Annotated in this window: 48 protein-coding genes and 3 pseudogenes (1 of these 51 cut by a window edge); 32 read left to right on the forward strand and 19 right to left on the reverse strand. The window is 70.7% G+C overall.

Features of this window, described 5'->3' with window-relative positions:
* Positions 1-192: 192 nt before the first annotated feature.
* Complete coding sequence (glpX, locus tag ACFW6B_RS12090) at positions 193-1224, reverse strand: class II fructose-bisphosphatase (RefSeq protein ID WP_037620652.1); 1032 nt, start codon at positions 1222-1224, stop codon at positions 193-195.
* Between the two features lie 125 nt (positions 1225-1349).
* On the opposite strand from glpX, the gene ACFW6B_RS12095 reads away from it, so the two are divergent.
* Positions 1350-1868, forward strand: a complete 519-nt coding sequence (locus ACFW6B_RS12095) for a DUF4245 domain-containing protein (protein WP_386594769.1) — start codon at positions 1350-1352, stop codon at positions 1866-1868.
* A gap of 84 nt (positions 1869-1952) precedes the next feature.
* On the opposite strand, the gene ACFW6B_RS12100 is transcribed toward ACFW6B_RS12095, so the two are convergent.
* The 3 genes from ACFW6B_RS12100 to xseA form a co-directional block, all read right to left on the reverse strand.
* Entirely contained in the window at positions 1953-2543 is a 591-nt protein-coding gene (locus ACFW6B_RS12100) for a malonic semialdehyde reductase (RefSeq protein WP_386594772.1), read from the reverse strand.
* Positions 2544-2798: 255 nt separating this feature from the next.
* Positions 2799-3041, reverse strand: coding sequence for an exodeoxyribonuclease VII small subunit (locus tag ACFW6B_RS12105; RefSeq protein ID WP_386594774.1), 243 nt, complete (start codon positions 3039-3041; stop codon positions 2799-2801).
* Between the two features lie 9 nt (positions 3042-3050).
* Positions 3051-4259, reverse strand: coding sequence for an exodeoxyribonuclease VII large subunit (gene xseA, locus ACFW6B_RS12110; protein ID WP_386594776.1), 1209 nt, complete (start codon positions 4257-4259; stop codon positions 3051-3053).
* Between the two features lie 109 nt (positions 4260-4368).
* Between xseA and ACFW6B_RS12115 the strand changes: the two genes are divergently transcribed.
* Together ACFW6B_RS12115 and ppgK are read left to right on the forward strand one after the other, a co-directional pair.
* Entirely contained in the window at positions 4369-5382 is a 1014-nt protein-coding gene (locus ACFW6B_RS12115; RefSeq protein WP_386595018.1) for a 4-hydroxy-3-methylbut-2-enyl diphosphate reductase, read from the forward strand.
* A 29-nt stretch (positions 5383-5411) separates the two neighbouring features.
* Positions 5412-6161: a polyphosphate--glucose phosphotransferase gene (gene ppgK, locus ACFW6B_RS12120; protein ID WP_386594778.1), complete on the forward strand. Its 750-nt coding sequence runs from the start codon at positions 5412-5414 to the stop codon at positions 6159-6161.
* Positions 6162-6224: 63 nt separating this feature from the next.
* Here ppgK and ACFW6B_RS12125 read toward each other — a convergent pair whose 3' ends face one another.
* On the reverse strand, positions 6225-6833 hold the full coding sequence (locus ACFW6B_RS12125; protein WP_386594780.1) for a DUF6542 domain-containing protein: 609 nt from the start codon (positions 6831-6833) through the stop codon (positions 6225-6227).
* A 197-nt stretch (positions 6834-7030) separates the two neighbouring features.
* Here ACFW6B_RS12125 and ychF point away from each other — a divergent pair, with 197 nt between their 5' ends.
* From ychF to ACFW6B_RS12140, 3 genes and pseudogenes are all read left to right on the forward strand, one after another.
* Positions 7031-8119: a redox-regulated ATPase YchF gene (ychF, locus tag ACFW6B_RS12130; protein ID WP_386594782.1), complete on the forward strand. Its 1089-nt coding sequence runs from the start codon at positions 7031-7033 to the stop codon at positions 8117-8119.
* Positions 8120-8217: 98 nt separating this feature from the next.
* Positions 8218-8400: a hypothetical protein gene (locus tag ACFW6B_RS12135; RefSeq protein WP_386594784.1), complete on the forward strand. Its 183-nt coding sequence runs from the start codon at positions 8218-8220 to the stop codon at positions 8398-8400.
* Positions 8382-8805 (forward strand): annotated as a pseudogene (locus tag ACFW6B_RS12140) (DNA-binding protein). Before ACFW6B_RS12135 ends, ACFW6B_RS12140 begins: the two are co-directional and overlap by 19 nt.
* A 115-nt stretch (positions 8806-8920) precedes the next feature.
* Here the strand turns inward: ACFW6B_RS12140 and ACFW6B_RS12145 are convergent.
* On the reverse strand, positions 8921-11584 hold the full coding sequence (locus ACFW6B_RS12145; RefSeq protein WP_386594786.1) for a helicase-associated domain-containing protein: 2664 nt from the start codon (positions 11582-11584) through the stop codon (positions 8921-8923).
* Between the two features lie 186 nt (positions 11585-11770).
* Positions 11771-13426, reverse strand: coding sequence for a helix-turn-helix domain-containing protein (locus tag ACFW6B_RS12150; protein ID WP_386594788.1), 1656 nt, complete (start codon positions 13424-13426; stop codon positions 11771-11773).
* A gap of 142 nt (positions 13427-13568) precedes the next feature.
* Between ACFW6B_RS12150 and ACFW6B_RS12155 the strand changes: the two genes are divergently transcribed.
* The 8 genes from ACFW6B_RS12155 (at position 13569) to ACFW6B_RS12190 (ending at position 23865) form a co-directional block, all read left to right on the forward strand.
* Positions 13569-15434 (forward strand): SIP domain-containing protein, encoded by a 1866-nt coding sequence (locus ACFW6B_RS12155; protein WP_386594790.1) that lies wholly within the window; start codon positions 13569-13571, stop codon positions 15432-15434.
* Between the two features lie 95 nt (positions 15435-15529).
* Positions 15530-16537: an ABC transporter substrate-binding protein gene (locus ACFW6B_RS12160; RefSeq protein WP_386594792.1), complete on the forward strand. Its 1008-nt coding sequence runs from the start codon at positions 15530-15532 to the stop codon at positions 16535-16537.
* Positions 16534-17577 carry a FecCD family ABC transporter permease gene (locus ACFW6B_RS12165; RefSeq protein ID WP_386594794.1) on the forward strand — a complete coding sequence of 348 codons (1044 nt, stop codon included), beginning with the start codon at positions 16534-16536 and terminating at the stop codon, positions 17575-17577. Before ACFW6B_RS12160 ends, ACFW6B_RS12165 begins: the two co-directional genes overlap by 4 nt.
* A gap of 71 nt (positions 17578-17648) precedes the next feature.
* The gene (locus ACFW6B_RS12170) at positions 17649-18686 is read left to right on the forward strand and encodes a FecCD family ABC transporter permease (RefSeq protein WP_386595020.1); all 1038 of its coding nucleotides are present in this window, start codon (positions 17649-17651) and stop codon (positions 18684-18686) included.
* A complete protein-coding gene (locus ACFW6B_RS12175) occupies positions 18683-19120 on the forward strand; it encodes an ATP-binding cassette domain-containing protein (RefSeq protein ID WP_386594797.1) in 438 nt (145 codons plus the stop codon). Before ACFW6B_RS12170 ends, ACFW6B_RS12175 begins: the two co-directional genes overlap by 4 nt.
* Positions 19113-20315 (forward strand): alpha/beta hydrolase, encoded by a 1203-nt coding sequence (locus tag ACFW6B_RS12180; protein ID WP_386594799.1) that lies wholly within the window; start codon positions 19113-19115, stop codon positions 20313-20315. Before ACFW6B_RS12175 ends, ACFW6B_RS12180 begins: the two co-directional genes overlap by 8 nt.
* On the forward strand, positions 20312-22105 hold the full coding sequence (locus ACFW6B_RS12185) for an ABC transporter transmembrane domain-containing protein (protein ID WP_386594801.1): 1794 nt from the start codon (positions 20312-20314) through the stop codon (positions 22103-22105). Before ACFW6B_RS12180 ends, ACFW6B_RS12185 begins: the two co-directional genes overlap by 4 nt.
* Positions 22102-23865: an ABC transporter ATP-binding protein gene (locus ACFW6B_RS12190; protein ID WP_386594803.1), complete on the forward strand. Its 1764-nt coding sequence runs from the start codon at positions 22102-22104 to the stop codon at positions 23863-23865. The genes ACFW6B_RS12185 and ACFW6B_RS12190 overlap by 4 nt, the downstream gene beginning before the upstream one ends.
* 134 nt (positions 23866-23999) lie before the next feature.
* Here ACFW6B_RS12190 and ACFW6B_RS12195 read toward each other — a convergent pair.
* The 7 genes and pseudogenes from ACFW6B_RS12195 to ACFW6B_RS12225 all read right to left on the reverse strand — a co-directional run.
* Positions 24000-24263 (reverse strand): annotated as a pseudogene (locus ACFW6B_RS12195) (integrase core domain-containing protein); the annotation flags it as partial.
* Positions 24250-24453 (reverse strand): annotated as a pseudogene (locus ACFW6B_RS12200) (transposase); the annotation flags it as partial. The pseudogenes ACFW6B_RS12200 and ACFW6B_RS12195, both read right to left, overlap by 14 nt.
* 154 nt (positions 24454-24607) lie before the next feature.
* Complete coding sequence (locus ACFW6B_RS12205; RefSeq protein WP_386594805.1) at positions 24608-25750, reverse strand: Fic family protein; 1143 nt, start codon at positions 25748-25750, stop codon at positions 24608-24610.
* 250 nt (positions 25751-26000) lie between these two features.
* Positions 26001-26630, reverse strand: a complete 630-nt coding sequence (locus ACFW6B_RS12210; RefSeq protein WP_386594807.1) for a DUF6000 family protein — start codon at positions 26628-26630, stop codon at positions 26001-26003.
* A gap of 3 nt (positions 26631-26633) precedes the next feature.
* Positions 26634-27365, reverse strand: a complete 732-nt coding sequence (locus ACFW6B_RS12215; protein ID WP_386594809.1) for a HEAT repeat domain-containing protein — start codon at positions 27363-27365, stop codon at positions 26634-26636.
* Complete coding sequence (locus ACFW6B_RS12220) at positions 27362-27751, reverse strand: CPCC family cysteine-rich protein (protein ID WP_386594811.1); 390 nt, start codon at positions 27749-27751, stop codon at positions 27362-27364. The genes ACFW6B_RS12215 and ACFW6B_RS12220 overlap by 4 nt, the downstream gene beginning before the upstream one ends.
* Before the next feature lie 316 nt (positions 27752-28067).
* Positions 28068-29174 carry a threonine synthase gene (locus ACFW6B_RS12225; protein ID WP_386594813.1) on the reverse strand — a complete coding sequence of 369 codons (1107 nt, stop codon included), beginning with the start codon at positions 29172-29174 and terminating at the stop codon, positions 28068-28070.
* A 310-nt stretch (positions 29175-29484) separates the two neighbouring features.
* Between ACFW6B_RS12225 and ACFW6B_RS12230 the strand changes: the two genes are divergently transcribed.
* The 5 genes from ACFW6B_RS12230 to ACFW6B_RS12250 all read left to right on the forward strand — a co-directional run bounded on the left by ACFW6B_RS12230 (position 29485) and on the right by ACFW6B_RS12250 (position 34758).
* Positions 29485-30237: a GntR family transcriptional regulator gene (locus ACFW6B_RS12230; RefSeq protein ID WP_386594815.1), complete on the forward strand. Its 753-nt coding sequence runs from the start codon at positions 29485-29487 to the stop codon at positions 30235-30237.
* A 289-nt stretch (positions 30238-30526) separates the two neighbouring features.
* Positions 30527-30709, forward strand: a complete 183-nt coding sequence (locus tag ACFW6B_RS12235) for an SPOR domain-containing protein (RefSeq protein ID WP_386594817.1) — start codon at positions 30527-30529, stop codon at positions 30707-30709.
* Between the two features lie 45 nt (positions 30710-30754).
* The gene (locus ACFW6B_RS12240; protein WP_386594820.1) at positions 30755-31162 is read left to right on the forward strand and encodes a (deoxy)nucleoside triphosphate pyrophosphohydrolase; all 408 of its coding nucleotides are present in this window, start codon (positions 30755-30757) and stop codon (positions 31160-31162) included.
* A gap of 78 nt (positions 31163-31240) precedes the next feature.
* The gene (locus tag ACFW6B_RS12245; protein ID WP_386594822.1) at positions 31241-31699 is read left to right on the forward strand and encodes an ATP-binding protein; all 459 of its coding nucleotides are present in this window, start codon (positions 31241-31243) and stop codon (positions 31697-31699) included.
* Between the two features lie 248 nt (positions 31700-31947).
* The gene (locus tag ACFW6B_RS12250) at positions 31948-34758 is read left to right on the forward strand and encodes a SpoIIE family protein phosphatase (RefSeq protein WP_386594824.1); all 2811 of its coding nucleotides are present in this window, start codon (positions 31948-31950) and stop codon (positions 34756-34758) included.
* Between the two features lie 76 nt (positions 34759-34834).
* On the opposite strand, the gene ACFW6B_RS12255 is transcribed toward ACFW6B_RS12250, so the two are convergent.
* Entirely contained in the window at positions 34835-36415 is a 1581-nt protein-coding gene (locus tag ACFW6B_RS12255) for a hypothetical protein (protein ID WP_386594825.1), read from the reverse strand.
* A 247-nt stretch (positions 36416-36662) separates the two neighbouring features.
* Here ACFW6B_RS12255 and ACFW6B_RS12260 point away from each other — a divergent pair, with 247 nt between their 5' ends.
* Positions 36663-36986 carry a hypothetical protein gene (locus ACFW6B_RS12260; protein WP_386594827.1) on the forward strand — a complete coding sequence of 108 codons (324 nt, stop codon included), beginning with the start codon at positions 36663-36665 and terminating at the stop codon, positions 36984-36986.
* Positions 36987-37060: 74 nt separating this feature from the next.
* Here ACFW6B_RS12260 and ACFW6B_RS12265 read toward each other — a convergent pair whose 3' ends face one another.
* The 4 genes from ACFW6B_RS12265 to ACFW6B_RS12280 are packed head-to-tail and all read right to left on the reverse strand — an operon-like array spanning position 37061 to position 41017.
* Positions 37061-37831, reverse strand: coding sequence for a succinate dehydrogenase/fumarate reductase iron-sulfur subunit (locus ACFW6B_RS12265; RefSeq protein ID WP_386594830.1), 771 nt, complete (start codon positions 37829-37831; stop codon positions 37061-37063).
* Entirely contained in the window at positions 37828-39804 is a 1977-nt protein-coding gene (locus tag ACFW6B_RS12270; protein ID WP_386594832.1) for a fumarate reductase/succinate dehydrogenase flavoprotein subunit, read from the reverse strand. The genes ACFW6B_RS12265 and ACFW6B_RS12270 overlap by 4 nt, the downstream gene beginning before the upstream one ends.
* Before the next feature lie 18 nt (positions 39805-39822).
* Positions 39823-40644, reverse strand: coding sequence for a hypothetical protein (locus tag ACFW6B_RS12275; RefSeq protein WP_386594834.1), 822 nt, complete (start codon positions 40642-40644; stop codon positions 39823-39825).
* 46 nt (positions 40645-40690) lie between these two features.
* Positions 40691-41017: a hypothetical protein gene (locus ACFW6B_RS12280; RefSeq protein WP_386594836.1), complete on the reverse strand. Its 327-nt coding sequence runs from the start codon at positions 41015-41017 to the stop codon at positions 40691-40693.
* Between the two features lie 472 nt (positions 41018-41489).
* Here ACFW6B_RS12280 and ACFW6B_RS12285 point away from each other — a divergent pair, with 472 nt between their 5' ends.
* The 12 genes from ACFW6B_RS12285 to ACFW6B_RS12340 all read left to right on the forward strand — a co-directional run.
* Positions 41490-44108, forward strand: coding sequence for an ABC transporter substrate-binding protein (locus ACFW6B_RS12285; protein ID WP_386594838.1), 2619 nt, complete (start codon positions 41490-41492; stop codon positions 44106-44108).
* 182 nt (positions 44109-44290) lie between these two features.
* A complete protein-coding gene (typA, locus tag ACFW6B_RS12290; protein WP_386594840.1) occupies positions 44291-46198 on the forward strand; it encodes a translational GTPase TypA in 1908 nt (635 codons plus the stop codon).
* A gap of 448 nt (positions 46199-46646) precedes the next feature.
* Positions 46647-47690, forward strand: coding sequence for an ABC transporter permease (locus ACFW6B_RS12295; RefSeq protein WP_386594841.1), 1044 nt, complete (start codon positions 46647-46649; stop codon positions 47688-47690).
* A 101-nt stretch (positions 47691-47791) separates the two neighbouring features.
* Entirely contained in the window at positions 47792-49585 is a 1794-nt protein-coding gene (locus ACFW6B_RS12300) for an ABC transporter substrate-binding protein (RefSeq protein ID WP_386594843.1), read from the forward strand.
* Positions 49586-49682: 97 nt separating this feature from the next.
* Entirely contained in the window at positions 49683-50660 is a 978-nt protein-coding gene (locus ACFW6B_RS12305; protein ID WP_386594845.1) for an ABC transporter permease, read from the forward strand.
* Positions 50661-50675: 15 nt separating this feature from the next.
* On the forward strand, positions 50676-51734 hold the full coding sequence (locus ACFW6B_RS12310) for an ABC transporter ATP-binding protein (protein WP_386594847.1): 1059 nt from the start codon (positions 50676-50678) through the stop codon (positions 51732-51734).
* Positions 51735-51747: 13 nt separating this feature from the next.
* On the forward strand, positions 51748-52884 hold the full coding sequence (locus tag ACFW6B_RS12315) for an ABC transporter ATP-binding protein (RefSeq protein ID WP_386594850.1): 1137 nt from the start codon (positions 51748-51750) through the stop codon (positions 52882-52884).
* 347 nt (positions 52885-53231) lie between these two features.
* On the forward strand, positions 53232-53648 hold the full coding sequence (locus tag ACFW6B_RS12320; protein ID WP_386594852.1) for a VOC family protein: 417 nt from the start codon (positions 53232-53234) through the stop codon (positions 53646-53648).
* A gap of 278 nt (positions 53649-53926) precedes the next feature.
* On the forward strand, positions 53927-55552 hold the full coding sequence (locus tag ACFW6B_RS12325; RefSeq protein WP_386594855.1) for an ABC transporter substrate-binding protein: 1626 nt from the start codon (positions 53927-53929) through the stop codon (positions 55550-55552).
* A gap of 54 nt (positions 55553-55606) precedes the next feature.
* Positions 55607-56530 (forward strand): ABC transporter permease, encoded by a 924-nt coding sequence (locus ACFW6B_RS12330; RefSeq protein WP_386594857.1) that lies wholly within the window; start codon positions 55607-55609, stop codon positions 56528-56530.
* Complete coding sequence (locus tag ACFW6B_RS12335) at positions 56523-57545, forward strand: ABC transporter permease (RefSeq protein WP_386594859.1); 1023 nt, start codon at positions 56523-56525, stop codon at positions 57543-57545. The genes ACFW6B_RS12330 and ACFW6B_RS12335 overlap by 8 nt, the downstream gene beginning before the upstream one ends.
* A 5-nt stretch (positions 57546-57550) precedes the next feature.
* On the forward strand, positions 57551-57671 hold the beginning of the coding sequence (locus ACFW6B_RS12340; protein WP_386594861.1) for an ABC transporter ATP-binding protein. 866 nt of this gene lie beyond the right edge of the window; the window shows 121 of its 987 coding nt (coding positions 1-121); its start codon is at positions 57551-57553; the stop codon falls past the right edge of the window.

The raw sequence follows: 57671 nt of genomic DNA on the forward strand, positions 1-57671 counted from the left end.
TCGGCGCGGGTCCGGGCCGGGCCGCTGGTCCTCGGTGCGAGTCCGGGCCGCTCACCCCTCGGCGCGGGGTCCGCGGGTTCACGTCCCCGGGCCGGCCGGCAAGCCGGTGCTCATACGGAAAAGGGGCGCCCCTCCGCACAAGGGGCGCCCCTTTCGCGCCCTGTGGGCGCCCGGCCGGCAGGGCCGACGGTCCTACTTGGCGCGGTCGAAGTCGATCGCGCTGTACGCGCGCAGCTTGCTCAGCCGGTGCTCCGACCGGATCTGGCGGACCGTGCCCGACTTGGAGCGCATCACGATCGACTCGGTCGTCGCGGTCTCGGAGCGGTAGCGCACCCCGCGCAGCAGCTCGCCATCGGTGATGCCGGTCGCGACGAAGAAGACGTTCTCGCCGGAGACCAGGTCGTTCGTGGTCAGGACGCGGTCGAGGTCGTGCCCGGCGTCGATCGCCCGCTGCCGCTCCTCGTCGTCCTTCGGCCACAGCTTGCCCTGGATGGTGCCGCCGAGGCACTTGACGGCGCAGGCCGAGATGATGCCCTCGGGCGTGCCGCCGATGCCGAGCAGCAGGTCGATGCCGGTGCCCTCGCGCAGCGCGAGGATGGAGCCGGCGACGTCGCCGTCGGAGATCAGCTTGATGCGCGCGCCGGTCTCCCGGATCTCCTTGATGATCCCGTCGTGGCGCGGCCGGTCGAGGATGACGACCGTGACGTCCTCGGGCGTGACCCGCTTGGCCTTGGCGACCCGGCGGATGTTCACCTCCACGGACGCGTTGATGTCGACGAAGTCGGCGGCCTCGGGGCCGGTGACCAGCTTGTCCATGTAGAAGACCGCGGACGGGTCGAACATGGTGCCGCGGTCGGCGGCGGCGAGCACGGCGATCGCGTTCGTCATGCCCTTGGCGGTGAGCGTGGTCCCGTCGATCGGGTCGACGGCGATGTCGCACTCGGGGCCGGTCCCGTCGCCGACGCGCTCCCCGTTGAAGAGCATGGGGGCCTCGTCCTTCTCCCCCTCGCCGATGACGACGACGCCGTTCATCGAGACGGTGGAGACGAGGGTGCGCATGGCCCGGACGGCGGCGCCGTCGGCACCGTTCTTGTCGCCGCGGCCGACCCAGCGGCCGGCCGCCATCGCGGCGGCCTCGGTGACCCGGACGAGTTCGAGGGCGAGGTTGCGGTCGGGGGCTTCCGACGGGACCTCGAGTTCGGAGGGCAGATGATGCTCGGTCATCGACACGCACCTTTCTGATACGACGACGGCCGGATGAGGGTGTGCCCCGACTCTATCGCCAGGCTTACAAAATGAGCAGGGGGCCCCACGGATGAGCAGGACGGGGCACCTGCGACGATAGGCGTGTGGCAGGTATGAAAGGCAAGCAGTCGGTACGGGACATGATTCTTTCCCTGGGCCTCATCGGGCTCATGGCGGGTGTCATCTACATCTTCATTCCGCATGACGACTCCGCGCCCGATATCAAGCGTGTCGACTACGAGGTCGAGCTGCTGACGGCTCGCCGCGCGGCGAGTTATCCCGTGGCGGCGCCCGAGGGTCTGCCCTCGGCGTGGAAGGCGACCTCGGTGCGCTACGACGGCAGCGAGTTCGACGCCTGGCATCTGGGCTTCCAGGCCCCCGACGGTCAGTACGTGGCGGTGGAGCAGTCGACTCAGCGGTCGGCCGTGTTCATCGACGAGGCGAGCCAGGGCGCGCGGCCGATGAAGGCCACCCAGCGCATCGGCGACCGGACCTGGCAGCGCTACGAGGGCGACCACTACGACGCCCTCGTCCTGGAGGGCGAGGGCTCCACGACGGTGGTGACCGGCACCGGCTCGTTCGACGCGCTGGCGAAGATGGCGGAGGCCCTGAAGACCTCGTAGGACCCGTACGGCACCGCCCGTGAGACACGGGAAGGGCCCCCGGCGCTGTCGCCGGGGGCCCTTCCCGTTCGTTCGTTCCGTCGGTCAGACGGTCGTGATGACCTGGTCGGCCTCCAGGCGCGGGGAGCGCGGGAACCAGGCGTCCTCGCCCGGCCTGCCGATGTTGACGATCATCAGCGGGGTGTGGTCGTCGTCCAGGAACTCCTTCTGGACGCCGGCGAGGTCGGCTCCGGTCATCGGGCCCGCGGCGAGACCGGCGGCACGGACGCCGATGATGAAGTACGCGGCCTGGAGGGCGGCGTTCATCGCGGCGGAACCCTCACGGACCGGGCGCTCGGAGAAGAACATGTCCTTGGCGGCGGGGAAGTGGGGGAGGAGCGCCGGCAGCTCCTCGTGGAACTCGTTGTCCGCGGAGAGGATCGCGACCAGCGGGGCGGCGGCGGTCTTCGCCCGGTTGCCCTCGGCGAGGTGCTGCACCAGGCGCTCGCGGGCCTCGGGGGAGCGGACCAGGGTGATGCGCAGCGGCGACTGGTTGAAGGCGGTCGGGCCGAACTTGACCAGGTCGTAGATCGCCTGCACCTGCTCGTCGGTCACCGGCTCGTCGGTGAAGGTGTTCGCGGTGCGGGCCTCGCGGAACAGCAGGTCCTGAGCGGTGGGGTCGAGGACGAGAGACATGGAGAACCTTCTCGGTACGTGCGGTGGATCCGGGAGGATCTGTTGGCGTCTGCGACAGTACGCCGAAGAGGTTTAAAGTTCAACCAAAAGCGGGGTGTGGTGATCCGCTTCACAGGCCGCAGGGTCGAAAAAGCGGGGCCCGCGTGTCGCGGGCCCCGCCGGAGCTGCTCGGGAAGAACGTCGATCGGAGCCGGAGCCGGAGCCGGAGCCGGAATCGCTCGTCACATGACGAGCGGACGGGTCCGGAACCGCCCGTCACTGCGAGCCGGAGCCCGTGGCCTCTTCCTCTTCCCGGGAGTCCTCGGCCAGCGCCGCGTCCAGGCGGGCCCGAGCGCCCTCCAGCCAGCGCCGGCACACCTTGGCCAGCTCCTCGCCGCGCTCCCAGAGCGCCAGGGACTCCTCCAGGGTCGTACCGCCCGCCTCCAGACGGCGTACGACCTCGATCAGCTCGTCCCGTGCCTGCTCGTACCCGAGCGCCTCGTCCACCTTGCTGGTCATGCGCCCACCCTATGCATCGACTCGAACCGTGAATTCACCCTCGGCGACCCGCGCCCGCAGCGGCTCGTCCGCCGCCACCTCGGCCGGGTCCCGGACCACATGACCGTCGGCCCTCTGCAGCACCGCGTACCCCCGCCGGAGGGTGGCGGCGGGGGAGAGGGCCACCACGCGCGCGTGGGTGTGCGTCAGCTCCGAGTCCGCGCGGTCCAGCAGATGCCCCAGACTGCGCCGGCCCCGGTCGAGCAGGGCGGCGACCTGGTCCGCCCGCTCGTCGACCATCCGGTACGGATCCTCCAGCGAGGGCCGGGCCAGCGCCTGCGCGAGGCCCCGCTCCTCGCGGTCGACGAACGCCCCCACACAGCGCCGCGCGCGCTCCCGCAGGAGCCGCACCCGCTCGTACTCCTCCCCGACGTCCGGCACGACCTTCTTGGCGGCGTCCGTCGGCGTGGAGGCCCGCAGGTCGGCCACGAGGTCGAGCAGCGGACTGTCCGGCTCGTGCCCGATCGCCGACACGACCGGGGTCCGGCAGGCGGCGACCGCGCGGACGAGCTGCTCGTCGGAGAACGGCAGCAGGTCCTCCACGCTGCCTCCGCCGCGCGCCACGACGATCACGTCGACCTCGTCGAGCGCGTCCAGCTCCTTGACCGCCTGTACGACCTGCGGCACGGCGTGCACGCCCTGCACGGCGACGTTGCGCACCTCGAAGCGGACGGCGGGCCAGCGGCGCCGCGCGTTCTCCAGCACGTCACGCTCGGCCGCCGACGCGCGCCCGCACACCAGCCCGACGAGCTGCGGCAGGAAAGGCAGCGGCTTCTTGCGCCCGGGCGCGAACAGCCCCTCGGCCGTCAGCGACTTCTTGAGCTGTTCGAGGCGGGCGAGGAGCTCCCCCACGCCCACCGGCTTGATCTCGGCGGCCCGCAGGGAGAGCTGCCCGCGCGGCGCGTACCACTCCGGTTTGGCGTGGACGACCACCCGGGCGCCCTCGCTCACGACGTCGGCGACCGAGTCGAAGACCTGCCGGTAACAGGTCACGCTCACCGAGACGTCGTACGACGGGTCGCGCAGCGTCAGGAAGACGACGCCCGCGCCGGGGCGCCGCGACAACTGGGTGATCTGCCCCTCGACCCACACCGCGCCGAGCCGGTCGATCCATCCCCCGATGAGCCGTGACACCTCGCCGACGGGCAGCGGAGCGTCCGCGGACGTGTTGAGAGCCATGCGCCGAGCGTAGTGGCCGCCACCGACAACACCGGCGAGCCCGTGCGCCCCGGTGAGCGGCCACGTCGCCGAGGAGGCGATCCCCGGGCCCGCCGGGCGCGGCCTTACGATGGTGGGCATGACCGCTTCGCCTGCCCGTCGTGTCCTGCTCGCCGCCCCCCGTGGCTACTGCGCGGGCGTGGACCGCGCCGTGATCGCCGTCGAGAAGGCCCTCGAGCAGTACGGGGCTCCGATCTACGTCCGTCACGAGATCGTCCACAACAAGTACGTCGTGCAGACGCTGGAGAAGAAGGGCGCCATCTTCGTCGAGCAGACGGCCGAGGTCCCCGAGGGGTCCATCGTCATGTTCTCGGCGCACGGCGTCTCCCCCGTGGTCCACGAGGAGGCCGCGGCCGGCAAGCTCGCCACCATCGACGCGACCTGCCCGCTGGTCACCAAGGTCCACAAGGAAGCCGTCCGCTTCGCGAACGAGGACTTCGACATCCTCCTCATCGGGCACGAGGGCCACGAGGAGGTCATCGGCACCTCCGGGGAGGCCCCCGACCACATCACGCTGGTCGACGGCCCCGACGACGTCGACAAGGTCGAGGTCCGCGACCCCTCCAAGGTCGTGTGGCTCTCCCAGACCACCCTCTCGGTCGACGAGACCATGGAGACGGTCGACGCCCTGAAGGAGAAGTTCCCCCTCCTCATCTCCCCGCCGAGCGACGACATCTGCTACGCCACGCAGAACCGTCAGCTGGCCGTGAAGCAGATGGGCGCGGAGGCCGAGCTGGTCATCGTGGTCGGGTCGCGCAACTCCTCCAACTCGGTCCGGCTGGTCGAGGTCGCCAAGCTGGCCGGTGCCCGCGCCGCGTACCTGGTGGACTTCGCCGAGGAGATCGACGAGGCCTGGCTGGAGGGTGTGAGCACGGTCGGCGTCACCTCCGGCGCCTCCGTCCCCGAGATCCTCGTCGAGCAGGTCCTGGAGTTCCTGTCCGGGCGCGGCTTCGAGGACGTGGAGATCGTCAAGGCCGCCGAGGAGTCCATCACCTTCTCGCTCCCCAAGGAGCTGCGCCGCGACCTGCGCGCCGAGGCCGCCGCGCTGGTGGCGGCGCGCACCGGCGGTCCCTCCGGGGAGTGACGGTCAGCCGTACGTCGTAACGTAGGGCCATGAAGATCTTCGGTGTGGACATTGGCGGATCCGGGATCAAGGGCGCTCCGGTGGACCTTGACCGCGGGGACCTCGCGGAGGAGCGCTGCAAGGTGCTCACCCCGCAGCCCGCGACGCCCGACGCGGTGGCCGACGGCGTGAAGGACGTCATCGACCACTTCGGCTGGACCGGTCCGGTGGGCATCACGTTCCCCGGTGTGGTGACCGGCGGTTCCACCATCCGTACGGCGGCCAACGTCGACAAGTCCTGGATCGACGTCGACGCGGGCTCCCTGCTCGGGGAGCGGCTGGGCGGTCTTCCGGTGACCGTGCTGAACGACGCGGACGCGGCGGGTGTCGCGGAGATGGAGTTCGGCGCGGGCAAGGGCCGCCGGGGTACGGTCATCCTGCTCACCTTCGGCACCGGCATCGGCAGCGCCGTCTTCACCGACGGCGAACTGGTCCCGAACACCGAGCTGGGGCACCTGGAGCTGAGGGGCCACGACGCCGAGAAGAAGGCCTCCACCAAGGCCAAGGATGACAACGGACTGACCTGGGAACACTGGTCGCGCCGCGTCACCAGGTACCTCGCCCACGTCGAGATGCTCTTCTCCCCGGAGCTCTTCATCATCGGCGGCGGCGTCAGCCGCAAGGCCGACAAGTTCCTGCCGCTGATCCAGGGCGTCAAGGCGGAGATCGTCCCCGCGCAGCTCCAGAACAACGCCGGGATCGTCGGCGCGGCGATGCGGGCGGCGCAGACCGGCCGATAGCGGCAAGGGCGCCCGCGAGGGCCCGCGCCGGTACGGGGCCCTCATCGGGTACGGGGGCCCGCGTCAGGCGAGAGGGCCCGGTGGGCCGGGTCGGCGGGCCTGTCCGCCGGGCTGCGCACCGCGGGCCCGGTCGTGCCGCCGGGCGGCACGGCGGCGGGACAGCAGACGGATCCGGCGGACGGCCACGACGAGGACCGCGGCCAGCGTCCCCCCGTACAGCCAGCCCGCCTGCAGGGCGAGGGCGGTGACCAGGCCCATGAGGTAGCCGCCGAAGCCGCCTCCGCCGTCCTCGGTGATCGGCGGCAGCCCGCAGACGAAGGCGATCGGCACGACCACGGGGGCCGTCACCAGGTCGCCGGGCCGCACCCACAGCGCGGTCAGCACGCACACCGGCAGGAACAGCACCCCGTACACCGTCGCCGAGCCGTCGAACAGCAGCAGGTCGAGGCAGGCCAGCGCGAACATCGACGCGCCGCAGAACAGACCGCCGCCGAGCCCGGTCAGCCGGGGACGCGACGGCCGGCGTTCCCGCCGGACGCCCGCGGGCGCGGGCCGCCGTGCCGCCGGGCCGTCCCGCCGGACACCGCCGCCCGCGGCCCGCCCGGCCTGTGCCGGAACAGCTGCCCCGCGTCGCGGTCTGTACTGAGGGGGACGCGTCCTGTGTTGCTCCACCGGACCAACTTAGGTCGTTTTATGTGCGGAATGGTCCATCGGACACGCCGGAGACCGGCCGAAAGCCGGGTCGTGGAACGGGCTTGGCCATGCGTTCGATACCTCGCGGGCGGGAACCGGGCCACGCCGTAGACTGGTGGATCGGCCCGCTCTTCTGGAGGGCCCTTCGCCCATCCTCTCGTACGGGAAGTCGCAACGTGTCGCTCACGATCGGAATCGTCGGTCTGCCCAACGTCGGCAAGTCGACCCTGTTCAACGCCCTGACCAAGAACGACGTGCTCGCGGCCAACTACCCGTTCGCCACGATCGAGCCGAACGTCGGCGTGGTCGGCGTCCCCGACCCCCGTCTCACCAAGCTGGCCGAGATCTTCTCCTCGCAGAAGATCCTCCCGGCGACCGTCGACTTCGTGGACATCGCCGGCATCGTGCGCGGCGCGAGCGAGGGCGAGGGCCTGGGCAACAAGTTCCTCGCCAACATCCGTGAGTCGGACGCGATCTGCCAGGTCATCCGTGCGTTCAAGGACGAGAACGTCGTGCACGTCGACGGCAAGGTCTCGCCGAAGGACGACATCGAGACGATCAACACCGAGCTGATCCTCGCCGACCTCCAGACGATCGAGAAGGTCCTGCCGCGCCTCCAGAAGGAGTCGCGCATCAAGAAGGACGTCGCGCCCAAGGTCGCGGCGGTCGAGGCGGCCAAGGAGATCCTGGAGAAGGGCGACACGCTGTTCTCCGCGGGCATCGTCCAGGGCTCCGGGAACGAGGAGCTGCTGCACGACCTGCACCTGCTCACGACCAAGCCGTTCCTGTACGTCTTCAACGTGGACGAGGACGAGCTGGTCGACGAGGACTTCAAGAACGAGCAGCGCGCGCTCGTCGCCCCGGCCGAGGCGATCTTCCTCAACGCCAAGCTGGAGCAGGACCTCGCCGAGCTGGACGAGGAGGACGCCCTGGAGCTGCTGGAGTCGGTGGGCGCCGAGGAGCCGGGCCTGGCCACCCTCGCCCGCGTCGGCTTCGACACCCTCGGCCTGCAGACCTACCTGACGGCCGGTCCCAAGGAATCCCGGGCCTGGACCATCAAGAAGGGCGCCACCGCCCCCGAGGCCGCCGGTGTCATCCACACCGACTTCCAGAAGGGCTTCATCAAGGCCGAGGTCATCTCCTTCGCCGACCTGGTCGAGACCGGCTCGGTCGCCGAGGCCCGCGCCAAGGGCAAGGCCCGCATGGAGGGCAAGGAGTACGTCATGCAGGACGGGGACGTGGTGGAGTTCCGCTTCAACGTGTAGTGGCTGACGAAACGCCACGTTGCCGATCTGGCAAACGTGCAGGTCAGAGGGGGTCCGACTCTTCGGGGTCGGGCCCTTGGTTTTTTTCCCGTGCTGGGATGGCTGACTCCTCGTCACCTGTCATCACCCCTGCTCATCCCGACCGTGCTGGGATCGTGCCGGGATGGGGCGAGAAGCCCGTGCCGGGTTGCGGGCAGGTCTCCGAGCCGGTTCGTCAGTGGGCGCGCCAGGTCTTCGACGAGGTGTTCGCCGAGGAGGCCGAGTGGCCCGCTGCAGGCTGAGCCACGAGGGGACGCTGGTCCTCGACAGAGAGGGACTCTCGAAGCTGCTCGACGACGACGAGCAGGTGGTGGCTCTGATTCGCTGAGGCGCGCTCGCGCGGCATGGGGGTCGCGATCAGTGCGCTCACCGTCATCGAAGCTGTCCACGCTCGAACGAACAGATCTCGCCTGAACTGGGTGCTGTCCGGACTGCGTGTGGTCCTGGTGGGCGACGAGGAGGTGAGAGCGGCTTCGAAGCTGCTGATGAATGCCGGACCGCACGGGCACAAGTGCGCGATCGACGCGGCGGTCGCCGAGGCCGCGCTGCGACAGCACCGCCCCGTGGTCATGCTGACTTCCGATATCGACGACGCCGACGACATGGTCAAGCTCTGCGGCGATCGGGTCCGGCTCGTGGCGGTGTGATGTCCCCTGGTTTGCTGCCGACCGGGCGGACCGGCTGCTGCGCGAGGGCCTCGTGCGCCCGACTGGCCGGCGACAACCGCGGCCGCGGAGTCCCTCCGACGGCTGTGCACTTGTGTCAGCTGCGCGCCTTGGCCTTGATGAGCTGCTGGGTGAGCTCTGCCGCGCTGGACGGCAGCCCTTTCGTGCGCTGCCCGTACTGGGGGTGTGCCTGGTCGAGGGCCGGGACGGTGCTGGTGGCGCGGTCGGCGGGTGCGCGTTCGATCACCGTGGTGCCGGTTTCCGTTTCGAGTACGGGGGCGTATCCGGCTTTGCGCAGCGCGCTGAGTGTCGTCTCCGGCGGGGCCGTGGAGATGGCCACGGTAGGTGCGATGCGTCGCAGTGCGAGTGCGGCGAGGCTCTTGGCCCGGGTGATCTCGGTGATCAGCACGGTGTCGTCGGAGCGGATGCAGCAGGCGCTGCGTACGACGCGGAGCCGGCCGTGGGTACGTGCCGTGTCCTTGATCGTGTAGGTGAGCGGCTGGGGCAGCCGGGTGCCGTTCGCGCACACGGCCTGGAGGCGTTCGAGGATGTCGTCGGCACTCCATCCGGTGTCGAGGGCGCGGCGCAGCGAGGCGGGGGTGATGCGCCAGACCACGGCATGACCCTCGGATTCGATGTCGCCGACATCGGTGAGGAGTTCGGCCAGTTCGGTGGCGGGCGCCCCGGTGACGGTCGCGGTGGAATCGGCCTGGAAGCGGGCGGTGGTGCTGGGCGCGGGCAGCGTCGCGCGCAGGCTGTCGCGGAGGCCGGCCGCGGCCGCGGCCAGGTGGGGATGTCCGGCCAGGTCCGCGCCGACGGCCGCGGCGCCGGTCCCTTCGCCCGCGGGGTCGGCGTGCGCACCGGGGACGGCCGGGTAGTGCCGGTGGGCTCCCGCTTCGAGGAGCGCGTGTACGGCGCGGCCCGCGTCGGTGAGTGCTCCGTGCGCGACGAGGCCGAGCAGTTCGGCCTCGTCGAGGGTGGCGCGCAGCCGCTGCAGGAGGACATCGGTGCCGTCGTGGTCGTCTCCGGTGTCGTCGTGTGCGAGGTGGTCGAGGTCGAGACCCGCGAGCAGGTCACCGGCGTCGTAGGGGCGGTCCGCGTCCGGTGCGTCGGGCTCGGCCGGCGCTGTCATGAGGTCGTACAGAGCGGGCTGGAACCAGGCCGCGCGCTCAAGCAGCGCACACCGTGCCTCCTCCGTGGCCAGGGTCCCGTGTCCGTCGGGCAGCGAGGCGAGGGCGGCGAGCAGGCCGCGGCGCAGCGGTACCGCGTATCCGTCGCTCGGGGCGATGAGGGCGACGGGCGGTTCATCCGCGTCCGGCCAGCAGGTCAGCACCTCCGGGACCACCGCCCAGGCGGCCACCAGGGGCAGCAGTTTCCCGGCCGGTGCGGCGCGTGCCCAGGTGTCGTACGCGTGCGTGGGCAGCAGTCGTGCGGACGGTTTCGTGCGGGATGTGGTGCGGCGGCCTCGGCCGCGTGCCGCGGGTGCTTCCTCGTCCGCCTCGGGGGCGGCGAGGCCCGCGTTCACCGCGAGGTCGAGCCAGAGCCTGGTGTCGGCCTCGCTCGCGCCCGCCGCCTTCGCCAGGCGCCGCGTCTCCCGTACGGCGATACCGCCGGTCTTGCGGATGGCGACGGGGGCTGTCGCCAGTTCCCGCAGGACGAGTTCGGCGCGCCACGCGGCGGCCCCGGCGGCTGTGCCGCCCTCGTCCTGCCAGGACGAGGGCAGCGCCCGTGTCGCGGTCAGAGGCGGCGGAGTGGTCCGCATGGTGGGCGAGGGCTGTGGACCGCGCAGGGCGCGTCCCACTTCGTAGCAGAGTTCGACGAGGTCGGGGCCGACGGGTACGACCATGCCGCGCGCGGCGAGCCAGTCCGTGCCCGCATCGCCGCTGCCGCCGTCACGGAAGGTGAATTTGTCGCCGGGGTGCCACTGCCGGGTTCTGCCGTAGGCGTTCGAGGCGATACCCGTGGCGTCCATTGCCTCGTATCGTGAGACGAAGCAGTGGGTGTGCATCAGGGGCGGTCCCGGCACGAGGCGTTCCAGGAGGTCGTGCGCCTCCTGGGGGGCCTGCTCGACCAAGGCGCGGACCCGCCCCGGATCACCCAGAACGTCGGTGATGCCTTCCTGCGCGGCGCCGCGTGAGAGTTTGTCGCCGAGGCCGAGGGCGGCCGCGATGCGCCGTACCTCGGGTGCGTTGAAGGCGCCGGTGAGCAGTTCGTCCACGCGACGCCCGTGGACCTGGCCCGCGGCGAGCCGGTGTACGCGTGCGGGCACCGCGAGTTGCCCGTCCGGGGCGGGCAGCAGCAGGGCATGCTCTCGCAGCCGCGCGAGCCCCGACCTCGCCCAGGAACGCGAAGTCCCGCCCATCTGAAGCCAGTTGAGCAGGTCGCTCTCGGGGACGAGCCGGTCGTACGGATCGATGACGCCGTTTCGCTCATCGCCGTCGCCGAAAGGCGGATAGGTGTTCATCGGCACATGGGTGTTCTGCGCGGGCGATCTGCGGGGCGGCCCGTACCGTTCTATGGCGCGCGTGCCGACGGCCTCGAGCAGATCCCAGTGGGCCGCATCGAGGGACAGCATCCCGGCCGCAACCGACGGATCGGTGAGCAGATGCGCGGCGAGTACGCCGAAGCCGGTGATCCTCTCGTAGCCCGCGGCGCGCGGCAGCTCGCGCTCCTCCAGCACGGTCGTCAGCCGCTCGGGCGCAAGCCCTGCCAGCCATTGCTCAAGGGCGGCGACAGAGGAAATCCCAGAACTGCGAGACATCCGGCGAGCCTAGCGGCAGCCGCGTCGGTCTGCGCATGTGGGAGGTGGAGGGCGGGGTGGGTCGGTAAGCTGTCGGATTTCACTGATTGCGCTCGTCACGCCGGATCTCGGCCTGAGGGCTTTCGAGTGCTCGGGTGGGTTTCCCGCAGCTGTGAACGCCTGGGCGCAGAGGGCTCGAACGTCCTCTCACCGGCTCTTGGCCGCCTCGCGTTCCTGGTACTCGCGTGGGGAGAGTCCGTGGAAGCGGGAGAAGGCGGCGCTGAACGTGGGGAGGTGGGCGTACCCGATCCGGCGCGCGACGGTGCTGGGCGGGGCGCCCCCGGCGAGCAGGTCGCGGGCGATGCGCATGCGGGCGGCGTAGCGCCAGCGGCCGAGTGTCATGCCCGTCTCGTCGCGGAAGGCGCGGTGGATCTCGGCGCGGATATCGGCATCCGGCGTTCCGCCGGCCTCGACACCATGTGCCCCGCCGGGCTCGCCGATGCGGCGCAGGCACTCCATCGCGACAGCACGCGCGCGTGGATCGGTGGGCATCGGCACCGACAGCGCTCGCTGCGCGGCGACCTGTTCCGCGAACAGGTCGAGGATGTGGCGAGGGTCGTGGTCGTCGGGGCGCAGAGCGGACCGGGCGCTGATCGAGCAGAACATCAAGTAGTCGTCCCACGCGGGCGAGAAGCGCACCTGCAGCGGCGCGGTCAGGTGGAGGTCGGCGGTGCTCGCGTTGCCCAGCGGCAGGGAGACGGAGTTCTCGCGGAGGCCGGTGACATGCTCCAGCTCTGCCGGGATCCAGGTCGCCACCCCTCGCTCCCGCTCGTAGCGCTGGTCGCCGATGTCCAGGTACCCGCTGCCCCGGTACATCCAGCTGAGGACGTGGATGTCGTTGGTGTGTGACGGCGTGCTGGCCGGGGGCAGCATCTCGGGCGCGGCGGGTGTGTCCGTCTCGCGCATCATCCGGATCAGGTCGTCGGTCTGCCGTGCCGCCGCCGCCCGTTGGGTCAGCCCACCGGCGCCGGGCCGGGCGGAGAGCTTCCGGCCGAACTCGTGGGGGGTCAGTCCGAACCGCCCCTTGAAGGCCCGAGTGAGGCCGTTGCGGCTGGCGAAGCCCACCAGGGCAGCCACCTGGTCCACGTCGTAACCGGCGGCGAGGAACTCCACGGCGGCGCCGAGCCGGCAGTGCAGCCGCCACTGCTCGAAGGTGAGGCCGGTGCCGGCGAGGAAGTCACGGCGAAGGGTGCGCGCGCTGGAGAGCACCCGCGATGCCCATCGCTCGACGGTGAGGTCGAGCGACGGGTCGCGCATCAGTTCCTCGGCGACGGCTCTGGCGCCGCGGGCTTGCGGGATCGCGGGCGAGGCGAACCCCTCCGGGCTCGGGTCCTGCCCGAGCGCGGCGGGCGCCGGCGGGCGCGAGCCGGGGCGCCGAAGGAGCTCCGCGATCGCCCCTGGGGAGTATCCATGGCCACTGAACGGAGTGACCTGAAGGTTGAAGAGCTGGATCAACCAGTCCTGCCAGCCGCTGGGAACGTCGAACCGCGTCAGTTCCGGCAACCCCCGGGCGCCGACGCCGGCGTGGGGGCACAGCGGGAAGGCGACCGTGCCCGGTTCGGTGGTGATCGTCCGCCCCGTCCGGCCGTCCGCGGGAATCTCCGCCCGGCCGTCTGCTGGAATCCAGGCGCCTTCGCCGGCCTTGAGGTGGAGCGCCGGCCCGTCGTCGAGGCGCAGGTGCGCCGTGCCGGTGCGCACCCACAGCAGCAGCGGTCGGACGGGCGCGTCCGCCGGACTCCACCGCGCGCCCGGAATCGGCGGAGGGCAGCCGGAACCGGCGGCGAACGATGAGGGCAAGGTCACGCCCCTAACCGTATGTCCTAACCGCACGGCAGTCTGCGCACGCTTTCCGAAGTAAGGTTCCCCTAACCTTACCGGAGTGCGCCCTACCGATGCCGGCGTGCGGCTCCTCCCCTCGAAGCGATGAGAAAGTCCGGTTCTCCGTATGCCCAAGACCTCGCGCCGGCTCACCGTGCACCCGCCGACCCTGCGTGAGGTCGAGGTGGTCCGGATCGTCGACCTCACCCCGGGGATGCGGCGGGTCACGCTGAGCGGCGAACAGCTGCACGCGTTCACCACGGCGGACGGCTTCGCGCGGCCGGCCTTCGAGTCCCAGGGCTTCGACGACGACCTCGGGCTCTACTTTCCCTACCCGGGTCAGAGCGAACCGGTGCTCCCGGTCCAGGGCGAGGCGAAGCTGATCGTGCCCAAGGATCCCCGACCCCTGTCGAGGGCCTACACGGTTCGCCGGTGGGACCCGGAGGCCGACGAGCTGGACGTGGACTTCGTCAAGCACGGGGTGGGCGTGGGAACGACCTGGGCCTACCGCGCCGCGCCGGGTGACCGGATCCACCTCAGCGGCCCGCGCACCTCGAAGACGCTCCCGGCCGGCGCCGACTGGTGGCTCGTGGCGGGCGACGACACCGCACTCCCCGCGATCGGCCGCCTGCTCGACGAGCTTCCGGCCGGAGCCCGGGCGCAGGTGTTCATCGAGATCACCGAGGACGCCCACCGCCAAGAGCTGCGTGAGCCGCCCGGGGTGGACGTGACGTGGCTGGTCCACCCCGGCTCGGCGGCCGGGAACGCGTCGCCGCTCACCGAGGCCGTCCGCGGTACGGAGTGGTGGTCGGGCCAGGCGTTCGTGTGGCTGGCCGGTGAGCACACGGCCGTCCGGGACATCCGCCGGCACCTGGTCGAGGACCGTGGCGTGCCCAAGGAGGACATCGACTTCACCGGATACTGGCGCCGCTCCGCGGTCGTCGCCCTGGAGACCGACGGGGCGGTGCCCGATCCTGAGAGGACGGTCACCCCGTTCCAGAAGCTCCACGACCTGACCGAGCTCGTCGCGCCGATCGCGATCCGTACCGCCGTCGAGCTGGGCGTTCCCGATCTGCTCTCCCGCGGCATGACCAGCGCGGCCGAGCTGGCCGCCAAGGCGGGTGCCGACGAGCGCGCTCTGGGCAAGCTGCTGCGTTATCTGCACACCCTGGACGTGGTGACCGAGACAGAGCCGGGTCGCTACGCCCTGACTCCGGTCGGCGATGTCCTCACGCTCGATTTCATCGCCGACAGGCTCCACTCCGCGGGGGTGGTCGGTCGCGAGTTGCTCGGGCTGTACGGACTTACGGAGTCGGTCCGCACCGGCCGGCCCGCCTACGCCTCGGTCACCGGCCAGACCTTCGCCGAAGTGCGAGCCGAGCAGGGCTACGAGGACCGTCACCTGGAGCGCCTGGCGAAGTTCCAGCCCGCGCTGGCCGGATCGATCGCCACGTCCGATCTGCTCGCCGGAGTCCGGCACCTGGTGATCCACTCCGGTGGCGCGGGCGCGCACGCCCGTGAGTACGTCGCGGCCCACGAGAGCCTGCGCGTGACGATCTGCGCCCTGCCCGCCCAGGCCGACTGGCTGCGCCGCGACCTGCCCGACACGATTCCCGACGAGCGGCAGCGCGCGCGGGTCGGCGTCCTTGAGCAGTCCGTCTTCGAGCCCGGCCCGGCAGCCGATGCCGTGCTCATCAGCCGCGCCTTCAAGACCCTGCCCGACGCCGACGCCGCCCACGCGCTGCGCCGGGCGGCCGAGAACCTCACCCCCGGCGGACGGGTGCTGCTGATCGAGGAGGTCTTCGACACCGACGACCTCGACGAGCACGACGGCGAGGAAGACCTCATCGGGCTCGTCTGCCACGGCTCCGGCCTTCGTACCGCAGCCGAGCTGGACGCCGTCATCGCACGGGCGGGCCTGACGCGCCGGTCGGCGCGGACGGTCGGCCTGGGCACCACCGTCCACGAACTCGTCCGCTCCACCGCTGACTGACCCCTCGACTCATCCCAACCCGCCCCAGCTTCCCCTCAACTCCCCTCCCCCCGGCAAACCCCTCCCCCCGGGGCAGAAGAGAAAGAAAGACCACCATGAGCAGCACCCTGACGACGAGACGCGGCATGGCCGTTGCCGCCGCGCTGATGAGCGCGTCGCTCCTCCTCACCGCCTGCGGCGGCGACGGCACCGGCGACAAGTCCGCCGCCGAGACCAGCGGAGACAAGTCCGCCAAGACCCGCAGCGTCAAGGCCGAGAACGGCACCGTCGAGATTCCCGCCGCCCCCCGGCGGATCGTCACGATCGGCAACACGAACCTCCCCTTCATCGACCTCGGCGGCAAGCCGGTGGGCGTCACCGAGGTGTCCGACTCCGACCTCGCCGTACTGCCGAAGGAACAGAAGGCCGCGTACGAGGCGGCCGAGGTCGTCGGCAGCAGCGGTGGTGACGTGGACCTCGAGAAGCTCGCCGCCCTCAAGCCGGACCTCATCCTCGTCCAGTTCCACTCGAACGACTGGGACAAGGTCGGCAAGCGACTTGAGTCGATCGCCCCGACGGTGCTCTGGGGGCTCGACACCGAGTGGAAGGAATTCGCCGGCGAGATCGCCACGGCCGGCAACGTCACGGACGAACTCGGCAGGCAGAAGGCGGAGTTCGAGAAGAAGGTCGCCAAGATCAAGGAGACCTACGGCAAGACCGTCGACGACACCAAGTTCGTCGACGTCTCCCGCGGGGACTGGAGCGATCCCGGAACGTTCTACATCGCTGACATCGGCTGCTCCGAGATCGCCCGGGACGACATCGGCCTCGACCTGCCCGAGGCGCCCGAGGGCAAGGACCCCCTGGCGTACGAGTCCCTGCCGTTCGAGCAGATCACCGGGCTCTCCAAGTACGACGTGATCACCTACCCCGTCGATGCCGAAGGCCGGCCGACCGAGCCCTTCGTGCCGGTGACCAAGACCAACACCTGGAAGGCGCTGCCCACCGTGACCTCCGGCCGCGCGCTCGGAGTCTTCTGCCCCGGCAACAACTCCTACGGGCCCGTCCTGCAGTACCTGGACTCGCTCGACAGCGCTCTGGCGACTCTCGCCGGCAAGCTGTGACGACCCTCGCCCTGCGGCAGCGCGGTCGGGACACCGAGATGGTGCCCCGACCGCGCCGGCGTCTGCTCGGCCTGGTCCTCGCGCTGGTGGTGCTGACGACCCTGCTGATGCTGAGTGTCATGATCGGGTCCACGGCGATCGCGCCGTCCGTGGTGTGGGACGCACTGTTCAACCCGTCCGCCCACCCTGATCAGTTCGCGATCCGCGACTTCCGGCTGCCGCGCACGATCGTGGGGCTGGCCGTCGGCGTCGCACTCGGTCTGTCGGGCGCGTTGATCCAGGCGCTCATCCGCAATCCCCTGGCCGATCCGGGTGTTCTCGGGGTCCACGCCGGCTCGTCCTTCGCGGTGACGGTCGCTGTGGGCCTGCTCGGCGTCCGCGACGCCCAGGGCTACATGTGGTTCGCGTTCGCGGGGGCACTGATCGTCACGCTCCTGGTGCTCGCCCTCGGGTCGACACGGAAGGGCTCCTCGCCGGTGGTCATGGTGCTCGCCGGGGTCTGCGTCGGCGCCGTGCTCGGCGGCGCCAGGGAGGCGCTCCAGCTGACCAACCCGGACGCCTTCGACGCGATGAGGTACTGGAACGCCGGGTCGATCACGGGTCGCCCGCTCGACGTCCTGTGGCCGATCCTGCCGTTCTTCGCGGTGGCACTCCTCCTGGCCTTCGCGGTGTCGGGCCCGCTCAACGCGCTGGCTCTGGGCGACGAGCTGGCCCTCGCCCAAGGGGTCCGGCTGGCACGCACCCGTGTGCTCGCGGTGATCGCACTCACCTTCCTCGCCGGTGGCGCCACCGCGATAGCGGGACCCATCGGATTCGTCGGACTCATGGTGCCGCACGTGGCCCGCTGGATCGTCGGCCCGGACCAACGCTGGATCTTCGCGTACAGCGTCCTGCTCGCCCCGAGCCTGCTGCTGGTCTCCGACATCCTTGGCCGCGTCGTGATGCGCCCCGGCGAGATCCCCGTGGGGATCGTCACCGCCTTCGTCGGTGCTCCCGTCCTCGTCGTGCTGGTGCGGCGGAGGAAGGCGAGCGGGCTGTGAACACGAACACGCGCCTTTTGCGGGCGGAGGAAGGCGAGCGGACCGTGAAGCCGAACGCGCACCTCCCACGGGTGGACTTCGGGCGGCGGGCGCTGGTGCTGCGGCGCGGGCGGATCGCTGTCCGGCTCCAGTGGCGCTCGGTCGTCGTCTGTACGGTGCTCGCGGTCGCGGGCGCCGGTATGGCGGTGCTCGCGCTGATGACCGGCTCGTACGCGCTGGGTCCCGGGCAGGTGCTCTCCGCACTGACCGGCCAGGAGACCGGCTTCGTCCAGGAGATCGTGGTCGAGTGGCGGCTGCCCCGGGTGGCCGCGGCGCTGGTGTTCGGCGCGGCTCTGGGCGTGAGCGGGGCGGTCTTCCAGTCGCTGTTGCGCAACCCTCTCGCCGACCCCGGCATCATGGGGTTCACCCAAGGCTCCTACACCGGCGCGCTGATCGTGATCCTGGTCGTCGACGGCACCTACACGCAGCTGGCCGGCGGGGCGCTGCTCGGCGGGATGGCCACCGCCGTGGCCGTATACGTGCTCGCCTACCGGCGAGGGGTGAAGGGGTTCCGGCTGATCGTCGTCGGCATTGCCGCATCGGCGATGCTCGATTCGCTCAACACATGGCTGATCCTCAAGGCCGACCTGGACCAGGCGATGTCCGCAGCCGCGTGGGGTGCCGGGTCGCTCAACGGCGTGTCCTGGAACCAGGTCCTCGTCGGCGGCGCCTGCATCGCCGTACTCCTGCTGCTGGCCGGGATGTTGAGCCGGTCGCTGCGGCAGATGCAGCTGGGCGACGAAGTGGCAGCCTCGCAAGGAGTACGGGTCTCGCCCGCACGCCTGGGCCTGATCCTGGTGGGAGTGGCGCTGACGGCGACGGTCACGGCCGCGTCGGGGCCGATCTTGTTCGTCTCCCTGGTCGCCCCGCAGATCGGACGCCGGCTCGCCCGCAGCGCGGGGATCACCCTCGTCCCCGCCGCTTTCGTCGGTGCGCTGCTGTGCCTGGCGTCGGACTACCTCGCCCAGCATGTCGCCCCCACCCCGCTGCCGGTCGGCATCATCACCGTCGTGCTCGGCGGCGGCTACCTCGGACACCTGCTGTTCACCGAAGCAAGGAGACGCCTGTGAGCGCGACCCCGCCCGGCACCGCGCGCCTGAGAGTGGAGTCGGCGACAGTCGGCTACGACGAGCGGGTCATCGCCGAGCACCTATCGGTGGCGATCCCCGACGAGTCGTTCACGGTCGTCGTCGGCCCGAACGCGTGCGGCAAGTCGACCCTGCTGCGCGGCCTGTCCCGACTCCTGAAGCCGTCGGCCGGGCAGATCGTCCTCGACGGCGGCGACATCAACTCGTACAGGACCAAAGAGGTGGCGCGGCGGGTAGGACTGCTGCCGCAGAGCTCGATCGCCCCGGACGGGATCACCGTCGCCGACCTGGTGGCCCGCGACCTGGTGGCCCGCGATCCGGTGGCCAGCCGCTCCCAGGTGGTGCTGCTCGGCCGTGAACGAACCCGGCACAGGTCCGCTGACACCACTGATGCAGAGAGCGCGATACATGTCTGATCCGTCTGTCGAGAAGCTGTCGACCGGTGAGTGGAGCCCGGAGAGGTTCAGACGACATCTCCGAGAGACAGGTACACCGCTTGTCGAGCGGGTCCGTGCGGACGAGGTGGAGGTGACGTTCGTCGACGAGCCCCCAGGCGACTCGACGGTCACCCTCTCGGTGGTGATCGGCCCCAGAATCGGCTTCAACCCGGTCGGCACGGAGTTCACCCCGGTGGCGGGGACCCCGTTTCGCGTGCTCACCCTGCGGATGCGTTCCGACCTGCGTTTCTCGTACGTGTTCACGCGACGTGGGCCGACGGGTACGGGAGAGGGCGAGCAGGTCCCGGACCCGTTCAACCCGCCGCCGAGCTTTTCGGAGTGCTCGGTGGAGCGGTTCTCCGGGGCCTCGGTGGCCGTGCTGCCCGACGCGGTGCCGCTGCCCTGGCTCGACCAGGCCGAAGCGCGACCGGCCCCGGCGATGGACTCCGCCGTGTTCGCGAGTGAGTTCCTGGGAAACGAACGCCGCATCTGGGTCTCGATGCCCCCTGGCGAGCTCTCGGACGACAGCGCGCTGCCCTTCGTGATCCACCTGGACGGGACACCGGAGCACAGTGCGCCAAGCGTGCGTGACACCCTGGTCGAGGCGGGACTGATCCGGCCCTGCGCGGTGGTCCTCGTCGACCAGCTCGGACAACAGCGCTACAAGGAGCTGCTCTGCGATCCGGCGTTCTCCCGGATGCTGGTCGAAGAACTGCTGCCGTGGCTCCACCACCGGTATCCGCTCTCGCGCGACCCCGCCGACGTGGCGCTGGCCGGTGAGAGCTTCGGCGGCCTGTGCGCCGGCTGGACGGCGCTGCATCACCCCGGTGCCTTCGGCAACGCCATCCTCCAGTCCCCGTCGTGCGGGTACCACCCCGACCTCACGTGGGGCACCGGAGCCGGCGAACTGCTGCGGCGCAACCCCGTACCGACACTGATCGCCGACTGCCTCGCCGCGGAGAAGGCGCCGGTCCGCTTCTTCCACGACGTCGGTGAGCTGGAGGGATCGAACACCCACAGCCGATGGCTGGACCACGTGCTCACCACGAAGGGCTACGGCACCCTCTACCGGGAATTCGCCGGCGGACACGACTACGCATGGTGGCGGGGGCTCTTCGCCGACGCCCTGCTCTGGTGCTTCCCGTCCAGGAGCAGGGACGGGAGCCCCACGTGAGCAACTCCTCGCGTTTCGCGGGTGCCGACACCGCAGGACTGGGGCGAGGACCTCTGACCCGCCGGCTGCCCGTGCTGCTGCAGGCGCCCCCCGAACCGGTCGAGTCGCCTGCGTTCGAGGCCGGGGCGGGGATCACACCGGGGCGGTTCCTGCTGCGCGCGATCTTCTCGGTCAAGCGGGTCACCGTCCCGGCGATGCTCCTCGCGGTCGTGTGGCAGGTGGGCGAGTCGGCGGTCCCCGTGGTCATGGGTGTCGCCATCGACCGGGCGCTCGCGACCGGGAACGCGTCGCAGCTCGTGCTGTGGCTCGGCGTGCTGATGGCCCTGTACATCGCGTTGACGGTGGCGGCGAAGTTGGCGAACCGGCTGACCTCGTATGCGGTGCAGCTGCTGCAGCACCGGCTGCGGAGCACCCTGTCGACCGCCGTGCTGCACCCGGTCGGCGGCTTGGCCCGCGCGCCGGACGGCGGCGTGGTCTCGGTGATGACCAACGACGTCGCCCGCCTGGCCAACGGGGTGATCCTGCTGATCATGCCCGTCTCCAGGATCGCGGCCATCGGGTTCATCGCCGTGTCGCTGCTGGCGACGCACTGGCTACTGGGGCTCGTGGTGCTGCTGGGAGCTCCTGCCGCGGTGTGGCTGATGGGCGTGCTCGGCGAGCGGCTCTCCCGGGACACCCGTGCGTACCAGGAGCTCCTGGCTTCCACCGTCGGGCGGGCCACGGACCTGGTCGCGGGCTACCGGGTGGTCAAGGGGATACGTGCCGAGGCCGAGGCGACCAGGAGGTACCGGCAGGCGAGCCAGGAGACCCTCGTCGGGGCCAAGCGGAACGCGGGGCTCCTTGGGAGGTTCCTCGTGGGCTCGGGTGTGGTCAGCGGCGTGTTCGTCGCCGCCGTGATGGGGCTGGCGGGCTGGTTCGCCGTGGACGGGCGCCTCAGCATCGGCGAGCTGATCGCCGCCGTCGGCCTCACCCAGGCGCTGCTGCCGCAGATCCAGTCGATCGCGAGCGTCTCCATCCCCAACCTCGCCGGGGCCCGCGCCGCGTCCGCGCGCGTCATCGACGTGCTGCGCGGCACTGGCGGTCAGAGTCCCGGACAGGACGACGCGACACGGGCGGAGGCCGCGCCGCTGCCCGTACTGGAGGTGGCCGCGCCGGCTGCGACGATCCGGGTGGACCCCGGAGAGCTCGTGGGAGTGCGCGCCGACGACCGGACCGCCGCCCGCATCGCGCGGGCGCTCCTCGACCCGTGCGCCTCCGACGAGGTGGAGGTGCGGCTCGACGGGCGTCCGGCACGAGAGCTGACCGCGCACGAATACCGCTCCCGGGTCACGGTCGCCCCGCACCGGGCCACGCTCTTCAGCGGAACGATCCGCGACAACCTCACCGCCGGCTCCGGTGCCGGCGGGGCCGAGCTGGTCGATGCCGCGGTGCGAGCCGCGGCGTGCGACGACTTCGCCGCCGACCTCGACCTCCCGGTCGGCGAGGACGGCAACCGCCTCTCCGGCGGTCAACGCCAGCGGATCGCGCTCGCCCGCGCACTGGCGAGCGAAGCACCGGTACTCGTGCTGCACGACCCGACCACGGCGGTGGACCCGGTCACCGAGCACGCGATCGCGGAGCGTCTTCCCGGCGTCCGCGCGGGCCGCTCGACGCTGCTGATCGCCTCGTCCCCGGTGCTGCTCGGACGCTGCGACCGCGTCGTCGACCTGTTCGAGGACGTGCCCCTGCAAGAAAGGGACGCGCCCTTGCGCGAAGGGAACGCACCCCTGCACGGAAGGACGGTGGGATGAACGTGACATCCGCTACGAACGGGCACGCGCTGCCCGTCGCGGGCGGCCGGGCGACGGCCAGGAAGGTGTGGCGGCTCAGCCGCGGACACCGGCTCCGGCTCACCGCCGTCGGCCTGGTCGGGATCGCCGGCACCGCCGTCGACCTGATCCCGCCGGTGGCGATCGGGTACCTCGTCGACCGGGTGCGGGCGGGCACCGCGGATCCCGGCACCGTGCTGACGGTCACGGGCGTGATGGCGCTCTCGGCCGTCCTCGGTGCCGCAGGCACCGCGGTGACGATCGCGCACGCCACCCGCATCTACCACACCGTCCTCGCCGCGCTGCGCGAACGGCTGGTGAGCCGCGCGATGCTGCTCCCGCAGCACCTCGTCGAGCGCGCCGGTACCGGGGACCTGATATCCCGGTCCAGCGACGACGTCACCGCCGTCGCCGATGCCGCCCCCGCGGTGATCCCCGCGCTCACCGTCACCGCGTTCACCATCGCCGTGTCGCTGGCCGGACTCGCGGCACTGGAGTGGCCCTATGCTGCCGCGTTCGCCGTCGTGCTGCCCGTCTACGCGCTCGCCATGCGGTGGTACCTGCGCATCGGGCCCCGGGTGTACCGGGCCGAGCGTGCAGCGATGAGTGCGCGTGCCCAGCAGATCCTCGAGTCCCAGCGCGGCTACGCCACCGTGCTCGGCTTCGGGCTCGCCGAGCACCGTCATCGCGCCGTGCTGACGGCCTCCTGGGGCGTCGCGGTGCAGTCGATCCGGGCACGCACCGTGCAGAGCATGCTCAACGCCCGGCTCAACCTCGGCGAATGCCTGAGCCTCGCCGCCGTGCTCGTCGTCGGATTCGTCCTCGTCGACCACGGACTTTCCACTGTCGGCGGCGCCACCACCGCCATGCTGCTCGTGCTGCGCCTGCTGGGGCCGGTCAACCAGCTGCTGTTCGTCATCGACACCCTTCAGTCGGCCCTCGCCTCACTGAGCCGCATGATCGGAGTGGTCACGATCCCGACGGTGGAAGCGGCCGGCATGTCGACGACGCCGGCAGGCGCGGCGGAGACAGCCACCGCCGTCCGGCTCCGCGGGGTCGCGTTCCACTACGCCGACGGTCCGCCCGTACTCGACGACATCGACCTCGACATCCCGGCCGGCCAGCACCTCGCGATCGTCGGCCCGTCCGGGGCGGGGAAGACCACGCTCGCCTCCGTGATCGCGGGCGTTCACCGGCCTGATGCCGGGACCGTGACCCGTCCCCGCCGCACCGCGGTGATCACCCAGGAAGTACACGTGTTCGCCGGGACGCTGCGAGAGAACCTCACACTCGCCGCCCCCGACGCCACCGACCGCGACATCCGCGCCGCGCTCGAAACCACCGGCGCAGCCGATCTGCTGGACCTGTCGGCGGATGTCCTCGACACGGTGGTCGGCACCGGCGGACACCCGCTCACCGAGGCACAGGCGCAACAGCTCGCCCTCGCCCGCCTGCTCCTCGCCGACCCCGAACTGGCGATCCTCGACGAAGCCACCGCCGAGGCCGGTTCCGCCCACGCCGAGCGGCTCGACGGCGCCTCGGAGGCGGTCCTCGCCGGCCGGTCCGGCATCGTGATCGCTCACCGGCTCTCCCAAGCCGCTCCGTGCGACCGGATCGTGGTCATGGACGCCGGCCGCGTCATCGAGACCGGTACCCATGACGAACTCCTCACCGCCGGCGGCACATACGCCCGGCTGTGGGCGGTGTGGCAAGCCGGGCAGCACATCGGCGCGAGCAGGTGAGGGTGGCGCCGGACCGTCTTCGGGCAACGCAGCAGCCTGTCAATCCCCGGATTTCGTAGAGACGTTGGTTGTGCGGCCCGGTCTTGGTGATCGGGCCGAGCTCGCGCTTGTTGGATGATCCGTTCGAACTCGACGGGTGGTTGCCCGCCGGCCGCGCTGTGGCGTCGTTTGGTGTTGCAGAAGTCCGCGATCCAGGTGGCGGTCTTCAGCCGCGCCTCGGCGCGGGTGGCGAAGCGGTGTCGGTGGACGTATGCGGCCTTGAGGACCGAGTGGAACGACTCCGCAGCGGCGTTGTCCAGGAGCGAACGTCGGCGGCGTGGTGGCTTGCGGCCCTGCATGCCGAGCTCGGCCATGATGTCGGCGACGGTGTTCTGCGTTGTCCTGCTTGAGCTGGGCATTCTCTCGTCGCAACCGCGCAAGTTCCTCGCTCTCACCCGTCGGACCGGCCATGTCGGCCGCCCGTGCCCTCGACACCCAGGTGGCCAGCGTCGTCTCGTTGATCCCGAGGTTCTTCGCGACCTGCGAGATCGGCTTGCCGGTCTCCGCCACGATCCGCACAGCCCCCTCACGGAACTCCGCGTCGGACTTCCGCCTCTTGCCCGCCGTGCCCCTCGACTTCCCCCGTAGTCACGGTCTCCACGCTACGAGGGGAAGGTCAGTGCTGGATATGTGCTGGATGAGAGCACATATGCCGGCGCGTGCACGGTCCAGAGCCTGGCGGCGGTGGGGAAGCGTGGGTGGGTCAGCGCTCCCGCCGATAAGGGTCCACGTACGGCTCCACGGACTGGCGGACCTCTTCCCGAACCGGGTCCATGAGCGGTCCCGGGGCGTAGTAGCGGGCGCGGGCCTTCCCGTGGGGGACGAGCCAGCCGCGGGCGACGAGTTCGCGGATGTCGCGGATGGCTTGCTGGTCGCTGAGGTCGGCGTCCTGCTGGTAGACGGTGCGGCGGACCTTCGCGTCCGAGAACGCGGGCAGCAGGGCGTAGACGACCCGCTCGTCGAGGCCGGTTGCCTCGACGCCTTCGACCAGGTGGGTCCAGGCCCGTGACATCACGTCGAAGCGACGCTGGGCCTGCTGGGCCTGGCGATGGTGGGCGGTCAGGCAGAACCGGATCCAGGGCCGGGTATCCCGCTCCGGACTCCAGTGTGGGCCGCCCACGTTTTCCAGGACCTGGTAATAGGCGTAAGTGTTCTGCCCCCGGCCGAGCCATTCCTCGATGGAGGAGAACTCGGGTGGCATCAGGGCCTCGCGGGAGAACACCAGGGTGGACAGGGCACGGGACATGCGCCCGTTTCCGTCCTTCCACGGGTGGATCTTGACGAGGTTGAGGTGGGCCATGGAAGCGCGTACGTGGACGGGGGCGTCGAGGTCGCCCCCGTTGAGCCAGTCGACGAACTCCGCCATCAGAGCGGGAACATCCGCCTGATCCGGTGCGGTATAGGCGGGGACCAGGGGGTCGTCGGGGCTGGTGACGTAGACGGGGCCGTCGCGCCAGCGGCCGGGGCGCTTGTCGAGGTGGTGGCCTTGCAGCATGAAATGCAGGCCGTTGAGCAGGCCGGCGTCATACCGGAAGTCGTCACCGGCGTCGGCGAGGGCCTGGATGTAGGTCATGCCGCGCTTGTAGCCCTCCAGCTCGGCACGGGTCTTCTCCCCGGTCTCCAGCGGGTCCTCGCCGGACATGAGGGCTTCCACGTCATCGACCGTCGCGGCGTATCCCTCGATGGTGTTCGATCCGGCGATCGCGCGGGCGGTGAGGTTGCGGCGCAGTTGGCGGGTCCAGCGCGGGGTGGCTCGGAGCATGTGGCGTAGGGAGCGCCGCATGCTCTCGATCTCGTCGAGGGCCCGCTGGTCGTCGGCGTCCAGGGAGGGAGTCGCGTACAGCATGACTCCATGACATGATAATTGTGTCATGGAGTCAAGTATGTGCGTCTGATTCAGATCACCATGGACGGAGCGGTCTTGCCGAGGTAGATCTTGAACACCTCGCGGATCTGGCCACGCGTGCAGCTGACGGTGTTGACGTTGGCTGGCACGACTTCCCGTTCTCGTGAACAAAGCCACTCTTCGTGTGCCGCACGTGCGGCCGATACATGGCGTACGTGGACTTCACGTAGTCGTAGTCAGGCGGTTGCGGCTACAACTGGGTCCAGCCGTTGGCGAAGTCGCATTGGAGGTCCGTCCGGCGGCGAAGCTCGGCGGGGATGTAGCTGGGGTAGCCGAGGCGTCCCACGCCCATGACCCACTCGTCCCAAAGGCCGTCGGGCTCCGTGAAGCGGTCGGTGTGGTGGGTGCCGAGAAGGGCGTCGAGGCGGAGGAGGGCGCCCAGGGCGGCGGGCTGGTCGTAGTGGAGGTCGGTGCGGGGGAGGTAGTGGTCGAGGTAGGCGGTGAGGATCTCGGCGTCGGCGTGGGTGCCGAAGCGGGCCAGGGCGAAGCAGTAGGCGCCGCCGGAATAGCAGGCCTCGCTGGCCAGGAGCAGGTCGCCGATGCGTGCCCGGAACCGTTCGCGGCGGTCGACGCCGATCAGCCAGGCGGCGGTGAGGCGCGAGCGCCATTCGTACCGGAGGAGGGCTTCCAGTTCCTCGTCGGTGATGGCGGCGGCGTCATTCAGCAGGTGTCGGGTGAAGCGGGTGGTGTGCCACCACCGGGGGCTCAGGAAGCGCCCGCCGTTCAGTACGAGGTAGCGCGGGAGGCCCGCGTACATCCTCGTCACGTAGCTCTCGACCACATGGCCGTAGCCGATCTCCTCAGGGTACTGGAACGGCATCGGTCACCTCTCCGGGTACAGGTCGGTACGGTCTATCCAGGTGGGGGCGACGAAGACGTTGTCGCCGACGGGGGCTTCGGAGGCTTCCAGCAGGGACCAGGTGCGGGACTCTTCGACCAGGTGCTCCCAGGGCGCGGTCCAGTCGAGTTCCCGGTCCAGGCCGGTGTCGGAGACGCCGTACGTGCCACCGGCGTCCACCCGCCAGAACTGGGAGTAGAGGATCACCTGGGCGTGGTCGGCCAGGTCGTTGATGATCTCGGTGAAGCGGGCCGAGGGCCAGCCAGGGGCTTCGTCCGCAGCGGTGGCTCGCAGGCGCGCGGTGAGCGGCGGGACGACAGGGCTGCGCGCGCCGAGTTCGGTCAGGGCCCAGCGGATGCCGACGGGCTCGCTCCAGTCGGGTGGGGTCGCCCGTTCCAGGCAGGCGCGATGGGCGCGGCGCAGGGGCTCGACCGCGCCGCCGATCTCCAGGCTCGCCAGGGCCGTCGCCGCCCATTCCCGGACGGTCGAGTCGTTGCTGCTCAGGAGGGCGATCAGAGCGGGGCCGCTGCGTGGGTCCGCTACCTCTTCGAAGACCTCGATCGCGGTCAGCTGGCCGAAGCTGCCCAGGGCGGGCAGTCCGTCGATGATCGTGAGGGTTGCGTCACGGCCGATGGCGACAAGCTGCGCGCGGGCGGCGTACGAGGCGTCGTCATCCCCGTCGAGCTGCTGGACGAGGGCCTCGACGGGGGACGTCATGATGCCGCCGGGTGGTCCCGGCGCCAGAAGGCGGGCAGCCACCAGCAGAGCACCGAGCGGTCGTCGGGCCACGGGACGCGGCCCTCGGCCGCCCAGTCCTCGAAGGAGTCGCGTGTCAGGTCGATGGGGCGCCAGGCGGGGTCGAGCGGTTCGTCCTCGGCCGGAGGGCGGACGTACCGGCGGCCGTGGTCGTCGCAGGCGCCGAAGTCCTGGTAGTTCCGCTGGGCCTCGATCAGGGAGACCTTGTTCGCGCCGCCGGGCATGGCCGGCCAGCGGAACTGGACCCCGTCGTCCTCCCAGAAGCAGACGGGGCAGATCTCGTACGAGCCGGGCATCGCGTCCAGCACGCGGTGCCCGCAGCACGGGCAGGGGTAGGAGTCGCTCACCTGCGCAGTCTCGTCGCAGGTCCCGCCGGGGTGCCATGGATTTCTCTGCCTCGGGACCCCCGGCCAGTCCGCAGGCAGTCCGCAGGACACCCGTAAACGGCTGCCGGGAGCCAACGCGCGCCAACGTAGGAATCCCGGGTCAGAGCCCTGGATGGGGCTCCGTCGCGGGTCAGGAGCGGCTGGCAGACATTCCGCTTCAACGTGTAGCGGGCGCCGTTCCGGCGCGGAGCTGATCCGGCGGAGCGCGGATCGGCAAGGGGTCCGGCCTTCTGGGGCCGGGCCCCCTCGTCTTCGGCCGGGAGCGGCCGGCCGGGGTTCAGGCGTGGGCCATTCCCGTCTTGGCGCCGGCGCCGCACAGCGGCACCACGGCTTCCCGTGTGCCGAGGGCGCCCTCGCGGACCGCCGCCCAGCAGGCGACCCCCGTGGGCTCCACGTACAGCCCCCGCCCCGCGAGATCCCTCTGCGCGTGGCGGATCTGGTCCTCCGTCACGGTCAGGAAGGCGCCTCCGAAGGCGCGTACCGCGCTCAGGATCTGGCGGGCCCGCGGCGGGCGGGGGATCGCGATGCCCTCGGCGAGCGTGGGCGCCGTCGGGGCGGCACCCGTGAGGTCGTCGGCCCCCTCGGACCAGGCTCGGGCCAGCGGGGCGACCGCGGCGCTCTGGACGGCGTACAGGGCGGGCCTCCTGTCGATCAGTCCCGCCGCGTGCAGTTCGGTCACGGCGAGGGCGGCACCGAGGAGCAGGGTGCCGTTGCCGACCGGCAGCACGAGGGCGTCCGGCAGGCGTCCGCCGAGGTCTTCCCAGAGTTCGTGGACGTACGTCTTCGTGCCGTGCAGGAAGTACGGATTGAAGACGTGCGAGGCGTAGAACACGCCGTCCTCGTCGGCCGCCTCGCGTGCCGCGCGCGCCGTCGCCTCGCGGTCGCCCCCGATCACCTCCAGCCGTGCCCCGTGCGCCTCGATCTGCTCCAGCTTCTTCGCCGAGGTGCCCTCGGGGACGTACACCGTGCACGGCAGTCCGGCCCGGGCGCAGTACGCGGCGACGGACGTGCCCGCGTTGCCGCTGCTGTCCGCGAGCACCTGCCGGGGTCCGAGCCGCAGCGCCAGCTCGGCCAGCAGCACGGCCCCGCGGTCCTTGAACGACAGCGTGGGCATCAGGAAGTCGAGCTTGGCGAGGACGCCTTCGCGCAGCGGGACCAGCGGGGTGCGGCCCTCGCCGAGGCTGACCGTGGGCGCGGTCAGCGGCAGGCACTCCGTGTACCGCCACAGGGAGTTCACCCGGCCGGTGAGGGACGCGAGGGGAGCCGGTGTCGGCGCGAAGTCCAGGTCGAGAGGGCCGCGGCAGACCGGGCAGCACCAGGCGAGCGAGCCGGCGGGGACCCGCGTGCCGTCCGTCGGGCAGAAGCAGTCCGGCAGTGCAGTCATGGGTGCAGGTTAGACGCGGGGGACGGGGGACGGGGGCTCCGCGTTCTCGCCGGGGGCGGTCACCGCCCGCGAAGCTCTGGGGCTCGCCGCCACCCCGCCGGAGCGCGGCGACGGCGGGGGTTCCGGTAGCGGCGGCGAAGACGGTGCCGGGATCGAGGTGTGACGACGGCCACAGTGGGGAGAAAGTGCCTGCGTAATGCCCTCGGGGGCGCACGTAATCACATCGAGTGATTCTTTGGCCTTTGCTTGCATGGCACAACCCACGGTTGCCACGCTGTTGCTGTCTGTACAACCTGATGGGAGCGGCTAAGTGACTTTCGGTGAGCAGCCGGCGTACCTGCGTGTTGCGGGTGATCTCCGCAAGAAGATCGTCGACGGCTCCCTGCCCCCGCACACCCGGCTCCCCTCGCAGGCCAGGATCCGCGAGGAGTACGGGGTCTCGGACACGGTCGCGCTGGAGGCGCGCAAGGTGCTGATGGCCGAGGGCCTGGTCGAGGGCCGCTCCGGCTCGGGCACCTACGTCCGCGAGCGGCCCGTGCCGCGCCGCGTCGCCCGCTCCGGGTACCGGCCGGACAGCGGCGCCACCCCCTTCCGTCAGGAGCAGGCCGACTGCGCGGTGCGGGGCACCTGGGAGTCCCGCAGCCGGCAGACCGAGGCGAGCGGCGTGATCGCCGAGCGGCTGGCCGTCCAGCCGGGCGACCGGGTGATGTGCACGAACTACGTCTACCGCGACGGCGGCGAGGCGATGATGCTCTCCACGTCCTGGGAGCCGCTCGCCGTGACCGGGCGTACGCCGGTGATGCTCCCCGAGGAGGGGCCGCTCGGCGGCATGGGCGTCGTCGAGCGCATGGCGGCCATCGACGTGATCGTGGACAACGTCACCGAGGAGGTGGGTGCGCGCCCCGGCCTCGCCGAGGAACTCCTGGCGCTGGGCGGAGTGCCCGGGCATGTCGTCGTCGTCATCCAGCGCACCTTCTACGCCTCGGGGCGCCCGGTGGAGACCGCGGACGTCGTCGTCCCTGCCGACCGCTACCGCATCGCCTACCACCTGCCGGTGAAGTGACCGCACGTCAGCCGGGCCGCCCGCGGCCCCGGTTGGAATCTGGCCTTTCTCGACTGACCGGCCGGGAAACGACTTCGCCCTGCTCGCGGGCGCGTGAGGAGTCGTGAGCGGCGCGTTCCACGGCGTGCGCCCCTCGGGTCGGCGCTCCTTACTGGCCGGTTGCGTACCTCTTTGTGTAAACCCGTGTTCGCTGCGTGAAGGTAAGGCGTACGCTCGGGCATATGCGTATTGCGGTTTCGACGGGATACGGGGTTCGACGGGGGCCCGGGGCGGGAAGTGGAGGGGCTCTATGAACGACGGCACGATCACTCTTCCCTGGCTCGTCATACGACAGGACGACAACGGCAATCGCTATCGCGTGGGCAGGTACGCGACCCGCGCCGAGGCCCAGAAGATCGCGGACAGCCTCGACGACCGCGGGCACAAGCAGCTCTACTGGGTCGAGCGGATCGGCCCGAACGGAACCGGGTGACGCACCGGGAGCCGGACCCCGTCCCGCTCCCGTAGGCTCCGGCGCATGACGGAACGGATCGTGGTGGTCGCGGGCGCCGTGGTGCGCGACGGACGCCTGCTCGCCGCGCGCCGCAGTGCGCCCCCCGACCTCGCCGGGCGCTGGGAGCTGCCGGGCGGCAAGGTCGAGACGGGCGAGAGCCCCGAGCGCGCCCTCGTGCGCGAGCTGCGCGAGGAGCTCGGCGTGGACGCGCTCGCGGTGGAGCGGATCCCCGGAGAGTGGCCCCTGAAACCGGGATACGTCCTGGTCGTGTGGGCCGCCCGGCTGCTGCCCGGCTCGGCCGAGCCGCGGCCCTTGGAGGACCACGACGAACTGCGCTGGCTGACCCCCGAGGAGATCTGGGACGTGGACTGGCTGGACCAGGACGTACCGGCGGTCAAGGGCGCACTTCCGTGGGTCGATCCGGACGCGTGAAGACCCGGGTGCCCACCTGTGCGCCGTTCGCGCCATAGTGCGCCCCGGGTGCGGTAAAGCCTCCCTGATACCGGGTATGTGCCCATTAACCCCCCGAAATCGGGCACAGGTGGGTTTCTGGTCTGGGAAGTGATCGGCTTGATCGACACTGACGGCTACCGTGCCGAGTGGACCTTTCCCGCGGACCCCGGTGCCGTCCGCACCGCCCGCGCCCTCGTCCGTGGACAGCTGCGCGACTGGGATCTCGATTCCCTCGGCGACATCACCGCCCTCCTGGTCAGTGAACTGGTGACGAACTCCCTCCGGCACGCGACGGGCCCGATCGGCGTCCGTCTCGTACGCCCCGAGGACGTGCCGGGCGCCCTGCGCGTCGAGGTCTCCGACCCCCTGCCGGACCCGCCTCGCGAACGGGCCGCGGACACCTCCGACGAGAGCGGCCGCGGACTCCAGCTCCTGACCGGCTCGTGCAGACGCTGGGGCACATGGCCCGCGGACACGGGCAAGACGGTCTGGTTCGAACTGACCGTGCCGGGCTGAGGCGCGGGGGCCGGCCGCGCCCGCGTGGCGCGCGGCCGGATCATGCTTCCGGCCGATGCGGTCCCGTGTGGTTCGGCGGGGCGCCACCTGGTTAGAAGACAGGGAGTGTGCCGCGGCCGGTCCAAAAACCATCGGGACCGTGCTGTGATCGTGAACACCGTGTCGCGCGGCACCGTAGTGCTGGATACTGCGGGCAGCCGCCCCCGGTGACCGGTGCCGGACGCGGTGAGCTGGAGGGGACGGTTCGCGTGAGCGAGATACCAGCGAAGGCCACGGAGTCCGAGGACCCGTCGGGCGGCGCGAGGGCCGGGGCGGCGGGCGATGTCGCGCGCGCGGTTCCCGGCGAGACCGCGGACGCCGGCACGGGCCGCGCGGCGGACGGCGTGACCGGCGACGGCGGTGCCCGCGCGGTGGCCGGTCCGGCCGGCGGGGCCGGGGAGGGCGCGAGAGCCGGGGCGGACGCGGAGACCGACGGGAGCGCGGAGGCCGACGGGACCGGTGAGGCGCCGGGCGACCCGATGTGGCAGAGCAGCCCGCCCGGTTCGATCTACGACTACATCAACGCCGCCTCCTTCTCCATCGGCGCGGACGGGCTCGTCGACCAGTGGAGCCTGCGGGCCGAGCAGGTCTTCGGCATCCCGGCCGAGCAGGCCGTCGGCATGGACCCCGTCGAGACGTTCGTCGGCGCCGACCGGCGGGAGTCCGGCCAGCGCAAGATGGCGGAGATCCTGGACGGGCGCGAGTGGACCGGGCTGGTGCCCTTCCGCATACCGGCCTCCGGGGGCGCAGGCGAGGGCACCGGGCACTCCGCGGGCAGGGAGGGCCTCGCCGAGGTCTACGTGATGCCGACGACCACCGAGCACGGCGAGCGGGCCGCCGTGTGCATCGTGGTGGACGTCCGGACCCTGCGGACGATCGAGACGGACCTCGCCGCCTCGCAGGCGATTTTCGGCCAATCTCCCTTCGGATTCCTGCTGATCGACACGGACCTCCAGGTCCGGCGCGCCAACCAGCGGTTCGCCTCGATCTTCGGCGGCAGCGTCGACGACCACCGCGGCAAGGGCGTCCACGACTACCTTCCGCACGCGGAGGCCGAGCGGGTGACCGCGGTCCTGCGCCGGGTGCTGGAGACCGGCGACTCCATCACGGACATGCACGTCACCGGGCAGGTCCCGGGATCCGACGAGCGCCGCCACTGGTCCATCAACCTCTACCGGGTGCACAGCGGCAGCGGGCGCCCCATCGGTATCGCGTGGCTCGGAACCGACATCACCTCCCGTCGCGCCGCCGCCCGTGAGGCGGCCGCGGCCCGGCGCAACCTCGCCCTGCTGAACGAGGCGGGCGCCCGCATAGGCAACTCCCTCGACCTGGAGACCACCGCACGCGAACTCCTGGACGTCGTGGTCCCCGGCTTCTGCGACCTCGCGACGGTCGACCTCTACCAGGGGCTGCTGGCCGGCGACGAGACCCCGCCCGGGCTCGCGGACGGCAGCGCCGAACTCCGCCGCGTGGCCTTCGCCAGCGCCGTGTCCGACGCCCCCCTCTCCGGCGGCCCGGCCCCCGTGACCGTCGGCGCGGTCCACCACTACCCGTTCAACTCGCCCTGTGCCGACGCCCTGCGCACCGCCCGGCCGCAGCAGGTCCACGCCGACGACGGCGGCCTCATACAGTCCACGCTCGCCGTCCCGATGGTCGCCCACGACACGGTCGTGGGACTCGCCCAGTTCTCCCGTACGAAGGGCAGCGAGCCGTTCGGGGAACGCGACCGCGCCCTCGCCGTGGAGCTCGCCGCCCGCGCGGCCGTCTGCATCGACAACGCGCGCCTGTACCGCCGCGAGCACGAACGCGCCCTCATCCTCCAGCGGTCCCTGCTGCCGCCGGGCGACCCCGAGGCGTCCGGCCTCGACATCGCGTGCCGCTACCTGCCGGGCAACGCGGCGACGGAGGTCGGCGGCGACTGGTTCGACGTCATCGAACTCCCCGGCCACCGGACGGCGTTGGTGGTGGGCGACGTGATGGGCCGCGGGCTGCGCGCCGCCGTGGCGATGGGCGAACTGCGCACCGCGGTACGCACCCTGGCCCTGCTCGACCTCGAACCCGCCGAGGTGCTCTCGGCGTTGGACGAGGTTGCGCGCGGCCTCGGCAGCCCCGGAGGTCCCACCCAGGCGTTCGGTTCCGGGGGAGGGGTCCAGCAGGCCACCCGCGCGGCACGCCAGCCCCGCGACGCCGACCTCTCCGAGGTGTACCTCGCGACCTGCGTGTACGCCGTCTACGACTCCGTGACCCGCCGGTGCACGTTCGCCAACGCGGGCCATCTGCCGCCCGTGCTCGTCGAGCCCGGCGAGAGCGCGCTGATGCTCGACGTGCCGCCCGGGATGCCGCTCGGCGTGGGCGGCGAGCCCTTCGAGGAGGTGGAGGTCGAACTGCCCGAAGGCGCCCTGCTGGCGCTCTACACGGATGGACTGGTCGAATCGCGCGACCATCCCCTCGACGAGGGTCTGCAGGCGTTCGTCGGCGCCCTCACCGACCCTTCCCGGCCGCTGGAGGACGTCTGCGACCACGTCCTCAACACCCTCGACACCCACCACGGCGAGGACGACATCGCCCTGCTGATGGCGCGGGTCCAGGGGCTGCCCGCCGAGTCCGTCGGCGACTGGACCCTGCCGCGGGAGCCGCGCAGCGTGGGACGGGCCCGCGAGTACGCGCGCACCCAGCTCGTCGCCTGGGACCTGGAGCCGCTCGTCGACACGACGGAGCTGCTGGTCAGCGAGCTGGTGACGAACGCCCTGCGCTACGGCGAGGGCGAGATCAGGCTGCGCCTGCTCCTGGACCGCACCCTCGTCTGCGAGGTCTGGGACGCCGGACTCGTCCAGCCGCGCCGCCGCCGCGCCCGGGACACCGACGAGGGCGGGCGGGGCCTGCAGCTCGTCGGCCTCCTCTCGGCCGGGTGGGGCTCCCGCCGGACCCCGCGCGGGAAGACCGTGTGGTTCGAACTCCCCCTGCCGGACGGCGACACGGGCCTCATGGACCCGGCGGAAGCGCTGCTGAGCCTGTTCTGAGGGCTGACGGCACGGGCTCGGGGGCGCGGGCGCGCGTGCGCGTGCGCGTCGTCCACCGGGTCACGTGACGGCCGGTTCAGGTGAAGTGAGCCCCCCGGCGGCCCCGGGTGCGGGGGCCGCCGTAGCTCGTCGGGCCGCCCTCGCCGTCGCTCAGGAGGATCCCGCCGAGAACCGCGCCGCCCGCTCCGGCGCCCCCGCGACCCCCCGAGGGATTTCCGTACGCCCGTACGTCCCGCTCGGCGAGCCGTCGCGCCTCGCGGGCGAGGTCGTCGGCCCGCAGCACCTCGGAGAGGGGGACGGACCCCGGACCGAGCAGCCGCCGCGCCTCGGCCAGCCGGGTCCGCGCCTCGCCGCCCACCGCCCCGCGGTGCGTGCCGATGAAGCACGCGGCCCCGGCGAGCGCGCTGCGGGCGGGCACCAGCGCGTGGCCGCGCCCGTCGGGAACGTCACCGGCCCCCGTCCCGGCCAGGCCCGCGGCGGCCTCCGCCACCCGGCGCAGCGCGTCCAGCGGATCGTGCGGCCCGGCGGCCGTCTCGTGGCGCACCGCGGAGAGCACCGCCTCCGCGTGCCCCAGCCGTCCGACGAGCCCGGCGCGGGCCTCGGGCGGCAGTGCCCGGGCCGCGTTCCGCGCCGCCTCCGCCGCCTCGACCGCCCCGGGCAGCCCGGCAGCCGCCGAGTCCAGCTCCGCCGCCAGCCGCTCCACGCCGTTCGCCAGGTCGGACGCCTGCGTCAACGCCCCCTCGGCCGCCCGCAGATGGGCCGCGGCCTTCGCGCCGTCCCCCCGGTCCGCGTACTGCCGCGCCTGGTTGAGGTGGGACGTCGTGAACAGGAGCCGGTCCTTGGCCTGTTCGGCGTCGCCGGCGACCGGGAGCGAGGCGGCGGGGGCGTACCGCTCGTGCAGATCGGCGAGGGTCGCCTCGGCGGCGCGGATGCGCGCGGCGACCTCCCGGAACCGGCCCTCCGCGGACTCCAGGGCGGCCACCGCGTTCCGCTCCAGCGCCCGGACCCGGTCGAACCCCGCGGCAGCCGTGTCCAGCAGCCGCCCGGCGTCCTGGCAGCGGGTGATGATCTCCTCCAGCGCTTCCCTGCGGCCGTCACCGCCCTCGGCCAGGTCCTGACCGGCCGCGTCCGCCTCGTCGAGGCGCTGCCGCAGCCGGAAGGCCGCGGCGAGTCCGGCTTCCGCCTGCCTCAGGTCGTACACGTACGGTTCGAGCGCGTCGGCCGCCGACCGGTCGGCGGCGAGGGCGGTCTCCTCGGCGCCCACGCGCACGCAGTCGTCCGTCTCGACGAGCAACCGCCTTGCCTGCCGGTCGAGTTCGTCCAGCGGGGTGAGCTCGCGGCCGCCGCCGGGTGTCGTCCGGGTCGCCGTACGCCGTCTGCGGCGCCCGTACCCGTACACCGCCAGCGCGCCCGCGGCGCCGACCGCGAGGAGGGGCGGCACGAGATCGCCCGTCGTCCCGTCCTGCGCGGCCTCGGCGGGCCGGGCGGTGACACCCGCGTCCCGTGCCCCGGGCGCCGGGGCCTCGGCTCCCGCCCACGCCAGCGGCAGCACCAGCCAGCCCGTCGCGACCAGCCCCCCGAGCACGGCATGCGCCACCCGCACGGCTATGTGCGACGGGACCCGGCGCGACCGGCTTCGGCTCAGGGGCGACGTCACATTTGGGAGCGTATGGCCGTTCGAGCGCCTACGCGACCGGTATACGAGGAGTTGGGGGCAGTTGGGGTGCGGGAGGTGTCGGGGTGTACGGGAGGGGCGCGGGGGTCGCGCTCCGGAGCCCGCCCGACGTGCGCGCACGGGCGGGACGGCGCCCCCGTACGACGGTTCCGGAGGGGTGACCGCCACCGTCCCGCGTGTCATGATCGGGATGCGTGCCCCGTGCCGGCGCGGAAAGGGGTGGGACGCGATGCCCTGGTATTTCGTCGTGGGCGCCGTGCTGATCGCCACGGCACAGGTGGGGCTCGGGACGGCGGCCGTCACGAGGCGGTGGATCCCGCCGTGGGTGCGTCCCCGGGTCGTCCGCCCGAAGCTGTGGGGACGGGGCGGGCTGACGGGCGCCGTGGGATGGTCCCTGTTCATGTTCCTCGGACCGCTGCGCGGCCCCGACGCCGGGATGATGCCTTACGCCCTGGGCGGGATGGCCCTGTTCGTCGCGGGCCTGATGGTCCAGATGACGGGACGGCACCCGGGCCGACGTCCTGCGGTCCCGCCGGGCACCGAAGGCTGCTGACGGCCGGGCACGCGGGGACGGGGACGGCGCACCGTCCCGCCCCCGCCCGGTCCCCGCCCCCGCCCGGTCCCCGGCTACGCCCGCCGCCTGCCGATCTTCGAGCCCAGCCACACGAGCGGGTCGTACTTGCGGTCGACCGCCCGCTCCTTCAAGGGGATCAGCGCGTTGTCCGTGATCTTGATGCCCTCGGGGCACACCTCCGTGCAGCACTTGGTGATGTTGCAGTAGCCGAGGCCGTGTTCGTCCTGGGCCGTGCGCTTGCGGTCCAGGCCGGAGTCCGCCGCCGCGTCCAGCGGGTGCATGTCCAGCTCCGCCACCCGCATCAGGAAGCGCGGCCCGGCGAACGCGGGCTTGTTCTCCTCGTGGTCACGGACGACGTGGCAGGTGTCCTGGCACAGGAAGCACTCGATGCACTTGCGGAACTCCTGCGACCGGTCGACGTCCTCCTGCATCATCCGGTACTCGCCGGGCCCGACACCCGCGGGCGGCACGAAGGCGGGGACCTGCCGCGCCTTGTCGTAGTTGAAGCCGACGTCGGTCACCAGGTCCCGTACGACCGGGAAGGCGCGCAGCGGGGTGACGGTGATCGTCTCCTCCCGGGTGAACACCGACATCCGCGTCATGCACATCAGCCGCGGCCTGCCGTTGATCTCCGCCGAGCACGAACCGCACTTGCCCGCCTTGCAGTTCCAGCGTACGGCGAGGTCGGGGGCCTGGGTCGCCTGGAGCCGGTGGATGATGTCGAGGACGACCTCGCCCTCGTTCACCTCGACCCCGAAGTCCTCCAGGCCGCCGCCCTTCACGTCTCCACGCCACACCTTGAAGCGGGCCTTGTAGCTGCTCACTCGTACAGCTCCTCTTCGGCGAGGTACTTGACCAGCTCCTCCTTCTCGAAGAGGGCGAGCAGGTCGGGGCGGATGGGCCGGGCGGTCTCGTTCACCAGGTCGATCTGTCCGGCCACCGGGTCGGTGACGGCCTGCCCGCCGGTGGGGTCGGTGAGCCGGCACAGCAGGTTGATCCGGCGCCAGGAGCGCTCCATCGCCGGGTGGTCCTCGCGGGTGTGGCCGCCGCGCGACTCCGCGCGCTCCAGCGCCGCCCGCGCGACGCACTCGCTGACCAGGAGCATGTTCCGCAGGTCCAGGGAGAGGTGCCAGCCGGGGTTGAACTGGCGGTGGCCCTCCACCCCGGCCCGGCGCGCCCGTACCCGCAGCTCGGCGAGCTTCTCCAGGGCCTGCTCCATCTCGCCCTCGCGGCGGATGATGCCGACCAGGTCGTTCATGGCCTGCTGGAGCTCCTGGTGCAGGGTGTACGGGTTCTCGGGCGGCTGCGGGGAGACGGCGGGCGGGCCGCCGGCCGGAGCGGCCGGGACGGATCCGGGTCCCTCGGCGGAGAAGGGCCGCAGCGCCTCCGCGGCGGCCTCGTCGACCTGGGTGTCGTCCACGGGCGGGCGGGTGTCCTCCCCGGTGAGAGGGGCCGCGTACTCGGCCGCGTGCCAGCCGGCCCGCCGCCCGAACACCAGCAGGTCGGAGAGGGAGTTGCCGCCGAGCCGGTTGGAGCCGTGCATGCCGCCCGCGACCTCGCCGGCCGCGAAGAGACCGGGCACCCCGCGCGCCGCCGCCGTGTCCGAGTCGACCGCGACGCCGCCCATCACGTAGTGGCAGGTGGGCCCGACCTCCATGGCCTCCGCCGTGATGTCGACGTCGGCCAGCTCCTTGAACTGGTGGTACATGGACGGCAGCCGGCGTTTGATCACCTCGGCGGGCATCCGGGTCGACACGTCGAGGAAGACGCCGCCGTGCGGGGATCCGCGGCCCGCCTTCACCTCGGAGTTGATGGCCCGCGCCACCTCGTCGCGCGGCAGCAGCTCCGGAGGGCGCCGGTTGTGGTCCGGGTCCTCGTACCAGCGGTCGCCCTCCTCCTCCGACTGCGCGTACTTCTCCTTGAAGACGTCGGGGATGTAGTCGAACATGAACCGCTTGCCCTCGGAGTTGCGCAGCACCCCGCCGTCGCCGCGCACCGACTCGGTGACGAGGATGCCCTTGACCGACGGCGGCCAGACCATGCCCGTCGGATGGAACTGCACGAACTCCATGTTCAGCAGCGGCGCCCCGGCGAGCAGCGCCAGCGCGTGCCCGTCGCCCGTGTACTCCCACGAGTTGGAGGTCACCTTGAAGGACTTGCCGATGCCACCGGTGGCGATCACCACGGAGGGGGCCTCGAGGACGAAGAAGCGCCCCGACTCCCGTTCGTAGCAGAAGGTCCCGGAGACCCGCTGTCCGTCCTTCAATATCCGCGTGACGGTGCATTCCTGATAGACCTTCAGGCGCGACTCGTAGTCACCGGTCTCCTTCATGTCCTCCTGCTGGAGGGACACGATCTTCTGCTGGAGCGTGCGGATCAGTTCGAGTCCGGTGCGGTCGCCGACGTGGGCGAGGCGCGGGTACTCGTGGCCGCCGAAGTTGCGCTGCGAGATCCGCCCGTCCTTGGTCCGGTCGAAGAGGGCGCCCCAGGTCTCCAGCTCCCAGACCCGGTCCGGTGCCTCGCGGGCGTGCAGCTCGGCCATCCGCCACTGGTTGAGGAACTTGCCGCCGCGCATGGTGTCGCGGAAGTGGACCTGCCAGTTGTCACCGGAGTTCACGTTGCCCATGGCGGCCGCGATGCCGCCCTCGGCCATCACCGTGTGGGCCTTGCCGAACAGCGACTTGCAGATCACCGCCGTACGGGCGCCGCGCTCGCGCGCCTCGATCGCGGCACGCAGTCCGGCGCCACCGGCACCGACCACGACGACGTCCCACTCCTGTCGGTCGACCACGGACATCAGGGGGTTCCACCCAATCTAGAAGAAGCGCGGATCGTCGAACGCGCCGGACGCGACCAGGTACACGTAGAAGTCGGCGAGCGCCACGCTCACCAACGACGCCCAGGCCAGCAGCATGTGACGGGCGTTCAGCCTGCCGACCCACTGCCACATCCGGTACCGCACGGGGTGCTTGGAGAAGTGCTTGAGCTTCCCGCCGACGATGTGCCGGCAGGAGTGGCAGGAGAGGGTGTACGCCCAGATCAGCGCGATGTTGACCAGGAACACCAGCGTGCCGAGGCCCATGTGGCCCCAGGCGTAGTGCTCGTCGCGGAAGGAGAGCACGGTGTCGTACGTGAGGATGCCGGCGACGACGAGGGCCGCGTAGAAGAAGTACCGGTGGACGTTCTGCAGGATCAGCGGGAAGCGGGTCTCGCCGGTGTACTTCTTGTGCGGCTCGGCCACCGCGCAGGCCGGCGGGCTCGCCCAGAAGCCCCGGTAGTAGGCCTTGCGGTAGTAGTAGCAGGTCAGCCGGAAGCCGAGCGGGAAGACCAGGATGATGATGGCGGGCGAGATGGCCCACCAGCTTCCGAACAGGTCCGCGTTCGGCCCGGCGCGCATGGTCTCGCACCGCTCGGCCAGGCAGGGCGAGTAGAACGGCGAGACGTAGGGCGCCGCGTAGTAGTGCGTGTCCGAGAAGGCCCGCCAGGTCGAGTACACGACGAAGGCCAGCAACCCGGCCGCGGTGGCGGCGGGCGCCAGCCACCAGCGGTCGGTCCGCAGATGCGGGGCGGCGATCGCGGCGCGCGTACCCGTTCGTACGCCGCCGCTGTTCAGATGGGGTTCCGTACCAGTGGCCAACTTCGCACTCCGGTCGGGTTCGGGGGCGCGCCGGTGTCGAGGGCGCTCAGTGGGAGGGACCGTGGTGCGCGCCGAGACCCTCGTCGTCGGAATCGGTCCACAGGGAGCTGTCGTAGGGGGTGTCGGGGACGGGCACCAGGTCGGGCAGCCGGCCGGACGCGGGTCCCGCCGGCCCGGGCACGGCCGGCAGCCCGGGGACACGGGCCGCGGCGGACTCGCGCAGCAGCGCGAGGCTCTCGCGCAGGTGGTCGGCGTCGGCGCGCACACGGCGCATCTCCAGACCGGCGCCCATCTGCTGTTCCAGGCGCCTCACCGACCGCTGCAGATCGTCGAGGCAGCGCTGGACCGATGTCAGGTCGTCGTGAACGGACATGACTTGCCCTCACTTCCGTGGGCCCCGGGGCCTTCAGGCGGCAACGTTCATGCGCCTGCGAGTGTTGCGCGTCACACGCACTCGTGTGAAGGCGTGTGCACGGATTGAAGGCCGTCGCGCTCCAGAAAGAACCCCGTGCGCCGTCCCCTCCGCCCGTGCGCCGGTCGTGTTCCCCGCACGCCCGGGCAGGGACAGGAGGGCCGCGTGGCAGGCCGGACGGCGCGCGGGACCGGGCGGGGGACCGCGGCCCCGCGTACGCCGTGCCCGGGCACGGGTCCGGGACGCGGCCCCGCCCCGGTTCCGGATTGCGCCGCACGAGTGGGGTTCCCCGCCTCCGTCGCCGTGTCGCCGCCACCCTTCTGCCGCACTGCTCTTCAGTTGGCACGTAGATCGGATCAACTCCCTAATACCGCCGAACGGGATCAGAAGCAGACCGGCCCCCGCGGCGGAGCGTCCCCCGGAGGTTGCAGTGATGTCCCACGAAGGCGTCGGGCTGCGCGCGGTGCTGCGCTCGGCCGCATTCCTCACCGCGGGCGTGCTCGCGGTGACCGCTCTCGCCGCGTGCAGTGCGGACGACGAGGCGGACAGACCCGCGGCCGTGCAGGACATCGCGCCCGCCTCCCGGGACCTGATCGCCGACGGCGGGACCCTGCGCTGGGCCGTGGACGCCGTACCGGAGACGCTGAACGCCTTCCAGGCGGACGCCGACGCCGCGACCACCCGCGTCGCCGGGGCCGTCCTGCCGTCGATGTACCGGCTCGACGCGAACGGCCGGCCGCAGATCAACTCCGACTACCTGGAGTCGGCGAAGGTCGTGGGAACGTCGCCCAGGCAGGTCGTGCTGTACAAGCTCAACCAGCAGGCCGTGTGGAGCGACGGACGCGAGATCGGCGCCGCCGACTTCGCCGCCCAGTGGCGCGCCCTGTCCGGCAAGGACTCCGCGTACTGGACGGCACGCAACGCCGGTTACGACCGCATCGAGAAGATCGAGCGGGGCAAGGACGACCTGGAGGTCCGCGTCACCTTCAGCCGGCCCTACGCCGACTGGAAGGCGCTGTTCTCGCCGCTGTACCCGAAGGACGTCATGGGCACCGCCGACTCCTTCAACGACGGCGCCCGGCGCAAGCTCAAGGTCAGCGCGGGGCCCTTCGCGGTGAAGGCGGTCGACCGCAAGACGGGCGAGGTCCGTCTCACGCGCAACCCGCGCTGGTGGGGCCGTCCCAGCAAGCTCGACGAGATCGCGCTCGTCGCCGTCGCCCGTGACAAGCGGGCCGAGGCGCTCGCCGAGGACAAGCTCGACCTGGCCGAGATCGACCCCGCCGAGGCCGAGCGCGTCACTCTCGCGGCCCGGAACAAGGATGGCGCCCCCCTGCGGGGGGCCTCCGCGACGAGCGGGAAGGAACCGTCCGCGGAGAGGAGCGAGAAGGGCACGTCCAGGAAGAAGGACGAGAAGAGCGAGTCCGAGGAGGACGGGAAGAACCCGGCGGACGAGGAGAGCGGCAGCGACGGGGACGAGGACGTCGAGCAGGAGAAGAGCGCCGAGCGCGAGAAGGCCGACAAGGCCGACAAGGCCGACAAGGATGAGAAGGCCGAGAAGCGCGAGAAGGCCGAGAAGCGCGAGAAGGCCGAGAAGCGCGAGAAGGCCGAGAAGAGCGAGAAGGCCGAGAAGAGCGAGAAGGCCGAGAAGGCCGACGACGAGGACGGCGAGAAGAGCGAGAAGCGCTCCTCGCACGAGAAGAGCGAGAAGAGCGAGAAGAGCGACGCGGACGAGAAGGACGAGGGCGAGAAGGGGGAGCCGGGCACGAAGTCTGGTGCGAAGGGAAGCGGGGCCGGCGCGAAGAAGGCTCCCCGGGAGTCGGCGCTGAGCCGCTTCGTGGTCCGCAAGTCCCTCGAACCCGCCTACACGCAGCTCGCCCTCAACGGCTCCGAGGGCCCCCTCGCCGACGAGCGCGTCCGCCGCGCCGTGGCCCGTGCCCTCAACCGCGGGGAACTCGCCCGGATCGTCCTCCGGCCGCTCGGTCTGCCCGCCGAACCGGTCGGCAGCCATCTCGCCCTCGCCGGACAGGCCGCGTACGCCGACGGCAGCGGAGCCCTCGGCGACCAGGACGCCGCCGAGGCGCGGGCGCTGCTCGCGGACGCCGGGTGGGTGCCGGGCGGGCCGCTCACGGAACAGAAGAAGTCGGAGAACGCGGCCGGGTCCAAGGGCAGGAAGGGCGAGGGCGGCGAGGACGGCAGGCCGGGCGCGGGCGGGACGTACGTCCTCGGCGACGACGACAAGCCCTCCGGGGTGGGCCGGCGGCCGGCCCAGGACCCCAAGGACCACCCGAGGAGCCAGGAGCAGCAGACCGGCGTGCGCCAGGGCGTCCACAAGGACGAGCAGGCCACCCGGCACCTGGACGGCCGGCAGTACGCCGGGCAGGGCGGGCTTCCGGGGGCCTACGCCCCCAAGGGGACGGCTGCCCCCAAGGGGACGGCTGCCCCCAAGGGGACGGCCGCGCCCGCGGGCGCCGCGTCCAACGTCCTCGCCAAGGACGGCAAGCCGCTGGCGCTGCGCTTCGTGGTGCCCTCCGGCTCCGGTTCGGAGTCCCTGCGCCTCGTGGCCGACCGGATCGCGCGGATGCTCCAGCGCGTCGGTGTCCGCACGGACATCACGAAGGTCTCCGACGCGAGCTACTTCAAGGACCACATCGCCTCGGGGGAGTACGACCTGGCGCTCTACTCGTGGCCCGCCTCCGCCTTCCCGGCCACCGACGCCCGCCCGATCTACGCCAAGCCCGTCCCGGCGGCGGACGGCTCGCTGAGCGTCGAGCAGAACTACACGCGCGTCGGCACCGACCAGGTCGACCAGCTCTTCGACCAGGCGCTCTCCACCCTGAACGAGAACGAGGCGCGCTCCCTGGTCCGCAAGGCGGACGCCCGCATCTGGGCCGCCGCCGGTTCCATCCCCCTCTACCAGCGCCCCCAGCTCGCCGCCGCCCGCATCGGCCTGGCGAACACCGGAGCCTTCGGATTCCAGACGCCCGTGTACGAGGACATGGGCTTCCTGAAGAAGGGGAAGAAGCCTTCGGCGAGCCCGTCGAAGAGCCGCTGACCTGCGGGTGAACGGACCGGGTCCGCCCCGTGGCGGGTCCGGTCCGTCCGGGCGCCGGTAACCCTGCGGAGGCCGCTTCTGTCAAGGCCACGTACCATGGGGTAAGGCCGTGGCGTGTTCAGCCCGGCAGTGGCCCCGCGGATGCGGAGGCCGTCCACTCACTCCGGGAGAAGCGCCTCACTATGGCCACGCGCCACGACATCCGCAACGTCGCCATCGTCGCCCACGTCGACCACGGCAAGACCACCCTGGTCGACGCCATGCTCAAGCAGGCCGGTGCCTTCGCCGCGCACGCCGCCGAGTCGCTCGACGACCGCATGATGGACTCGAACGACCTGGAACGTGAGAAGGGCATCACGATCCTGGCGAAGAACACGGCGGTCAAGTACCACCCGAAGGACGGCGGCGACGCCATCACGATCAACATCATCGACACCCCCGGCCACGCCGACTTCGGTGGTGAGGTCGAGCGCGGCCTGTCGATGGTGGACGCGGTCGTCCTGCTGGTCGACGCCTCCGAGGGCCCGCTGCCGCAGACCCGCTTCGTGCTGCGCAAGGCGCTCCAGCAGCGCCTGCCCGTCATCCTGTGCATCAACAAGACGGACCGCCCGGACTCGCGGATCGACGAGGTCGTCAACGAGACCTACGACCTCTTCCTCGACCTGGACGCCGACGAGGACCAGATCGAGTTCCCGATCGTCTACGCCTGCGCGCGTGACGGCGTGGCCTCGCTGACCAAGCCGGAGAACGGCACCGTCCCGGCCGACAGCGACAGCCTGGAGCCGTTCTTCTCCACGATCCTGGAGCACGTCCCGGCCCCGTCCTACGACGAGTCCGCGCCGCTCCAGGCCCACGTCACCAACCTGGACGCCGACAACTTCCTCGGCCGCATCGCGCTGCTCCGCGTCGAGCAGGGCGAGCTGCGCAAGGGCCAGACCGTCACGTGGATCAAGCGCGACGGCTCGATGTCCAACGTGCGCATCACCGAGCTGCTGATGACCGAGGCGCTCACCCGCAAGCCCGCCGAGGTGGCCGGCCCCGGTGACATCTGCGCCGTCGCCGGTATCGCGGACATCATGATCGGTGAGACCCTCGCCGACACCGAGAACCCGATCGCGCTGCCGCTGATCACGGTCGACGAGCCGGCGATCTCCATGACCATCGGCACCAACACCTCGCCGCTCGTCGGCCGCGGTGGCACGGGCAAGGGCGCGGACGCCAAGGCCGCGGTCAAGGACCGCAAGGTCACCGCCCGCCAGGTCAAGGACCGCCTGGACCGCGAGCTGATCGGTAACGTCTCCCTCCGCGTGCTCGACACCGAGCGCCCGGACGCCTGGGAGGTCCAGGGCCGCGGTGAGCTCGCGCTCGCCATCCTGGTCGAGCAGATGCGCCGCGAGGGCTTCGAGCTGACCATCGGCAAGCCCCAGGTCGTCACCCAGGAGATCGACGGCAAGGTCCACGAGCCCGTCGAGCGCATGACGATCGACGTGCCCGAGGAGCACATGGGCGCGGTCACGCAGCTCATGGGTGTCCGCAAGGGCCGGATGGACAACATGTCGAACCACGGCTCCGGCTGGGTCCGCATGGAGTTCGTCGTCCCGTCCCGCGGTCTCATCGGCTTCCGTACCGAGTTCCTGACCCAGACCCGCGGCACCGGCATCGGCCACTCCATCCACGAGGGCCACGAGCCGTGGTTCGGCACGCTGGCGACCCGTAACAACGGTTCGCTCGTCGCCGACCGCGCCGGCGCCGTCACCGCGTTCGCGATGACGAACCTCCAGGAGCGCGGCGTGCTGTTCACCGACCCCGGCACCGAGGTGTACGAGGGCATGATCGTCGGCGAGAACTCGCGCTCCGACGACATGGACGTGAACATCACCAAGGAGAAGAAGCTCACGAACATGCGGTCGTCCTCGGCCGACTCGTTCGAGGCGATCGTGCCGCCGCGCAAGCTCTCCCTGGAGCAGTCCCTGGAGTTCTGCCGCGACGACGAGTGCGTCGAGGTGACCCCGGAGGCCGTTCGCATCCGCAAGGTCGTGCTCGACCAGCGCGACCGCGCCCGCACGGCGAGCCGCGCCAAGCACGGCTGACGATCCGGCCCACGCACCCGACGGACGGCGCCGCGCGCGGCGTCCGTCGGGTCCCTGACGTGCCGTCCGCGTGACCTTCGAGAGGCCCGGTCCACCGCACTGCGGTGGACCGGGCCTCTCGCGTTTCCGGGGGGTAAACCGTGCCAGTTCGGTCAACGGTGGGATCGATGCAGCGGCGTTCGCATATCGGGCACCGGACAATCAAGTTTCGGACACGTAAACGAAATTTTCCTCGCAAGTGTCCGTTTCGACGGATTCCGATCTCACCTGTCAAGCGCGTGCAGGTGTCGTTCTCTGCAATTTTTGCTCAAAAAATCGACGGTAGGGATATCCCTATGTCTTCCACTCTTGACGTGCGTTGACCTACTTGGTGAAAGTTCCCTGAAACCGCAGAACCTGCCGGTATCTGCGCTGCGTCAACTCCGCATCCCCCGGGGGAAGAACACACATGACCAGTCCAACCAAGGCCGAGGGCCCCGGCCCGTCGGTCGCCTTGGACCTCGAGCTGGACTCGACCGCCGAGGCCACCGAGCCCAAGAAGCTTGAGGGCCGTTCCCCCGGCCAGCTGATGTGGCAGCGTTTCAGACGCGACCGTACCGGCATGTTCTGTGCCGCGGTAGTGATTTTCTACTTCGTGGTCGCGCTCGTGGCACCGCTGATCGTGTCCCTGGCGGGGACCGACCCGTACACGCTCTACGGGCAGGACCCCACGTACGCGGACTCCCCCGTCCTCGACGAGTTCGGGCTGCCGCTCGGTTACCTCGGCGGTGTCTCGGGCGACCACTGGTTCGGTGTCGAACCGCAGTACGGCCGCGACCTGTTCGCCATGCTGCTGTACGGCATGCGCACCTCGCTGCTCATGGCGCTGGGCGTGACCGTCCTGGTCATGTTCAGTGGTGTCGTCATCGGCCTGATCGGTGGATACTTCGGCGGGCGCACCGACTACTGGATCGGCCGCGTCACCGACTTCTTCCTCTCGTTCCCGCAGCAGCTGTTCTTCATCGCCTTCATGCCCGTGGTGACCGCGTTCTTCGTGGACCCGGAGGAGGAGACGCCCACGTACTTCCGGGCCGTGGCCATCCTCATCGTGCTGTGGGTGCTGGGCTGGATGGGTATGGCGCGGCTGGTCCGCTCCACCGTACTGTCCCTGCGCGAGCGTGAGTTCGTGGAAGCCGCCAAGGTCTCGGGCGCGTCGCCGTGGCGGATCGTCCGCAAGGAGATCCTGCCCAACGTCGTCTCCCCGATCCTGGTGCAGTTCACGTACCAGCTCCCCAGCACCATCCTCACCATCGCCTTCCTCTCCTTCGCCGGAGTCGGCTTCGTCGAACCGACTCCGGACTGGGGGCGCTTGTTCGCCGCCGGCGCCAAGTACGCCGAGCAGGACCCGGCGTTCATGTTCTTCCCCGGAATGGCGCTGGTGATCTTCATCCTGTGCTTCAACCTCCTCGGAGACTCTGTACGGGATGCCTTCGACCCCAAGTCCGGGCGCTGAACCGTCCATTGGTGGGGGGTGGCTGCCGCCCCCGCGTCGGCCTACCAGCCGCGTCAGGCAGTACTCATGGATAACAACCGACAGGTAGGTGCATCACCGCTATGAAGTCGTTCAACTCGCGCAGAGCACGCGCCATCGTGGTCGCCCTCGCGGCCGGTTCCCTCGTGCTCACCGGATGCTCGGAGAACAAGGGCGGCAGCTCGGGCAAGGACTCCAAGAAGGACCAGAAGGAGGCCGCTTCGCAGTCCAAGGCGGTCGTCTACGCCGACGCGACCGCCTCCACCGGCCCCGCCGAGGAGGTGCCCGGCGCCAAGAGCGGCGGCACGATCCAGGTCTACCAGGAGGCGGGCCTCTCGCACCTGGACCCGGGCCAGATCTACGTCTCGGACGCCGGCCAGGTCGCCAACCTGCTCTTCCGCGGTCTGACCAACTTCGAGGAGGACGGCAAGGGCAACGTCTCGGTCGTCGGTGACCTCGCCACCGACTCCGGCAAGTCCTCCGACGGCGGCAAGACCTGGACCTTCACGCTGAAGGACGGCATCACGGACCAGAACGGCGTCGCGATCACCTCGGCCGACATCCGTCACTCCGTCGAGCGCCTCTACGCCGAGTTCATCTTCGACGGCCCCACCTACCTGCAGACCTGGCTGAGCGGTCCCAAGTACCGCGACGCGCTGAAGGACGGCGGCTTCGGCAAGAAGCACCTGCCGGACTCGGTCCTGGAGACCCCGGACGCCAAGACCGTCATCTTCCACTTCGACACGGCGCGCCCGGACCTGCCCCAGACGCTCGCCATGCCCGGCTACTCCGTGGTCACGGAGAAGAGCGACACGAAGGCGAAGTACGACAAGGCCCCGGTCGCGACCGGCCCGTACAAGATCGCCGAGTACAAGGTCGGCAAGACCCTCAAGCTCGTCAAGAACGAGAAGTGGGACCCGAAGACCGACTCCGTGCGCCACCAGTACGTCGACGGCTTCAACTTCGACTTCGGTGTCACCGAGTCCACCCAGACCAAGCGTCTGATCGCCGACCAGGGCGACTCCAAGACCGCCATCCAGTTCACGGGCTCCGTCGACTCCACGCAGATCCAGGACGTCATCGGCGACCCGGCGGTCAACAAGCGCACGATCAAGGGCTACCAGCCCTACGTCATGACGCTGACCTTCAACCTGGACCGCGTGAAGAACAAGACGGTCCGTGACGCGGTCACCTACGCCGTCAACTCCAAGTCCCTCATCGCGGGCGAGGGCGGCGCGTACGGCGGCGACGTGGCCCCGAACCTGTTCGCCCCGACCCTGCCGGGCTACGAGGCCACGTACGACCCGTACGGCCGCCTGAAGACGCCGTCCGGCAACATCGAGAAGGCCAAGGAGCTCCTCAAGGGCGTTCCCGCCGCCGAGAAGAAGCTCGTCTTCGCCTACGGCAACACCGAGCAGGGCCAGAAGCGCAAGGTCGCCATCGAGGACGCCCTGACCAAGGTCGGCATCGAGGTCGTCGCCAAGGAGATCGACTCGGCGAGCTACTACGAGCAGATCGGCAAGGTCAAGAACCCGTACGACATCTACATCTCGGGCTGGGGCCAGGACTGGCCGTCCCCGGCCACCGTCGTCACGCCGATCTACGACGGTGACCAGGTCGCCGACGGCGCGCCGAACTACTCGCACATCAACGACCCGAAGGTCCAGGAGCTCATCAAGAAGGCCCTCGGCCAGCAGCCGACCGAGGCCGCCGCGACCTGGAAGGAAGCGCAGCACTACATCCTCGAGAAGATCAACCCGGGCGCCCCGCTCTGGTACACGAAGCAGTTCCAGCTCTTCGGTTCGAACATCGGCGGTGCCCGCTACAGCACCGAGTCGAGCTACATCGACGTCACCCGTCTGTTCGTGAAGTCGTAACTCTCTACGGCTGATCGCGGGAGTGCGCACCAGGCGGAGCGCACTCCCGCGGTTCCGTGAAACCGCCCACCGCCTCCGCAGAGAGCAGCCTCCCGCCATGCTTCAGTTCATCCTCCGGCGTACGGTCGGTGCCGTCGTCACCCTGTTCCTCATCGGTGCCGCCACGTTCTTCCTCTTCGTCGCCGCACCCTCCGACTACGCCTCCCTGGCCTGCGGCAAGGACTGCTCGCCGGCGAGACTGGAGGACATCCGCCAGGCGCTGGGCCTCAACGAGCCGGTCGCCCAGCAGTTCTGGGAGTTCATGTCCGGCATCGTCGCCGGCCGTGACTTCCCCGACGGTCACTGCGCGGCCCCCTGCCTCGGACAGTCCTTCTACTCGGGCGACTTCGTCTGGGACACGATCATGGACCGGTTCCCGCTGACCCTCTCGCTGACCGTCGGTGCCATGGTGGTCTTCCTGGTCGTCGGCCTCGGGGCGGGCATGCTCGCCGCCTACCGGCGCGGTTCGACGGTGGACAAGGTCGCCACCGGCGCGTCCATGGTGCTCAGCTCGTTCCAGATCTACTTCCTCGGCCCGATCGCGCTGACGATCTTCGTCTACAGCACCGGGTGGATGGAGGACCCCAAGTACGTCCCGTTCACCGAGGACCCGGTCGGATGGCTGGTCGGACTCTCCATCCCGATGGTCGTGATGGCCACCATCTTCACCGCGCAGTACACGCGTATGGCGCGCGCGTCGATGATCGAGCAGCTCGCCGAGGAACACGTGCGCACCGCCCGTGCGAAGGGCATGTCGAAGAAGTACGTCTTCTTCCGCTACGCCTGGCGCGGCTCGCTCATCCCGATCGTCACGGTCCTCGGCATCGACATCAGCGCGCTGCTGGGCGGCGGCGTCGTGACCGAACTGACCTTCTCGCTGCAGGGCATCGGCCGGCTGGCCGTGGACGGCGCCGTCACCAAGGACCTCCCGCTGACGATGGGCGTCATGCTGTTCGGGGCCTTCTTCATCCTGATCCTGAACATTCTCGTCGACATCGTGTACGCGTACATCGACCCGCGCGTCCGGCTCTCCTAGGAAGAACGAACCACCGTGACCACACTGACCAAGACCGAGGACGCCCCGGCCCCGACCGGGCCGGAGAGCTTTCTCTCGGTCCGTGATCTGAAGGTGCAGTTCTCCACCGAGGACGGCATCGTCAAGGCGGTCGACGGCCTCTCCTTCGATGTCGAACGCGGCAAGACCCTGGGCATCGTCGGCGAGTCCGGCTCCGGCAAGTCCGTCACCAACCTGACGGTGCTCGGTCTGCACAACCCGCAGAGCACCACCGTCGAGGGTGAGATCGTCCTCGACGGCAAGGAACTCGTCACCGCCACGGAGAAGGAGCTGGAGCAGCTCCGCGGCAACAAGATGGCGATGATCTTCCAGGACCCGCTGACGGCCCTCTCGCCGTACTACACCGTGGGCCGGCAGCTCTCCGAGCCGTACATGAAGCACACCGGCGCCTCCAAGAAGGAGGCGAAGAGCCGGGCGATCCAGATGCTGGAGAAGGTCGGCATCCCGCAGCCCAAGGTGCGCTTCGACGACTACCCGCACCAGTTCTCCGGCGGCATGCGCCAGCGCGCGATGATCGCCATGGCGCTGATGTGCGACCCCGACCTCCTGATCGCCGACGAGCCGACCACCGCGCTCGACGTGACGGTCCAGGCGCAGATCCTCGACCTCCTCAAGGACCTCCAGCAGGAGTTCGGCTCCGCGATCATCTTCATCACCCACGACCTCGGCGTCATCGGCAACATGGCCGACGACCTGCTGGTGATGTACGCGGGCCGGGCCGTGGAGCGCGGCAGCGTCCGTGAGGTGCTGGGTTCGCCGAAGCACCCCTACACCTGGGGTCTGCTCTCGTCCATGCCGCGCCTGGACGGCGACATCCACGAGATGCTGACGCCCATCCCGGGCTCGCCCCCCTCCCTGCTCAACCCCCCGACCGGGTGCCCCTTCCACCCGCGCTGCGCCTTCCAGGAGCAGGTCGGCAGCCGCTGTGTCAGCGAGCGGCCGGCGCTGCCGGAGGGTCGTGCCTCGGCGTGCCACCTGACGGCCGAGCAGAAGCAGACCATCTTCATCGACACCATCAAGCCCCGGCTGCGCTAGGGAGATCCGAGACATGAGCGAGAACCTCACACTCCCCGCACAGCAGGGCTCCACCGACACCAGGCGCGAGACGCTCCTCAAGGTCGAGGGGCTGAAGAAGCACTTCCCGATCTACGGCGGCTTCCCGATCAAGCGCCAGGTCGGTGCCGTCCAGGCCGTCGACGGGATCGACCTGGACATCGCCGTCGGCGAGAGCGTCGGGATGGTCGGCGAGTCCGGCTGCGGCAAGTCGACGGCCGGCCGGCTCATCACCCGGCTGCTGGAGCCCACCGACGGCAAGATCGTCTACGCGGGCCAGGACATCACGCACGCCTCGCGCAAGAAGATGGCCCCGGTGCGCTCCGAGATCCAGATGATCTTCCAGGACCCGTACTCCTCGCTGAACCCGCGGCAGACGGTCGGCTCCATCATCAAGTCGCCGATGGAGGTCAACGGGATCAACCCGGCGGGCGGCCGGGAGAAGCACGTCCGTGAGCTGCTCGAACTGGTCGGTCTCAACCCCGAGCACTACAACCGCTTCCCGCACGAGTTCTCGGGCGGACAGCGGCAGCGCATCGGCGTGGCGCGTGCCCTCGCGCTGAAGCCGAAGCTGATCGTCGCCGACGAGCCGGTCTCCGCGCTCGACGTGTCGATCCAGGCGCAGGTCGTCAACCTGCTGCAGAAGGTCCAGGAAGAGATGGGCATCGCCTTCCTCTTCATCGCCCACGACCTGGCGATCGTCCGGCACTTCTCGCAGCGCGTCGCGGTGATGTACCTCGGCAAGGTGGTGGAGGTCGGCGACCGGGACTCCATCTACAACCGTCCCCGCCACCCGTACACCCACGCCCTGCTCTCGGCGGTTCCCGAGGTCGACCTCGACGACGAGGCCGCGGGCCGCGAGCGGATCCGTCTGTCGGGCGACGTCCCGTCGCCGATCTTCCCGCCGTCCGGCTGCCGTTTCCGCACCCGCTGCTGGAAGGCGCAGGACAAGTGCGCGACCGAGGAGCCGCCGCTGGTCCAGCTCTCGGGCAACCGTGAGGGCCACCTGTCGGCCTGCCACTTCCCCGAGGACCCGACCACCGAGGCCCGCGACGAGGACATCGTCCTGGACCCGGCGCTGGCGGCGCTGGAGGGCGACGCCGACGACGTCACGGACAAGGGCACGGACTAGAAGAGGCTGCGGCGCCCTCCGTGGGGGAGCGGGGCCGTGCCGGGGGAGACCCCGACGGGACCGGGGCGGAAGCACGTTGCTTCCGCCCCGGTCCTTTGCCGTTCCGGCGCGGGCGCGGGCGTGCAGGGGTCGGTTAACTGTTCGACATCCTCCGGAGCGTCCGCCATGCTCCCCTGCGGCTGTGCCGGCCCGCCGTGCCGCCCGGCCGCGCTCGCGGGGCCGCACCCGTGCGCGCGGCGGAGCGTGCCCCGGGCGGGCCGCGCACGCCGTCCGAAGGCCGTCGCCGCATCCGCGGCGGACGTACCGGCGTCCGGTCGTGACGCCATGAAGGCTCCTGGAGGAACCGGTTGAACCCCACCATCCACAACATCACCTTCGACTGCACCGGGGACCCCTACGACCTGGGGCTGTTCTGGAGCGAGTTGCTCGGGCGGCCCCTGGCCGAGGACGACAAGCCCGGTGACCCGGAGGCCGTGCTGCGCGACCCCGACGGCGGCCCGACCCTGCTCTTCGTCCGGGTCCCCGAGGGCAAGACCGCCAAGAACCGCGTCCATCTCGACCTGCGGCCGAGCGGGCGCACCCGGCGGGCGGAGGTCGAGCGGGCGCTCGCCCTCGGAGCCCGGCTCGTCGACGACCGGACCCGTCCCGACGGACGGGGCTGGGTCACCCTGACCGATCCCGAGGGCAACGAGTTCTGCGTGGAGCGCGGCGACGCGGACACCGTGACGGACGTCCCGGCCGCGTCGGCCGAGCAGGGGGACTGAGCAGGAGGACCGAGCGGGATCGAGAGCGTGCCGGACGCCCTGGCCGCCCCTCCCGTCCGCACGGACGGGAGGGGCGGCCAGGGCGCCCGTGGAGGACACGTCTCCGTGTGGCGGACGCGTGTCCCCGAGTGCCCGGACACTCGGAAGGCCTGAGTAAATGTGCGATATGTCCGCCATGGGAAGATATTGGGCCTTAAAGGAACACCGCACCGGAGCCGGACGTGTCCCCACCCCGACTCCGGCGCCGGCGGCACAGCGCACTCTCGAGGAGGCACTCCATGCGTGGAGCCACGCACGCCAAATGGGCCGCATGCGCGGCGGCGGTAGCCCTGGCGGCGTCCGCCTGCGGAGGCGGAGGGAGCGACAGCGGCGGCTCCGGCGGCACCGTCAGCGCTTCCTGGGGCGACCCGCAGAACCCGCTGGAACCGGCCAACACCAATGAGGTGCAGGGCGGCAAGGTCCTCGACATGACCTTCCGCGGGCTGAAGCGGTACAACGCCGAGACCGGCGCCGCCGAGGACATGCTCGCCGAGAAGATCGAGACCTCGGACTCGCAGAACTTCACCATCACGGTCAAGGACGGCTGGAAGTTCAGCAACGGCGAGGCCGTCACCGCCCAGTCCTTCGTCGACGCCTGGAACTACGGCGCCAGCCTGAAGAACAACCAGAAGAACGCGTACTTCTTCGGGTACATCCAGGGCTACGACAAGACGCACCCCGACACGGGCAGCCAGAGCGCCGACACCCTCTCCGGGCTCAAGGTGACCGGCACGAACACCTTCACGGTCGCGCTCACCCAGAAGTTCTCGACGTTCCCGGACACCCTCGGCTACGCGGCCTTCTCACCGCTGCCCAAGGCGTTCTTCAGCGACCACGCCGCCTGGGTCGCGAAGCCCATCGGCAACGGCCCGTACACCATCAGCAGCTACACCAAGGGCTCCGAGATGTCCCTCACGAAGTGGGACGACTACCCCGGTGACGACAAGGCGAAGAACGACGGTGTGACCCTCAAGGTCTACACGGACAACAACACCGCCTACAACGACCTGCTGGCCGGCAACCTCGACCTCGTCGACGACATCCCAGCGGCCCAGCTCAAGAACGCCAAGAGCGACCTGGACGGCCGTTACCTCAACACCCCGGCCGGCATCATCCAGACGCTCGCGTTCCCGTTCTACGACCCGAAGTGGGACACCAGCGGCGCCACCAAGGTCCGTCAGGGACTGTCCATGGCGATCAACCGCCAGCAGATCACCGACACCATCTTCCAGAAGACGCGGACGCCCGCGAGCGACTGGACCTCACCGGTGCTCGGCGAGAAGGGCGGGTTCCAGGAAGGCCTGTGCGGCAAGTACTGCGAATACAACCCGTCCGAGGCCAAGAAGATGATCCAGGACGGCGGCGGCCTGCCCGGAGGCCAGGTCAAGATCTCGTACAACGCGGACACCGGCTCCCACAAGGAATGGGTCGACGCCGTCTGCAACTCGATCAACAACGCCCTCGGCAACGACAAGGCCTGCGTCGGCAACCCGGTCGGCACCTTCGCCGACTTCCGCAACCAGATCGGTGAGCACAAGATGCCCGGTCCGTTCCGGGCCGGCTGGCAGATGGACTACCCGCTGATCCAGAACTTCCTCCAGCCGCTGTACTACACGAACGCCTCCTCCAACGACGGCCAGTGGTCCAACAAGCAGTTCGACGACCTGGTCAACCAGGCGAACGCGGAGACCGACACCGGCAAGGCCATCGAGCTCTTCCAGCAGGCCGAAGGCGTCGTACGGGACAACATGGCCGCCATCCCGCTCTGGTACCAGAACGGCAGCGCCGGCTACTCGGACAGGGTCTCGAACGTGGCCCTGAACCAGTTCAGCGTGCCCGTCTACAACGAGATCACCGTCAACTGAGCCGCCCCGGCGGGCCCGCTCCGGCGGGCCCGCCCCTCTATCTCCGGAGCACTCATGGGACGGTACGTCATCCGGCGTCTGCTGCAGATGATCCCGGTGTTCATCGGCGCCACAGCGCTCATCTTCCTGATGGTGTACGTCATGGGCGACCCCATCGCGGGACTGTGCGGCGACCGGCAGTGCGACCCCGCCACGGCCGCCCAGCTCAGGAAGGAGTACAACCTCGACAAGAACCCCTTCATCCAGTACTTGCTGTATTTGAAGAACATCTTCACCGGTGACTTCGGCACCGCGTTCAACGGCCAGCCGGTCACCGAGCTGATGTCCACCGCCTTCCCGGTCACCATCCGGCTGACGATCGTCGCGATCTTCTTCGAGATCGTCATCGGCATCACGCTCGGCGTCGTCACCGGTCTGCGCCGGGGCAAGCCCGTCGACACCGGTGTCCTGCTGCTCACCCTCGTGGTCATCTCCGTGCCGACCTTCGTCACCGGTCTGCTGGCCCAGCTCCTGCTCGGCGTCCAGTGGGGCTGGATCGAGCCGTCGGTCTCCTCGGAGGCCACCTTCGGCGAACTGATCGTGCCGGGCCTGGTGCTCGCCTCGGTCTCCCTCGCCTACGTCACCCGGCTCACCCGGACCTCCATCGCGGAGAACAAGCGGTCCGACTACGTCCGCACGGCCGTCGCCAAGGGGCTGCCGCGGCGCCGCGTGACCATCCGGCACCTGCTGCGCAACTCGCTGATCCCCGTGGTCACCTTCATCGGCACCGACATCGGCGCGCTCATGGGCGGCGCGATCGTCACCGAGCGGATCTTCAACATCCACGGCGTCGGTTATCAGCTCTACCAGGGGATCGTGCGTCAGAGCACCCAGACCGTCGTCGGCTTCGTGACCATCCTCGTCCTCGTCTTCATGGTCGCCAACCTGCTCGTCGACCTCCTGTACGCCGTACTCGACCCGAGGATCCGCTATGCCTGAGCAGCCTCCGTACGAGGAAGAGGAATTCCACCACGGCCCCGAAGGTCCGCCGCCGGAGGACCTGGCGATCGCCCCGACCGGCTTCGGAGGCACGATGGACCTCGGGACGAGCGAGGCGGAGACCCTGGAGAAGACCCCGGGCGGGCCGGAGGGCACGGGACCCAAGGAGAAGCCGCGCTCCCTGTGGTCCGACGCCTGGCGGGACCTGCGCCGCAACCCCGTCTTCATCATCTCCGGACTCGTCATCGTCTTCCTGGTCGTCATCTCGATCTGGCCCTCGCTGATCACCGACCAGAGCCCCCTCAAGTGCGACCTCTCCAAGGCCCAGCAGGGCTCGCAGCCCGGACACCCCTTCGGCTACGACGGACAGGGCTGCGACGTCTACACGCGGACCGTGTACGGGACCCGCGTCTCGATCAGCGTCGGCGTCCTCGCCACGCTCGGGGTCGCGATCCTCGGCTCGGTCCTCGGCGGGCTGGCCGGTTTCTACGGCGGGCTGGGCGACTCGCTCCTGTCCCGGACCACCGACATCTTCTTCGCGATCCCCGTCGTCCTCGGCGGCCTGGTCCTCCTCTCCGTGGTGACCAGCAACACGATCTGGCCGGTCGTCGGGTTCATGGTGCTGCTCGGCTGGCCGCAGATCTCCCGCATCGCGCGCGGCTCGGTCATCACCACCAAGGAGAACGACTACGTCCACGCGGCCCGCGCGCTCGGCGCCTCCAACTCGCGGATGATGCTGCGGCACATCGCCCCGAACGCGGTCGCGCCGGTGATCGTCGTCGCGACCATCGCGCTCGGTACGTACATCTCGCTGGAGGCGACGCTGTCGTACCTCGGCGTCGGTCTCAAGCCCCCGACGGTGAGCTGGGGCATCGACATCTCCTCGGCCTCCGCGTACATCCGCCAGGCCCCGCACATGCTGCTGTGGCCGGCCGGCGCGCTCGCGATCACCGTGCTCGCGTTCATCATGCTCGGCGACGCGGTGCGCGACGCCCTCGACCCGAAGCTGAGGTGAGAGCCGTGCTGCTCGAAGTACGCGACCTGCAGGTGGAGTTCAGGACCCGGGACGGGGTCGCCAAGGCCGTCAACGGGGTCACGTACAGCGTCGACGAGGGCGAGACGCTCGCCGTGCTCGGCGAGT

The sequence above is a fragment of the Streptomyces sp. NPDC058751 genome (assembly GCF_042746485.1).
Lineage (GTDB): Bacteria > Actinomycetota > Actinomycetes > Streptomycetales > Streptomycetaceae > Streptomyces.

Excerpts from the sequence above, each read along its gene's own strand:
- glpX (WP_037620652.1), bottom strand. The coding sequence starts at position 1,224 with ATGACCGAGCATCATCTGCCCTCCGAACTCGAGGTCCCGTCGGAAGCC.
- ACFW6B_RS12100 (WP_386594772.1), bottom strand. The coding sequence starts at position 2,543 with ATGTCTCTCGTCCTCGACCCCACCGCTCAGGACCTGCTGTTCCGCGAG.
- ACFW6B_RS12105 (WP_386594774.1), bottom strand. The coding sequence starts at position 3,041 with ATGACCAGCAAGGTGGACGAGGCGCTCGGGTACGAGCAGGCACGGGAC.
- xseA (WP_386594776.1), bottom strand. The coding sequence starts at position 4,259 with ATGGCTCTCAACACGTCCGCGGACGCTCCGCTGCCCGTCGGCGAGGTG.
- ACFW6B_RS12115 (WP_386595018.1), top strand. The coding sequence starts at position 4,369 with ATGGTGGGCATGACCGCTTCGCCTGCCCGTCGTGTCCTGCTCGCCGCC.
- ppgK (WP_386594778.1), top strand. The coding sequence starts at position 5,412 with ATGAAGATCTTCGGTGTGGACATTGGCGGATCCGGGATCAAGGGCGCT.
- ACFW6B_RS12135 (WP_386594784.1), top strand. The coding sequence starts at position 8,218 with ATGGCTGACTCCTCGTCACCTGTCATCACCCCTGCTCATCCCGACCGT.
- ACFW6B_RS12145 (WP_386594786.1), bottom strand. The coding sequence starts at position 11,584 with ATGTCTCGCAGTTCTGGGATTTCCTCTGTCGCCGCCCTTGAGCAATGG.
- ACFW6B_RS12155 (WP_386594790.1), top strand. The coding sequence starts at position 13,569 with ATGCCCAAGACCTCGCGCCGGCTCACCGTGCACCCGCCGACCCTGCGT.
- ACFW6B_RS12160 (WP_386594792.1), top strand. The coding sequence starts at position 15,530 with ATGAGCAGCACCCTGACGACGAGACGCGGCATGGCCGTTGCCGCCGCG.
- ACFW6B_RS12180 (WP_386594799.1), top strand. The coding sequence starts at position 19,113 with ATGTCTGATCCGTCTGTCGAGAAGCTGTCGACCGGTGAGTGGAGCCCG.
- ACFW6B_RS12190 (WP_386594803.1), top strand. The coding sequence starts at position 22,102 with ATGAACGTGACATCCGCTACGAACGGGCACGCGCTGCCCGTCGCGGGC.
- ACFW6B_RS12205 (WP_386594805.1), bottom strand. The coding sequence starts at position 25,750 with ATGCTGTACGCGACTCCCTCCCTGGACGCCGACGACCAGCGGGCCCTC.
- ACFW6B_RS12210 (WP_386594807.1), bottom strand. The coding sequence starts at position 26,630 with ATGCCGTTCCAGTACCCTGAGGAGATCGGCTACGGCCATGTGGTCGAG.
- ACFW6B_RS12215 (WP_386594809.1), bottom strand. The coding sequence starts at position 27,365 with ATGACGTCCCCCGTCGAGGCCCTCGTCCAGCAGCTCGACGGGGATGAC.
- ACFW6B_RS12225 (WP_386594813.1), bottom strand. The coding sequence starts at position 29,174 with ATGACTGCACTGCCGGACTGCTTCTGCCCGACGGACGGCACGCGGGTC.
- ACFW6B_RS12235 (WP_386594817.1), top strand. The coding sequence starts at position 30,527 with ATGAACGACGGCACGATCACTCTTCCCTGGCTCGTCATACGACAGGAC.
- ACFW6B_RS12240 (WP_386594820.1), top strand. The coding sequence starts at position 30,755 with ATGACGGAACGGATCGTGGTGGTCGCGGGCGCCGTGGTGCGCGACGGA.
- ACFW6B_RS12260 (WP_386594827.1), top strand. The coding sequence starts at position 36,663 with ATGCCCTGGTATTTCGTCGTGGGCGCCGTGCTGATCGCCACGGCACAG.
- ACFW6B_RS12270 (WP_386594832.1), bottom strand. The coding sequence starts at position 39,804 with ATGTCCGTGGTCGACCGACAGGAGTGGGACGTCGTCGTGGTCGGTGCC.
- ACFW6B_RS12280 (WP_386594836.1), bottom strand. The coding sequence starts at position 41,017 with ATGTCCGTTCACGACGACCTGACATCGGTCCAGCGCTGCCTCGACGAT.
- ACFW6B_RS12285 (WP_386594838.1), top strand. The coding sequence starts at position 41,490 with ATGTCCCACGAAGGCGTCGGGCTGCGCGCGGTGCTGCGCTCGGCCGCA.
- typA (WP_386594840.1), top strand. The coding sequence starts at position 44,291 with ATGGCCACGCGCCACGACATCCGCAACGTCGCCATCGTCGCCCACGTC.
- ACFW6B_RS12295 (WP_386594841.1), top strand. The coding sequence starts at position 46,647 with ATGACCAGTCCAACCAAGGCCGAGGGCCCCGGCCCGTCGGTCGCCTTG.
- ACFW6B_RS12300 (WP_386594843.1), top strand. The coding sequence starts at position 47,792 with ATGAAGTCGTTCAACTCGCGCAGAGCACGCGCCATCGTGGTCGCCCTC.
- ACFW6B_RS12305 (WP_386594845.1), top strand. The coding sequence starts at position 49,683 with ATGCTTCAGTTCATCCTCCGGCGTACGGTCGGTGCCGTCGTCACCCTG.
- ACFW6B_RS12315 (WP_386594850.1), top strand. The coding sequence starts at position 51,748 with ATGAGCGAGAACCTCACACTCCCCGCACAGCAGGGCTCCACCGACACC.
- ACFW6B_RS12325 (WP_386594855.1), top strand. The coding sequence starts at position 53,927 with ATGCGTGGAGCCACGCACGCCAAATGGGCCGCATGCGCGGCGGCGGTA.
- ACFW6B_RS12330 (WP_386594857.1), top strand. The coding sequence starts at position 55,607 with ATGGGACGGTACGTCATCCGGCGTCTGCTGCAGATGATCCCGGTGTTC.
- ACFW6B_RS12335 (WP_386594859.1), top strand. The coding sequence starts at position 56,523 with ATGCCTGAGCAGCCTCCGTACGAGGAAGAGGAATTCCACCACGGCCCC.